The organism is Rhodococcus sp. 14-1411-2a, from assembly GCF_002259485.1.
Taxonomy (GTDB): Bacteria; Actinomycetota; Actinomycetes; order Mycobacteriales; family Mycobacteriaceae; genus Rhodococcoides.
In genome coordinates, this window is sequence record NZ_NPGA01000007.1 from 1 (window position 1) to 55920 (window position 55920).

General features: G+C 64.1%; 63 protein-coding genes (1 of these 63 only partly in view). 34 read left to right on the forward strand and 29 right to left on the reverse strand.

Translation table 11 applies throughout. The annotated features are described in order from the left end of the window. Positions 1 to 164: 164 nt before the first annotated feature. A complete protein-coding gene (locus CH291_RS01900; protein WP_068046915.1) occupies positions 165 to 1307 on the reverse strand; it encodes an acyl-CoA dehydrogenase family protein in 1143 nt (380 codons plus the stop codon). A gap of 95 nt (positions 1308 to 1402) precedes the next feature. Between CH291_RS01900 and CH291_RS01905 the strand changes: the two genes are divergently transcribed. The 6 genes from CH291_RS01905 (at position 1403) to CH291_RS01930 (ending at position 4842) form a co-directional block, all read left to right on the forward strand. Then, positions 1403 to 1984 carry a TetR/AcrR family transcriptional regulator gene (locus tag CH291_RS01905; RefSeq protein WP_230074079.1) on the forward strand — a complete coding sequence of 194 codons (582 nt, stop codon included), beginning with the start codon at positions 1403 to 1405 and terminating at the stop codon, positions 1982 to 1984. A gap of 79 nt (positions 1985 to 2063) precedes the next feature. Continuing rightward, positions 2064 to 3083, forward strand: a complete 1020-nt coding sequence (locus CH291_RS01910) for an LLM class flavin-dependent oxidoreductase (protein WP_094686585.1) — start codon at positions 2064 to 2066, stop codon at positions 3081 to 3083. 83 nt (positions 3084 to 3166) lie between these two features. Continuing rightward, complete coding sequence (locus CH291_RS01915; protein WP_068283468.1) at positions 3167 to 3973, forward strand: transglutaminase-like domain-containing protein; 807 nt, start codon at positions 3167 to 3169, stop codon at positions 3971 to 3973. A 117-nt stretch (positions 3974 to 4090) separates the two neighbouring features. Next, entirely contained in the window at positions 4091 to 4261 is a 171-nt protein-coding gene (locus tag CH291_RS01920; protein WP_008718579.1) for a CsbD family protein, read from the forward strand. 96 nt (positions 4262 to 4357) lie between these two features. Then, the gene (locus CH291_RS01925) at positions 4358 to 4618 is read left to right on the forward strand and encodes a lipopolysaccharide assembly protein LapA domain-containing protein (RefSeq protein WP_068046905.1); all 261 of its coding nucleotides are present in this window, start codon (positions 4358 to 4360) and stop codon (positions 4616 to 4618) included. After that, a complete protein-coding gene (locus tag CH291_RS01930; protein ID WP_094686586.1) occupies positions 4615 to 4842 on the forward strand; it encodes a hypothetical protein in 228 nt (75 codons plus the stop codon). Before CH291_RS01925 ends, CH291_RS01930 begins: the two co-directional genes overlap by 4 nt. A gap of 50 nt (positions 4843 to 4892) precedes the next feature. On the opposite strand, the gene CH291_RS01935 is transcribed toward CH291_RS01930, so the two are convergent. Both CH291_RS01935 and thiD read right to left on the reverse strand, forming a co-directional pair. Then, positions 4893 to 5198: a hypothetical protein gene (locus CH291_RS01935; RefSeq protein ID WP_094686587.1), complete on the reverse strand. Its 306-nt coding sequence runs from the start codon at positions 5196 to 5198 to the stop codon at positions 4893 to 4895. A 103-nt stretch (positions 5199 to 5301) separates the two neighbouring features. Next, complete coding sequence (thiD, locus tag CH291_RS01940) at positions 5302 to 6093, reverse strand: bifunctional hydroxymethylpyrimidine kinase/phosphomethylpyrimidine kinase (protein ID WP_068046897.1); 792 nt, start codon at positions 6091 to 6093, stop codon at positions 5302 to 5304. Between the two features lie 210 nt (positions 6094 to 6303). On the opposite strand from thiD, the gene CH291_RS01945 reads away from it, so the two are divergent. The 8 genes from CH291_RS01945 (at position 6304) to CH291_RS01980 (ending at position 12864) form a co-directional block, all read left to right on the forward strand. Further along, positions 6304 to 6741 (forward strand): SRPBCC family protein, encoded by a 438-nt coding sequence (locus tag CH291_RS01945; protein ID WP_094639776.1) that lies wholly within the window; start codon positions 6304 to 6306, stop codon positions 6739 to 6741. Continuing rightward, positions 6738 to 8057, forward strand: a complete 1320-nt coding sequence (locus tag CH291_RS01950; RefSeq protein WP_094686588.1) for an APC family permease — start codon at positions 6738 to 6740, stop codon at positions 8055 to 8057. The genes CH291_RS01945 and CH291_RS01950 overlap by 4 nt, the downstream gene beginning before the upstream one ends. Then, positions 8054 to 9646, forward strand: coding sequence for a phytoene desaturase family protein (locus CH291_RS01955; protein ID WP_094686589.1), 1593 nt, complete (start codon positions 8054 to 8056; stop codon positions 9644 to 9646). Before CH291_RS01950 ends, CH291_RS01955 begins: the two co-directional genes overlap by 4 nt. A gap of 156 nt (positions 9647 to 9802) precedes the next feature. After that, positions 9803 to 10159 carry an STAS domain-containing protein gene (locus CH291_RS01960; protein WP_094686590.1) on the forward strand — a complete coding sequence of 119 codons (357 nt, stop codon included), beginning with the start codon at positions 9803 to 9805 and terminating at the stop codon, positions 10157 to 10159. 31 nt (positions 10160 to 10190) lie between these two features. Next, positions 10191 to 10580: an STAS domain-containing protein gene (locus CH291_RS01965; RefSeq protein ID WP_068046886.1), complete on the forward strand. Its 390-nt coding sequence runs from the start codon at positions 10191 to 10193 to the stop codon at positions 10578 to 10580. A gap of 28 nt (positions 10581 to 10608) precedes the next feature. After that, on the forward strand, positions 10609 to 11052 hold the full coding sequence (locus CH291_RS01970) for an ATP-binding protein (protein ID WP_094639771.1): 444 nt from the start codon (positions 10609 to 10611) through the stop codon (positions 11050 to 11052). Positions 11053 to 11067: 15 nt separating this feature from the next. Then, on the forward strand, positions 11068 to 12327 hold the full coding sequence (locus CH291_RS01975) for a PP2C family protein-serine/threonine phosphatase (RefSeq protein ID WP_082898875.1): 1260 nt from the start codon (positions 11068 to 11070) through the stop codon (positions 12325 to 12327). A gap of 135 nt (positions 12328 to 12462) precedes the next feature. Continuing rightward, positions 12463 to 12864, forward strand: a complete 402-nt coding sequence (locus CH291_RS01980) for a LuxR C-terminal-related transcriptional regulator (protein WP_094686591.1) — start codon at positions 12463 to 12465, stop codon at positions 12862 to 12864. A gap of 26 nt (positions 12865 to 12890) precedes the next feature. On the opposite strand, the gene CH291_RS01985 is transcribed toward CH291_RS01980, so the two are convergent. Both CH291_RS01985 and CH291_RS01990 read right to left on the reverse strand, forming a co-directional pair. Next, positions 12891 to 13826 carry an MBL fold metallo-hydrolase gene (locus tag CH291_RS01985; protein WP_094686592.1) on the reverse strand — a complete coding sequence of 312 codons (936 nt, stop codon included), beginning with the start codon at positions 13824 to 13826 and terminating at the stop codon, positions 12891 to 12893. 2 nt (positions 13827 to 13828) lie between these two features. Then, a complete protein-coding gene (locus CH291_RS01990; RefSeq protein WP_094686593.1) occupies positions 13829 to 15493 on the reverse strand; it encodes an FAD-binding dehydrogenase in 1665 nt (554 codons plus the stop codon). 98 nt (positions 15494 to 15591) lie between these two features. Here CH291_RS01990 and CH291_RS01995 point away from each other — a divergent pair, with 98 nt between their 5' ends. Continuing rightward, positions 15592 to 16794 (forward strand): helix-turn-helix domain-containing protein, encoded by a 1203-nt coding sequence (locus tag CH291_RS01995; RefSeq protein ID WP_094686594.1) that lies wholly within the window; start codon positions 15592 to 15594, stop codon positions 16792 to 16794. A 98-nt stretch (positions 16795 to 16892) separates the two neighbouring features. On the opposite strand, the gene CH291_RS02000 is transcribed toward CH291_RS01995, so the two are convergent. Further along, entirely contained in the window at positions 16893 to 17792 is a 900-nt protein-coding gene (locus CH291_RS02000; RefSeq protein ID WP_082898876.1) for a 3-hydroxyacyl-CoA dehydrogenase, read from the reverse strand. A 159-nt stretch (positions 17793 to 17951) separates the two neighbouring features. Here CH291_RS02000 and CH291_RS02005 point away from each other — a divergent pair, with 159 nt between their 5' ends. Continuing rightward, complete coding sequence (locus CH291_RS02005) at positions 17952 to 18317, forward strand: DUF1330 domain-containing protein (RefSeq protein WP_068046864.1); 366 nt, start codon at positions 17952 to 17954, stop codon at positions 18315 to 18317. 42 nt (positions 18318 to 18359) lie between these two features. Here the strand turns inward: CH291_RS02005 and CH291_RS02010 are convergent, their stop codons facing one another. Both CH291_RS02010 and CH291_RS02015 read right to left on the reverse strand, forming a co-directional pair. Further along, the gene (locus CH291_RS02010; RefSeq protein WP_094686595.1) at positions 18360 to 19184 is read right to left on the reverse strand and encodes a dienelactone hydrolase family protein; all 825 of its coding nucleotides are present in this window, start codon (positions 19182 to 19184) and stop codon (positions 18360 to 18362) included. A 110-nt stretch (positions 19185 to 19294) separates the two neighbouring features. Further along, the gene (locus tag CH291_RS02015) at positions 19295 to 19672 is read right to left on the reverse strand and encodes a hypothetical protein (protein ID WP_094639766.1); all 378 of its coding nucleotides are present in this window, start codon (positions 19670 to 19672) and stop codon (positions 19295 to 19297) included. A gap of 69 nt (positions 19673 to 19741) precedes the next feature. Here CH291_RS02015 and CH291_RS02020 point away from each other — a divergent pair, with 69 nt between their 5' ends. Then, positions 19742 to 20308, forward strand: a complete 567-nt coding sequence (locus CH291_RS02020; protein WP_094686596.1) for a TetR/AcrR family transcriptional regulator — start codon at positions 19742 to 19744, stop codon at positions 20306 to 20308. On the opposite strand, the gene CH291_RS02025 is transcribed toward CH291_RS02020, so the two are convergent. The 3 genes from CH291_RS02025 to CH291_RS02035 are packed head-to-tail and all read right to left on the reverse strand — an operon-like array spanning position 20303 to position 24078. Then, complete coding sequence (locus CH291_RS02025; protein ID WP_094686597.1) at positions 20303 to 21097, reverse strand: MerR family transcriptional regulator; 795 nt, start codon at positions 21095 to 21097, stop codon at positions 20303 to 20305. The two genes, CH291_RS02020 and CH291_RS02025, sit on opposite strands and share 6 nt — an antisense overlap. 54 nt (positions 21098 to 21151) lie before the next feature. After that, complete coding sequence (locus CH291_RS02030) at positions 21152 to 22444, reverse strand: MFS transporter (protein ID WP_068046850.1); 1293 nt, start codon at positions 22442 to 22444, stop codon at positions 21152 to 21154. Continuing rightward, positions 22441 to 24078 carry a class I adenylate-forming enzyme family protein gene (locus tag CH291_RS02035; protein WP_094686598.1) on the reverse strand — a complete coding sequence of 546 codons (1638 nt, stop codon included), beginning with the start codon at positions 24076 to 24078 and terminating at the stop codon, positions 22441 to 22443. The genes CH291_RS02030 and CH291_RS02035 overlap by 4 nt, the downstream gene beginning before the upstream one ends. Positions 24079 to 24231: 153 nt before the next feature. Between CH291_RS02035 and CH291_RS02040 the strand changes: the two genes are divergently transcribed. The 3 genes from CH291_RS02040 to CH291_RS02050 all read left to right on the forward strand — a co-directional run bounded on the left by CH291_RS02040 (position 24232) and on the right by CH291_RS02050 (position 27174). Then, positions 24232 to 24849, forward strand: a complete 618-nt coding sequence (locus CH291_RS02040) for a TetR/AcrR family transcriptional regulator (protein ID WP_094686754.1) — start codon at positions 24232 to 24234, stop codon at positions 24847 to 24849. 91 nt (positions 24850 to 24940) lie between these two features. Beyond that, on the forward strand, positions 24941 to 26152 hold the full coding sequence (locus CH291_RS02045) for an acyl-CoA dehydrogenase family protein (protein ID WP_094671447.1): 1212 nt from the start codon (positions 24941 to 24943) through the stop codon (positions 26150 to 26152). Further along, entirely contained in the window at positions 26149 to 27174 is a 1026-nt protein-coding gene (locus CH291_RS02050; RefSeq protein WP_094639762.1) for a phosphotransferase family protein, read from the forward strand. Before CH291_RS02045 ends, CH291_RS02050 begins: the two co-directional genes overlap by 4 nt. A gap of 14 nt (positions 27175 to 27188) precedes the next feature. On the opposite strand, the gene CH291_RS02055 is transcribed toward CH291_RS02050, so the two are convergent. Further along, positions 27189 to 28121, reverse strand: a complete 933-nt coding sequence (locus CH291_RS02055; protein WP_094686755.1) for an arabinofuranosidase — start codon at positions 28119 to 28121, stop codon at positions 27189 to 27191. 113 nt (positions 28122 to 28234) lie between these two features. After that, positions 28235 to 29842: a sensor domain-containing protein gene (locus CH291_RS02060; protein WP_179276422.1), complete on the reverse strand. Its 1608-nt coding sequence runs from the start codon at positions 29840 to 29842 to the stop codon at positions 28235 to 28237. A gap of 191 nt (positions 29843 to 30033) precedes the next feature. On the opposite strand from CH291_RS02060, the gene CH291_RS02065 reads away from it, so the two are divergent. Further along, positions 30034 to 31191: a beta-ketoacyl synthase N-terminal-like domain-containing protein gene (locus CH291_RS02065; protein ID WP_094686600.1), complete on the forward strand. Its 1158-nt coding sequence runs from the start codon at positions 30034 to 30036 to the stop codon at positions 31189 to 31191. A gap of 60 nt (positions 31192 to 31251) precedes the next feature. On the opposite strand, the gene CH291_RS02070 is transcribed toward CH291_RS02065, so the two are convergent. Then, positions 31252 to 31455: a zinc-ribbon domain-containing protein gene (locus CH291_RS02070; RefSeq protein WP_068046830.1), complete on the reverse strand. Its 204-nt coding sequence runs from the start codon at positions 31453 to 31455 to the stop codon at positions 31252 to 31254. Between the two features lie 26 nt (positions 31456 to 31481). Next, positions 31482 to 32699: a formaldehyde dehydrogenase, glutathione-independent gene (gene fdhA / locus CH291_RS02075; protein ID WP_068046827.1), complete on the reverse strand. Its 1218-nt coding sequence runs from the start codon at positions 32697 to 32699 to the stop codon at positions 31482 to 31484. Positions 32700 to 32954: 255 nt separating this feature from the next. Between fdhA and araB the strand changes: the two genes are divergently transcribed. From araB to araA, 3 genes are read left to right on the forward strand one after another with little or no spacing between them, the layout of a single operon-like run. Then, the gene (gene araB, locus CH291_RS02080; RefSeq protein WP_094686601.1) at positions 32955 to 34628 is read left to right on the forward strand and encodes a ribulokinase; all 1674 of its coding nucleotides are present in this window, start codon (positions 32955 to 32957) and stop codon (positions 34626 to 34628) included. Further along, a complete protein-coding gene (locus CH291_RS02085; RefSeq protein WP_068046821.1) occupies positions 34625 to 35302 on the forward strand; it encodes an L-ribulose-5-phosphate 4-epimerase in 678 nt (225 codons plus the stop codon). The genes araB and CH291_RS02085 overlap by 4 nt, the downstream gene beginning before the upstream one ends. Positions 35303 to 35339: 37 nt before the next feature. Beyond that, on the forward strand, positions 35340 to 36824 hold the full coding sequence (gene araA, locus CH291_RS02090; RefSeq protein ID WP_094686602.1) for an L-arabinose isomerase: 1485 nt from the start codon (positions 35340 to 35342) through the stop codon (positions 36822 to 36824). A 22-nt stretch (positions 36825 to 36846) separates the two neighbouring features. Here the strand turns inward: araA and CH291_RS02095 are convergent, their stop codons facing one another. From CH291_RS02095 to CH291_RS02115, 5 genes are all read right to left on the reverse strand, one after another. Continuing rightward, entirely contained in the window at positions 36847 to 37785 is a 939-nt protein-coding gene (locus CH291_RS02095; RefSeq protein WP_094686603.1) for a TAXI family TRAP transporter solute-binding subunit, read from the reverse strand. 25 nt (positions 37786 to 37810) lie between these two features. Continuing rightward, entirely contained in the window at positions 37811 to 39175 is a 1365-nt protein-coding gene (locus CH291_RS02100; RefSeq protein WP_094686756.1) for an MFS transporter, read from the reverse strand. 123 nt (positions 39176 to 39298) lie between these two features. Beyond that, positions 39299 to 40525 (reverse strand): sensor histidine kinase, encoded by a 1227-nt coding sequence (locus CH291_RS02105; RefSeq protein ID WP_306437668.1) that lies wholly within the window; start codon positions 40523 to 40525, stop codon positions 39299 to 39301. 175 nt (positions 40526 to 40700) lie between these two features. Next, positions 40701 to 41360 carry a response regulator transcription factor gene (locus CH291_RS02110; RefSeq protein WP_094686604.1) on the reverse strand — a complete coding sequence of 220 codons (660 nt, stop codon included), beginning with the start codon at positions 41358 to 41360 and terminating at the stop codon, positions 40701 to 40703. 133 nt (positions 41361 to 41493) lie between these two features. Further along, a complete protein-coding gene (locus CH291_RS02115; protein ID WP_143536685.1) occupies positions 41494 to 42141 on the reverse strand; it encodes a hypothetical protein in 648 nt (215 codons plus the stop codon). Positions 42142 to 42271: 130 nt separating this feature from the next. Between CH291_RS02115 and CH291_RS26650 the strand changes: the two genes are divergently transcribed. From CH291_RS26650 to CH291_RS02145, 7 genes are all read left to right on the forward strand, one after another. Next, complete coding sequence (locus CH291_RS26650; protein WP_179276423.1) at positions 42272 to 42427, forward strand: hypothetical protein; 156 nt, start codon at positions 42272 to 42274, stop codon at positions 42425 to 42427. A 360-nt stretch (positions 42428 to 42787) separates the two neighbouring features. Further along, positions 42788 to 44074 carry a competence/damage-inducible protein A gene (locus CH291_RS02120; RefSeq protein ID WP_094686605.1) on the forward strand — a complete coding sequence of 429 codons (1287 nt, stop codon included), beginning with the start codon at positions 42788 to 42790 and terminating at the stop codon, positions 44072 to 44074. Continuing rightward, the gene (locus CH291_RS02125; protein WP_068046794.1) at positions 44071 to 44631 is read left to right on the forward strand and encodes a TetR/AcrR family transcriptional regulator; all 561 of its coding nucleotides are present in this window, start codon (positions 44071 to 44073) and stop codon (positions 44629 to 44631) included. Before CH291_RS02120 ends, CH291_RS02125 begins: the two co-directional genes overlap by 4 nt. A 147-nt stretch (positions 44632 to 44778) precedes the next feature. After that, positions 44779 to 45216 carry a hypothetical protein gene (locus CH291_RS02130; protein ID WP_094686606.1) on the forward strand — a complete coding sequence of 146 codons (438 nt, stop codon included), beginning with the start codon at positions 44779 to 44781 and terminating at the stop codon, positions 45214 to 45216. A 26-nt stretch (positions 45217 to 45242) separates the two neighbouring features. After that, positions 45243 to 45914 carry a DUF4232 domain-containing protein gene (locus CH291_RS02135; RefSeq protein ID WP_068046788.1) on the forward strand — a complete coding sequence of 224 codons (672 nt, stop codon included), beginning with the start codon at positions 45243 to 45245 and terminating at the stop codon, positions 45912 to 45914. Between the two features lie 63 nt (positions 45915 to 45977). After that, positions 45978 to 46577: a sulfite oxidase-like oxidoreductase gene (locus tag CH291_RS02140; protein ID WP_094671469.1), complete on the forward strand. Its 600-nt coding sequence runs from the start codon at positions 45978 to 45980 to the stop codon at positions 46575 to 46577. A gap of 1 nt (position 46578) precedes the next feature. Further along, positions 46579 to 47331, forward strand: coding sequence for a ferredoxin reductase (locus CH291_RS02145; RefSeq protein WP_094639750.1), 753 nt, complete (start codon positions 46579 to 46581; stop codon positions 47329 to 47331). 11 nt (positions 47332 to 47342) lie between these two features. Here the strand turns inward: CH291_RS02145 and CH291_RS02150 are convergent, their stop codons facing one another. Together CH291_RS02150 and CH291_RS02155 are read right to left on the reverse strand one after the other, a co-directional pair. Continuing rightward, positions 47343 to 48668 carry an alpha/beta hydrolase gene (locus CH291_RS02150; RefSeq protein WP_179276424.1) on the reverse strand — a complete coding sequence of 442 codons (1326 nt, stop codon included), beginning with the start codon at positions 48666 to 48668 and terminating at the stop codon, positions 47343 to 47345. Positions 48669 to 48726: 58 nt separating this feature from the next. After that, on the reverse strand, positions 48727 to 49215 hold the full coding sequence (locus tag CH291_RS02155) for a nucleoside deaminase (RefSeq protein WP_094686608.1): 489 nt from the start codon (positions 49213 to 49215) through the stop codon (positions 48727 to 48729). Positions 49216 to 49322: 107 nt separating this feature from the next. Here CH291_RS02155 and CH291_RS02160 point away from each other — a divergent pair, with 107 nt between their 5' ends. Next, the gene (locus CH291_RS02160; protein WP_094686609.1) at positions 49323 to 49898 is read left to right on the forward strand and encodes a GNAT family N-acetyltransferase; all 576 of its coding nucleotides are present in this window, start codon (positions 49323 to 49325) and stop codon (positions 49896 to 49898) included. A 73-nt stretch (positions 49899 to 49971) separates the two neighbouring features. On the opposite strand, the gene CH291_RS02165 is transcribed toward CH291_RS02160, so the two are convergent. The 6 genes from CH291_RS02165 to CH291_RS02185 form a co-directional block, all read right to left on the reverse strand. Next, entirely contained in the window at positions 49972 to 50895 is a 924-nt protein-coding gene (locus tag CH291_RS02165; RefSeq protein WP_094639746.1) for a vWA domain-containing protein, read from the reverse strand. Positions 50896 to 50964: 69 nt separating this feature from the next. Further along, complete coding sequence (locus tag CH291_RS02170) at positions 50965 to 51900, reverse strand: AAA family ATPase (protein ID WP_068046766.1); 936 nt, start codon at positions 51898 to 51900, stop codon at positions 50965 to 50967. Next, on the reverse strand, positions 51897 to 52730 hold the full coding sequence (locus CH291_RS02175) for a mycofactocin-coupled SDR family oxidoreductase (protein WP_094639745.1): 834 nt from the start codon (positions 52728 to 52730) through the stop codon (positions 51897 to 51899). Before CH291_RS02175 ends, CH291_RS02170 begins: the two co-directional genes overlap by 4 nt. 9 nt (positions 52731 to 52739) lie before the next feature. After that, positions 52740 to 53561 (reverse strand): mycofactocin-coupled SDR family oxidoreductase, encoded by an 822-nt coding sequence (locus CH291_RS02180; RefSeq protein WP_068046760.1) that lies wholly within the window; start codon positions 53559 to 53561, stop codon positions 52740 to 52742. Continuing rightward, the gene (locus CH291_RS27080; protein ID WP_255183353.1) at positions 53537 to 53662 is read right to left on the reverse strand and encodes a hypothetical protein; all 126 of its coding nucleotides are present in this window, start codon (positions 53660 to 53662) and stop codon (positions 53537 to 53539) included. The genes CH291_RS02180 and CH291_RS27080 overlap by 25 nt, the downstream gene beginning before the upstream one ends. 145 nt (positions 53663 to 53807) lie before the next feature. Continuing rightward, the gene (locus CH291_RS02185; RefSeq protein ID WP_094686610.1) at positions 53808 to 54299 is read right to left on the reverse strand and encodes a MarR family winged helix-turn-helix transcriptional regulator; all 492 of its coding nucleotides are present in this window, start codon (positions 54297 to 54299) and stop codon (positions 53808 to 53810) included. A gap of 65 nt (positions 54300 to 54364) precedes the next feature. On the opposite strand from CH291_RS02185, the gene CH291_RS02190 reads away from it, so the two are divergent. Together CH291_RS02190 and CH291_RS02195 are read left to right on the forward strand one after the other, a co-directional pair. Then, on the forward strand, positions 54365 to 54892 hold the full coding sequence (locus CH291_RS02190) for a phenolic acid decarboxylase (protein ID WP_094639742.1): 528 nt from the start codon (positions 54365 to 54367) through the stop codon (positions 54890 to 54892). Between the two features lies 1 nt (position 54893). Next, positions 54894 to 55682, forward strand: a complete 789-nt coding sequence (locus CH291_RS02195; protein ID WP_094686611.1) for an alpha/beta hydrolase — start codon at positions 54894 to 54896, stop codon at positions 55680 to 55682. Positions 55683 to 55708: 26 nt separating this feature from the next. Here the strand turns inward: CH291_RS02195 and CH291_RS02200 are convergent, their stop codons facing one another. Next, positions 55709 to 55920, reverse strand: partial view of a TetR/AcrR family transcriptional regulator gene (locus tag CH291_RS02200; protein ID WP_255183352.1) — the final stretch only. The gene runs 511 nt beyond the window's last position; 212 of the gene's 723 nt are visible here — the last part of the coding sequence; its start codon lies off the right edge, out of view; it ends in the stop codon at positions 55709 to 55711.

The window sequence follows — 55920 nt, forward strand, 5'->3', positions numbered from 1 at the left end:
GTGGACCTTGTCCACCGCTGCCTCACCGGACGGAATCTCCGCAACCGCGAGACGTTTACGAAGATCGGCCAATTTACCCGCAGTGGTATGGATATCGGGTTCGGTCGTGGTCATGAAGGTGTCCCCTACGGTTGCTGTTCGGGCGTGTCGAATGGGTTCTGATGTCAGCTGGTTGCGAGCGATCGGGCGATCACCAGACGCTGAATTTGGTTGGTGCCCTCGAAGATCTGGGTGATCTTGGCGTCGCGCATGTATCGCTCGACGCGGAAGTCGCGGGTGTAGCCGTAGCCGCCGAAGACCTGTACCGCGTCGGTGGTCACCTTCATGGCCGCATCGGTGGCGATCAACTTTGCCACGGAAGCGTTGCGCGAGTAAGGAAGTCCGGCGTCACGCCGACGGGCGGCGTCGAGGTAGGTGGCGCGAGCGGAGTCCACTGCGGCCGCCATGTCCGCCAATACGAAACCGAGGCCCTGGTGGTCGATGATCTTCTTGCCGAACGCCGTACGCTCCTGGGCGTACTTCACCGCGTCGTCGAGTGCCGCCTGGGCGATTCCCACTGCTACAGCGGCGATTCCGAGCCGTCCGGCGTCGAGCGCGCTGAAGGCGATCTGCAGCCCCTGCCCCTCCGCACCGATTCGCCACTCGGTGGGGACGTGCACGTTGTCGTAGTGCGCCGAGGTCGTCGGGACGGCGTGCAGCCCCATCTTCTCCTCGGGCCTACCGAAGCTCAGGCCGTCGGTTCCGTCCGGAACGAGGAAGCACGAGATTCCCTTGGATCCTTCACCTGTTCGGGCGAACAGGTTGTAGAAGTCCGCCACTCCACCGTGCGTGATCCACGCCTTCGAACCGTTCACCGTGTAGCCGCCCTCGGTCGGGGTGGCCTTGCAACTGAGTGCGGCAGCGTCCGAACCGGCCTGCGCCTCGGACAACGAGTAGGCACCGATCTGAGCCCCGCCGAGCATGTCGGGAAGCTTGTCGGCTTTCTGTCGGTCGGTACCGAAGGCCATCACGGGATAGCAGGCCAGACCGTGCACGCTCACTGCAACGGCCACTGCCGCCCAGCGCGACGCCAGTTCTTCGAGGACCTGGAGGTAGACCTCGTACGGTTGGCCACCACCGCCCCATTCCTCCGCGTACGGCAGGCTCAGCAGTCCTGCCTCCCCCAGGGTGGCGAACACATGGTCCGGGTACGCCTCACGCCGCTCGTGATCGTCGACGATCGGGTCGAGCACCTTGTCTGCCACGTCGCGGGTCAGCGCGATGAGGTCGCGCGCTTCGGCAGTGGGCAACAGACGATCGACGGGCACGTGAAAAACCTCCGGGAAGTTCGGATCAGTACTGCCGGATGATCCGCAGTACTGATGCACAGTACTGCACAAGGCGATGCAGTACCATCCCTGATGTGAACGCACCCGTGACCTCGCATGCCACGGCACGCCGTTCCGAGCTCTTCGACCAGCTCGTGAGCCTGTTTCTGGCAGAGGGCTTCGCCCACCTGACGCTCGACACCATCGCTGCCCGCCTCCGATGCTCCAAGTCCACGCTGTACACACTGGCGTCGAGCAAGGATCAACTCGTCGGCGGTGCCACAGTGCACTACTTCAAGTCCATGACCACCCAGGTCGAGAACGCGGTCGCCGAGGTGGACGGCACCCGCAATCGCATCACCACATATCTCACCGCCGTCGGCGCAGCCCTGGAATCGGCGTCCGAGCAGTTCATGACCGATCTGGCGTCTCTCGAATCCGCCCGTTCGGTGTACGAGCGCAATACCGCGATCGCCGCTCGGCGTGTTCAGGAGTTGATCAGCGAGGGCGTGGCCAGCGGTGAAGTACGAGACGTGCACGCCGCATTCGTCGGCGATGTCGCCTCCTCGGTCATGGTGCGCATCCAGACGCGTGAGGTGTTTCGCCTGACGGGGTTGAGCGACGGCGACGCCTATCTCGAATTGGCGAAGCTCTTGACCGCCGGAATCGGTGCCTAGCCGGAGCCGGGAATGAATCCACCTCGACACACGCTGCAGTACAGTGAACTTAGTTGATCCTTCAACGAAAGAGCGCGTGATGAAGAAGATCGGATTCTTGTCCTTCGGACATTGGTCGGCATCCCCACAGTCGCAGACGAGGTCCGCGTCGGACGTGCTGCTGCAGTCCATCGACCTCGCGGTCGCAGCCGAAGAACTCGGTGCCGACGGCGCGTACTACCGCGTCCATCACTTCGCCAACCAACTCGCGTCGCCGTTCCCTCTGCTCGCTGCCGTCGGCGCCAAGACGAGCACCATCGAGATCGGCACCGGCGTCATCGACATGCGCTACGAGAACCCGTTCTACATGGCCGAGGACTCGGGCTCTGCCGACCTCATCTCCGGCGGACGGCTGCAACTCGGCATCAGTCGAGGATCGCCCGAGCAGGTCATCGAGGGTTACCGCTACTTCGGCTACGCACCCGCCGACGGCTCGGATCATGCCGATATGGCGCGTGAGCACACCCGCATCTACCTCGATCTTCTCGAGGGCAGGGGCTTCGCGGAGCCGAATCCACGGCCGATGTTCCCCAACCCACCCGGCCTGCTGCGCCTCGAACCACACTCTCCCGGTTTGCGTCAGCGCATCTGGTGGGGTGCCGGAACTCGCGAGACCGCCGAGTGGACCGCGCGCCAGGGTATGAACCTGATGAGCTCGACACTGCTGAGCGAAGACACCGGTGTGCCGTTCCATCAACTGCAGGCCGAACAGATCGAACGTTTCCACAAGACGTGGAGCGATGCCGGCCACGATTTCGCGCCGCGAACGTCCGTGAGCCGCAGCATCTTTCCGATCGTCAGCGATCTCGATCGGGCCTACTTCGGCCGAGAGGGCACCGGCGAAGACCAAGTCGGCTACCTCGACGGCGGCAAAGCACGGTTCGGCAAGACCTACGCGGGCGAGCCCGACCGGCTGATCGAGGAACTGGCCACCGACGAAGCGATCGCTGCCGCAGACACTCTGCTGCTCACCGTCCCCAACCAACTGGGCGTCGATTACTGCGCTCACGTGCTCGAGACACTGCTGCGCGACGTCGCTCCCGCCCTTGGGTGGCGTTGATCACCTGCTGAGCAGCGGCGTTTGGCTTCGGTGAACGTGGGTACTGGCAGCAGGTTCACCCACCCCACCTGCCAGGAGTTCCCATGCTCAAACGCGACGTATCCGCGCGCCTCGATGTAGACATCACCGCAGCCACCACGCTCGAATTCCAGATCGCAGTCGCACCGCACCCAGGTACGACGGTCACCGAGTCACTGTCCTTCGTCCTCGACGGTAACCCCATCGAGGCCAAGGAAGTGAGCGGACCGCACGGCAACCGGATCCACGTCATGCCTGCCGACGTCGGCAATCTGCAGGTCTCGTACGACGCCACCATTCTGGGCAACACCACCCCGGCTCCGGTCACCGACTACGACATGTCGCTCTACCTCCGGCCGAGCCGATACGCCGAAGCAGACAAGTTCTACGGGTTCGCCGCGACCGAATTCGGCGACTACGCGGACTCCGAGGAACTGCTGGCGAAGATCTCCGCATGGGTGGGCGCACGTCTGAATTACGTTCCGGGAAGCAGCGATCCGATCGACGGAGCCGTCGACACACTGCTCGCCGGACAGGGTGTCTGCCGGGACTACTCGCACCTCGTGGTCGCCATGCTGCGTGCGGTCAACGTTCCGGCTCGGCTGGTGGCGGTGTACGCACCCGGCTGCGATCCGATGGACTTCCATGCCGTCGCCGAGGCGTTCGTGGGCGGCCAGTGGCGTGTTGTCGATGCCACCTGCCTCGCCCCGCGCTCGACGCTGGTACGAATCTCGGTCGGCCGCGATGCTGCCGACACCGCATTCCTGGACAACCACAAGGGTGCGATCACCCTGAACAGTTCGGTCGTGACCGCCGTGGTCGACGGCGAGCTGCCTCAGGACGACATCACCGAGCTGGTCTCCCTCACCTGATGTTCCGAGCGAACACCGCAGTGATATGAGCTACATCACAGCGGCGTTTGTTTTCGGAGGCGGAAACCGACTAAGTATCCGTTACCAACAATCACAGCCACCTGAAAGGGCAACACCATGAGCTTCATCGACAAGGCCAAGAACGCTGCAGAAGACGCCATCGGCAAGGCCAAGGAGGTTGTGGGCGACGCCACCGACAACAAGGACCTCGAGGCCGAGGGCAAGAAGGACCAGGGTTCGGCAGGCGTGAAGAAGGTCGGCGAGAACATCAAGGACACCTTCAAGTAACCACCCTCCATCACATCGAGTGCCGCCGATCTCGATGATCGGCGGCACTTGCTTTTCACTCCCACTTTTCCTCACACCAGAGAACGGATTCCCCTCATGACCACATCGACAGACACGACCAAGGCCCCCAAGCGACGCGGCGGATTCGCCTCGAAGTTCGCCCTCCTGATCACGCTCGTCCTGGTCGCAGCGCTGGTGATCTTCGTGCTCCAGAACACCGTGCACACCACGATCAACTTCCTGGGTTGGAACTTCGACCTCGGCCAGGGTGTCTCTCTGCTCGGTGCAGCCGTCGTCGGTGCCGTCATCACGCTGACCGCGACCGCAGCGCTCAAGGTTCGACGCGCAGTCCGATGATCCCCCTGCTTGCCCGTAAGTACCTGTACCGCTACCTCGTCGTCGCGATCGGTCTACCCATCCTGGCCCGACTGCTGGCCTTCGCCGGTCAGAGCCTCGAAAAGCGAACAGGAAAGGACAACTTCGTGTCCAGAGGCCTGAAATCGGCCGGCAGATTCGCGCAGAGGCGAGCCGAAAAGTCGCAGGGCAAGAAGGCCAGGAACTCCGAGCACGCCCTCCGTTAGGCCGGTCCACGGGTGCGTCGACCAGCAGCGCCGGCCGGCATGGCAAACGGTCAATGACCCGCCGGGTCGGTGAGGGATTTGCCTTCCTTGGCCTTGACACGCTTGCGCTCCAGAAGGACCAGGGCAATCCCGGAGACGAGTAGCACCGGCGCGGCAATGGCCCCGATCCACACCCACCCGGTGAATCCGTAACCTGCCGCGGTGAGAGTGAGACCGAGACTCACCAACGCCACTCCGATACAGATGTACCCGGGCCAGTTGCGTGTGTCGACGATTGCCTCACCCGCATGCCCGCGCGTCGTCCGGTCGTCGTCGGTTGCCCCGGCGTCGGCTTCGCTCGTGTTCTCGTCTGCCATGTGGATCCTCTCCGGATACGAACCGTTCGTCCCGTTCGAGACGAGCCGTCCGCGTCGGCTGCCCGCTTGTGACCGGCGGTAAACCTGAGATCGGATCGGATGGTCAGTCGTGCCAACTCACTGCCGCGAACGGGGCGCGGCTCGCGAGTCGTCCGACGATGCCGACGTGCGCGAAATCCTTGGCCGTCGCGACGGCGTCGAGCACGTCTGCGCCTTTCGCGAGCTCCGCGGTGATGGCTGCGGCGAACACGCAGCCGGCACCCGACACGCGCTCTTCGCCCACCTTGGGGGCGCGCAGCACGGTCAGTTCGGACCCGTCGTAGACGACGTCGACGGCCTCGTCGCCGGGCAGACCTGTGCCACCCTTGACCACCACGAAACGAGGCCCGAGGTCGGCGATTCTCTTGGCGGCTTCACCCAGATCGTCGACGGTGTCGATGGCGTCCATTCCGGACAAGGTCTGCGCCTCGAACAGATTGGGGGTGATCACGGTGGCCAACGGAAGGATCTCGCGCCGCAGGGCATTGTCGGTGTCGAGTGCGGCACCCGGCTCCTGGCCCTTGCAGATCAGGACCGGATCGACGACCACGTGCCGCCACGGCTGCAGGCGCAGCGACGCCGCTACCGTGTCCACGGTGACGGGGGTGCCGAGCATGCCGATCTTGACGACATCGAGATCGTGTGCGGCAGTGGCCACTTCGATCTGATCGGCGATGACCGTGCTGTCGATGGGCACGAATCGGTGCCCCCAGCCCGCCTTCGGATCGAACGAGACGATGCACGTGATCGTGCCGACTCCGTAGACCCCGAGCCGCTCGAATGTCTTGAGATCTGCTTGCAGACCGGCTCCGCCGGTGGCTTCCGAACCAGCGATGACATAGGCGATTGTCGACATGGCCTCAGTATGACAATCGCAGATCGGCACCGACGCGAGTGGTCGCCACGGGATTGGGTCCGGAGGTTTCGGGGCATACGTCGAAGTCGGTGCGTCTCATCGAGCAACCGACGACACCGCGCAGTACATCGACTTCGAGCCCAGGAGTAGCGGAGCACGATCGGAGATCGTGCAATCACGCACAACGACGAGAGTTTCGGAGGCCGAATCGTGCCCACCAGCAGAAATACGTCAGCCACCTGCGAGGACGTCTGGGACGTCCTGGCGAACGGATGGAGCTATGCGACCTGGGTCGTCGGCGCGTCCCGCATCCGCGCTGTCGACGGCAACTGGCCCGCAGTCGGCAGCTCCATTCATCACTCGGTGGGTGCGTGGCCTGCGGTACTCAGTGACGTCACGCGGTCGGTGGGACTCCATGCCGGTCGAGAACTTGTGCTCGAAGCCCGTGCACTGCCGTTCGGAAAGGCCTCGATAACAGTGCGACTGCATCCTCTCGCCTCGGGCTGCCGCATCGAAATCATCGAGCACGCAATCACGGCACCCTTCGATCTGGTCCCGGACCGGGTCCAACATCTTCTGGCGCATCCACGCAACGCCGAGGCGCTGCGCAGGCTTGCACTCCTGGCCGAGCGGTCCACTGCACCGTGACCAAGACCCCACTGCGACAAGCAGTTTCGGGAAAACTGCTGTTCGTGTTCATTCTCGGCGATGTGCTCGGTGCCGGAATCTATGCTCTCGTCGGTGAGATCGCGGGTGAGGTCGGCGGAGCGATCTGGCTCCCCATGCTCGTCGCGCTGCTGATGGCGCTGCTGACCGCGGCGTCGTACGCAGAGTTGGTCACCAAATATCCGAGGGCGGGCGGCGCGGCGGTCTTCGCGCAACAGGCGTACGGCAAACCGATGGTGTCGTTCCTCGTCGGATTCTCGATGCTCGCCGCGGGTGTCACCAGTGCGGCCGGGCTGGCACTCGCCTTTTCGGGTGACTATCTGGGCGTGTTCCTCGACGTGCCTGCCGTACCCGCTGCAGTGGTCTTCCTGCTGTTGATCGGGTTGCTCAACGCGCGCGGTATCACCGAGTCTCTCCGCGCCAATCTCGTGATGACGGTGGTCGAGGTGTCCGGGCTGGTCGTCGTCATCGCCCTTGCCGGACTGGTGTTGAGCCGCGGCGACGGTGTGCCCTCTCGCGTCCTCGAATTCACCGACGAGACGACACCGACCTTGGCGGTTCTCGGCGCGGCTCTGCTGGCCTTCTATTCGTTCGTGGGTTTCGAGACGTCCGCGAACATCGCCGAGGAAGTCGAGGACGTGCGCCGGGTCTACCCACGAGCCCTCCTCGGTGCCGTCACCGTGGCCGGTGTGGTGTACGTGCTCGTCGGGCTTGCTGTGTCGACGGTCGTACCTGCCGACACACTGTCGCAGTCCACCGGTCCACTGCTCGAGGTCGTCGCTGCAGCGGATGCCGGCATTCCGCCGTCGGTTTTCGGTCTGATCGCACTCGTCGCTGTCGCCAACGGCGCGTTGCTGACGATGATCATGGCATCGCGGCTGACGTTCGGGATGGCGCGCGACGGTCTGCTCCCCGGATTGCTCGCCGAGGTTCTGCCGGGTCGCAAGACACCGTGGACTGCCATCGTCGCCACCACAGCTGTCGCGATGGTCCTGGCCACCACCGGTTCTGTTGCGGCACTGGCCGAAACCGTGGTGCTCCTGCTGCTGTTCGTCTTCGTCAGCACCAACGTCGCCGTGCTCGTACTACGCCGAGATCGGGCAGAGACCGACCATTTCCGAACGCCCACAGCACTTCCCGTCCTGGCGCTGATCACCTGTGCCGTACTGCTGACCCAGCAGTCGGGAGCAACGTGGCTCCGCGCCGGACTGCTTATTGCGGTAGGCGTAGCGCTGTACTTCGTCGGTACCGTTCTGACCGGCAGGACCAAGACCGAGCAGAGGAGTACATCCCGATGACCACGACCGAAGTAGACGCGATCGTGATCGGCAGTGGCCACAACGGCTTGGTCGCGGCGGCAGCGATGGCAGACGCCGGCTGGGACGTCGTGGTCCTCGAGGCCGCCGAACATCCCGGCGGCGCTGTGCGCAGCGCCGAGCTCGTTCCCGGTTTCACCAGCGACCTCTTCAGCGCGTTCTACCCGCTGGCGCTCGCCTCGCCTGCCATGAAGGCACTCGAGTTGGAAAGCCACGGGCTGCAGTGGTCGCACTCCCCCGCGGTGTACGGCCATGCGCGGTCGCCGCACGACACCGACGCTCCGGTCGTCCACCACGATGTCGAGACCACCGCCGCGCGGCTGTCGGAACACGACGCGCGGGACGGCCGCACCTGGTTGCGACTCTTCGAGCAGTGGGAGCGCATTCGCGAGCCCTTCATGAACTCGCTGTTCGGACCGTTTCCACCCGTCGTCCCCGCGGCCCGCCTCGTCCACGCCTTGGGCGTACCCGAGACGCTGCGCTTCGCACGATTCGCCGCCCTTCCCGCCCGCGTGATGGCTCACGAACTCTTCCACAGCGAGGCCGCTCGCTGCCTCCTGCTGGGCAACGCCATGCACGGTGACGTCCCGACCGACGCCCCCGTGAGCGGGATGATGGGCTGGCTGCTCACGATGCTGGCCCAGGACGTCGGGTTTCCTACCCCCGTCGGCGGATCCTCTGCGCTGACGTCCGCGTTGATTCGGCGTGGCGCCGCATCGGGTGCGGTGCTGGAGTGCGGTCAGGCGGTCGAGCACATCGAGGTGCGCGGCGGTCGAGCTCGGGCGGTGCACACCGCCGCCGGAGACACGTTTCGGGCGCGCCGAGCGATCGTGGCCGACGTGTCCGCACCGGCGCTCTACGGTTCGCTGCTTCCGTACGACGCCGTGCCGCGCCGTGTGCACGACGACCTGCGCACCTTCGAGTGGGACACCCCTGTGGTCAAGGTCAACTACGCGCTCGATCGTAGAATCCCTTGGAATTCACCGTCTCTGGCCGATGCCGGCACCGTTCATCTCGGTGCGGACGACAACGGTCTCGTGCATTGGGCAGCCGATCTCACGACCGGAGTCCTTCCCGCGAGTCCGTTCATGCTGTTCGGTCAGATGACCACTGCCGATCGGAGCAGATCACCGGAGGGCACCGAAAGCGCTTGGGCCTACACGCATCTGCCGAGAGGCGTCGTCGACGACGCGGCCGCCGACACCGTGGCTGATCGGGTGGACGAAGTCCTCGACGCCCACGCACCGGGGTTCCTCGATTCGGTCGTCGGGCGGGTCGTACAGCGACCGAGCGATCTGTACGGTGCCGACGCGAATCTGCACGGCGGTGCGGTGAACGGCGGAACCGCACAGCTGCAGCAGCAGTTGATATTTCGACCGACACCGGGTCTGGGTCGGTCGGAGACGCCGGTGGAGGGTCTGTTCCTGGGCTCGGCATCGGCGCACCCCGGTGGCGGAGTGCACGGAGCAGCCGGGCTCAATGCCGCCCGGGCAGCGCTCGGCCAGCGAGGTGTCACCGGCTGGGTGAAGAAGAAAGTCACCGGTTCACTCATCGACATGTTGACCCGGTGAACGCCGTTATCGAAGAGAGATCTTTCGTTACCGGTTCGAGACCTTCGCCGGAGTCTTCCGAAATCGGACGCTGACATTGTTGAACCCACAACAACTCAGCGTTTCGTGACCGGAGGGGCACCCGCCGGGAACAATCGCTTCGGGGAAGAGGTAAGCATGTTGAAAAGCACCGCAACCATGGAACGCTCCATTCGCGATGACGAGGGCGTATTCCGACTCGAAACTGTCATGGGCTCGAACGGCCACAACACTCTGCGCGCCTTCGGCGAACTGGACATGTCGACTCGAGCCGAATTCGTCCACAGTCTCGACCGGTTGGCCTACGCGTCCGATCAGGTCTCGGTCGATCTGTCGGAGGTGTCGTTCATGTACTCCGGCGTGGCCAACGCGATCATCGACGCCACCTACGTTCATCCCGGTAAGATCGACGTACTCGCACCCGCACGGTCGGTGCGCATGGTCCTGGAGGTACTGGGTGCAGGCGGCCTGTTCGCCGACACGTTTCGATCGTGAATCGGACCGGATAACAGGTAACGTCGAGAACATGCCAGACGAGCCGACCGGAGCAGCCTTCGAGATCGCGGCGGCAGCACACGACGCGACGACCGTCCTCACCGTTCGAGGCGAACTCGATCTCGACACCATCCCGGAACTGTCGGCCGTCGCATTCCCCGCGGCCGACACCGCACGAGGTGGTCTCGTGGTGGACCTCACGGACGTCAGCTTCCTCTCTTCCAGCGCAATCACAGTGCTGGTACGAGTGTGCGATCGACTACCCGATGCCTCGCGCATGGCGCTGGTAGCGGTCGACGGAGTCGTGGTTCGGCCGGTCCAGCTCAGTGGAATCGATCGGGTGATGGCGACCTTCACGACCGTGCCCGACGCGGTTGCCCACGTTCGGTCGGCTGCGCTCGATGCAGAGGTCGACCGATGACCGGCCGACACCGAGTCGGGCTTCCGCGATGACCGAAAGCAGTCTCGCTCCCAGTCGTTGGACCCACACCGCGTCGGCCGAACCGGCCGTGGCGACAGCCCTCCGGCGTCGGTTGCACCAGTGGGTCGTCGAACTCGGAGTGAGGAACGATCTGGTGGACGACATCGTCCTCGGGGTCTACGAGGCCCTCGCGAACGTGGTCGAACACGCGTACCACTCGGCGCCCGAGGCCGGGACGATGACGATCACCGCCGCCTACGAACACCGGGCGCTGACGGTGACGATCTCCGACACCGGGACGTGGCGTCCACCGAATCCGACGACCAATCGCAGTCACGGGCTGCAACTCGCAGCCGCGGTGGCCGACGATCTCATGGTCGACCACCGACCCGGTTTCGGCACAATGGTCACTGCTGTATGGACCGACCCGATGACAACCGACCGATCGAGATCCGCCACCCGCTCGTCATGACCGAAGGGAGTCCCCATGTCCGCCACGGCTGCTGATCTACTCGACACTGCACCGTGCGGCGTGTTCTCGGTCGACGTCGCCACCTCGCAAATCCTCTACGCCAACGCGGCCGCCGCGCGGATCACCGCGCGCAGCCGCGAGACGCTCGTCGGAATGTCGGTCACCGATCTGTTCACGGTCGAGTTCGAGCCGATCCTGGCGGCTCTGATGGATGTCGTGTCGACGTCGGAATCGGACTCGCCGGTCGGAGCGGACGCGAAATTGACCGTCGCATCCGATCGACGTGCCGCGATAGCCGTGTCGATCCTGGCCAACAGTCTGCGCACGCCCGAGGGGGCCGTGACGGTGACGATGACGCTGCACAACGAAACCGAACGCCATGTGCGCGAGAAGGATCTGGTCGACGCCCGCCACAACGCGGAGGCCGCCCAGGACGATGCCGAGGCCGCTCTGGACAGATCGCAGGACGCACTGGGGGCCTCGGAAGAAGCACGCAAGCAGGCCGAGGCGGAGAAAACCCAGGTACAGATTCTGGCGTCGACGCTGCAACGCACTCTGCTGCCGCCGATCCTGTCGGCTCCGACGGGCATGAACGTGGCAGCGCACTATCACCCCGCATCCATCGACGAGGTCGGCGGCGACTTCTACGACGTGTTTCCGCTCGACAAACAGACGTGGGGTTTCTTCCTCGGTGACGTGAGCGGTAAGGGCGCGGGCGCCGCCGCCGTGACCTCACTGACCCGTTACACCCTCCGCGCCGCCGCAGTGTTCGACCGCAACCCGATCGCGGTGCTCGACAACCTCAATACCGTTCTGCACCACGAGTTCCACGGAGACGACCCACGTTTCTGCACGGTGGTTTTCGGCACCATCACTCCGGGACCGGACGGCGCAGTGGTGGACCTCGCCAGCGGCGGACATCCGCCGGCACTGCGTATCACGCACGACGCCGTCGTCGACTTCGTCGACACCACAGGTGGCCAGTTGGTCGGAGCGTTGGCCGAGCCGCACTTCGCATCGGCATCGGTGACCCTGCGCCCCGGCGACGTCATGGCGTTCTACACCGACGGATTGACCGAAGCGATCGTCGGACCCGGGCGGACGCGCTTCGACGACGACGGTGGCCTCGAATCCTTCGCTGCGAGAAAGGGTGCGACCACTGCACCGAAGATCGTCGACGATCTCACGTCACTGTTGGCGTCCTTCGGGGACGGCCTGCAGGACGACGTCGCACTGCTCGCCTTCGAGGTACCCCGGCCCGAGGCCGACTCGTAGCAGTTTTACAAGCAAGTAAAGCTTTGTCGACAGCACTCTCCAATACGGTCTTCCACCTCGAACCGCTTGGTGTTGTTTCATGTTTTTCCGCGTGGTCGGATACTCGAAACACCCAAGTCGGACAGTGGGCGATGCATGCGAGAGACGAGTACAGGTCCGTCGACCACGACAAATCAGGCAGCAACCGGTACTGCGATCCACCCGGCGCAGCGATTCGCGCCGCGCCGCACTGCATCGGCCGTGCGAGCCAGGACCGCTGCGAACTCGGGCACCGATACGCCTCGGCCACTGCAGGAAGCGCCGAGGTTTGCTGATTCCGGGCTCACCGCGCGTGAAATCGCAGTCCTCGGTGCATGGTTGCGCTGCGACTCCAAACAGGAAGTGTGCGCGGTTCTGCACATCGCGCTCGGCACGGTCAACACCCACCTGTCTCGAATTCGGGCGAAGTATGCCACCGTCGGTCGGGCGGCACCCACCAAGGCCCCACTCGTGGCCCGGGCGCTGCAGGACGGTCTGATCACCCTCGAGGATCTCTGACCGATCTGCACTGAGACGGTCCCGAATCACACTCGGCCTCGGTCGGACCATGGGTCCGCGCGTCGCCACAGGGTCGGCAGTTCGAGGACGATCCCGTCTCGTCGCGCGCAGGCGTCCAGCACATCGATGGAGGCAGACATGTTGTCGAAGGCGTACGCGAGCGCCTGCAGTGGTTCGTCCAGAGACCGAAAGAAGTTGTCCCAGTGCGTCAGTACCACGCGTCGGGCACCGACCGCTGCGACCGTCTCCTGCCAGTACTGCTCGACGAACGCGCGCGGTCGGCGGCCGAGTTGTCCTATCGAGAGGTAGACCACCTCGGCATGGCGACCGTCGAGCATGCCGGACCGGAAACCGGCGCTGCTGTGCACGAGTGCGGTGCGGCCACTCGGAACGTGTTCGACGTGCATCGACCATGCCTCCCCGCACCGGTACTCACGCACCCGAGCCGGTTGGGTCAGTGGCCGGTCTATCGTTCCGTGCGCTCGATCCGGATACGAGTGAACCGATTCGACGAACGTGACGGCAAAGCTGCCGTGCGACGTTGTCCCACCGTTCTCGACGACGACGATCCGGTCGTTCGGGAGATCCGAACCCTGCCCGATGAAACCGGTCGAGGAACCGCCGACCAGAACGGCACCGGTGCGCAGCGCTACCGCCGCCGAGTCGAGTGCGTGATCGTAGTGCGAGTGTGCGCACAGCACAGCGTCGAGCGTGGTGATCCCTGCTCTGCGCAGGGCCGCATCGATGCGCCGTATGTCCGACCGCAGCGGTAGGGCAAGGGTTTTCGGAAGCGACGGTCGCGAGAAGAAGCCGTCGGTGAGGATCGCCGATTCGCCGTCGTCGAAGAGCACCGTGCTCACACCGAGGAACGACACCGTCACCGGCGACCGCGGACTCGCCGACGCAGTGGTGGCGATCTCCGTCGGACCCGGCAGCGCGGGACGACCGATTCTCCGGGCCACTCTCACGCTTGCGCAGCGAGCGCTCGTCCGGCCTGCCGACCGCCGAAGATGCACCCACCCAGAAACGTTCCCTCCAACGAGCGGTACCCGTGCACACCGCCGCCACCGAAACCGGCGATCTCACCTGCCGCCCACAAGCCGTCTATCGCCTGTCCGTCGCCGTCGAGGACACGACCCTGCAGGTCGGTTTGAATGCCGCCCAATGTTTTTCGCGTGATGATGTTCAACCGCACGGCGATCAACGGACCCGATTTGGGATCGAGAATCTTGTGCGGTGAGGCGGTACGCGCGATGCGCTCTCCGCGCGATCGACGCGAATTGTGGATCGCGGAGATCTGCAGGTCCTTGGTGAACGGGTTGTCGACCTCGCGGTCGCGGGCCTCGATCTGCCGCTTCAGATCGGCGAGGTCGATCAGATCTTCGCCGGAGACCCTGTTCATTCCCTGGACGAGTTGGGCGAGTGTGTCGGCGACGACGAAATCCTCTCCGTTCTTCTTGAACGCCTCCACCGGTTCGCTGGCACCGGGCAACACCCGGCCGAGAACGAGCTTGAGGTTCTTTCCGGTGATATCCGGGTTCTGCTCCGATCCCGAGAGTGCGAACTCCTTCTCGATGATCTTCTGCGTCAGAACGAACCAGGAGTACTCGAATCCACTGTCCTGGATGGCTTTCAACGTTCCGAGAGTATCGAATCCCGGAAAGTTCGGAACCGGAAACCGTCGCCCCCGCGCGTCGAACCACATGGACGACGGGCCGGGAATGATTCTGATTCCGTGGTTCTTCCAGATCGGATTCCAGTTCTTGATGCCCTCGGTGTAATGCCACATGCGGTCTTTGTTGACCAGACGGCCACCGACTTTCTCGGTGATGCCGAGCATGCGGCCGTCGACGTGTTCGGGGACTCCCGAGATCAGGGACTGCGGAGCTGTTCCCAACCGCGCCGGCCAGTTCTCCCGTACCAGGTCGTGGTTGGCTCCGATGCCGCCCGCCGTGACGAGCACGGCTCCGGCACGCAACTCGAACTCGCCGACCTCGACGCGGCTACTGCCCGAACCTCGCTCCGCGGCACTGGGTTCGAGAAGTGCGCCGCGGACTCCCTCGACTGTGCCTGCACTGACGATGAACTCGTCGACGCGGTGACGAAAACCGAAGCGCACCAACCCTTTGTCGGCGGCCTCACGTACGCGTCGCTCGAACGGCGCAACGACCCCTGGACCGGTACCCCAGGTCAGATGGAACCGCGGAACCGAATTGCCGTGCCCCTCGGCGAGGTAGCCACCACGTTCGGCCCACCCGACGATGGGAACCCACCGCACACCCTGCGCGTGCAGCCAGGACCGTTTCTCCCCCGCCGCGAAATCGAGGTACGCGCGCGCCCACTGGTGCCCCCAGTAATCCTCGCCCGCGGGATCGTCGATGCCGCGGTCGAAGGTCGCGGTTCCGAGCCAGTCCTGCCACGCAAGCTCTGCGGAATCCTTGATGCCCATGCGTCGCTGCTCCGGGGTGTCCACCATGAACAGACCGCCCAACGACCAGAACGCTTGACCGCCCAAGTTCTGCTCGGGCTCCTGGTCGAGGAGCAGCACCCGCTTTCCGGCGTCGGCCAGTTCGGCGGTCGCCACCAGTCCGGCCAAGCCTGCACCCACCACGATCACGTCTGCGTCCATTGCCCCACTGTGCTGTCGTCGGTGCCGGATCTCAAGGAAACTGCCTCAAATGACTATAGGATTTGTCAGATACTGACAAAGAGTGGGGAGGTAGGTCGATGTACCCAGCGCGGGTCGCCGTAGTCGCGAAGATCGAATCTGAGCTGGGCCCCGTCGTCGCATCCGCAGTACACGCGATTCGCGACGCGATCCCGGTCTACCGATCACTGCAGGGTGCGCAGTTGGCCGATGTCGAGGCCATCGCATATTGGTCGCTGAGGCGGTTGATGGCCCTGTGGGCGCATGGCGATCGGACGATCGACGACCGTGACCACAGTAGATTCCGCGCGATAGGTGCCGCGCGCGCAGCGGACGGGCGCCCGCTGGCCGATGTGCTGCGTGCGTATCGAGTCGCGTCGAGCGTGTTCGTTCGGCACGTGACAACCGAGTATCTCGATGTACTCGAACCACCGGACATTGCCGAACTCGGCCTCGGCGTACTCGACGCCATCGACGCAATCTCCGAGGAAATCATCGGCGCGTACGTCATTGCGCGCGAACAGCTCACATCCAACCGTGCGCAGGCGCATGCCGCGCTGCTCGACGACCTGCTTGCTGCCAGACACAACTCACCCGGGACGGTGTCGGATCGTTCGCGCGAACTCGACCTGAAGCTGCCCACGCACCCGAATCTGCTTGTGGTGCAATCGACAGATCCGGGCCGACCCATGTCCGACGACACCGTCGAATCGCTGGTCCTCGCAGTAGGACTCGTTCCGCCGGACCGCACCGCGCCGTCGGGTCAGCGGAGCCACTTGTGCACTCGGCGCGAGCAACGTGCGATCGTGTTGTTGCCACCATCGATCCACCGCGCCGAGGCGGACCTCGCGTCTCGAGATCTGATGCTGCGCGGATGCCTCGTGGAGAGATCCACCATTGCCGGTATCAGCAGTTCGTGGCGACTCGCATCGGAAGCGCTGGACACCGCACCGGATCACGCGTTCGACGACCGGGCACTGCTCGATCAGGGCGACGGTCAGCTGCTGGCACTGCTGACCGCGCGCCCCACCGCGGACACGAGCGAGGTGGTACGTGGCGTGCTCGGTCCGCTGACCGAGGCGGCGAACGAACATATTCTGCAAGGCCTTTCGGCCTTCATCGCCACCGGTACGGCAACGGCTGCCGCCACCCGACTACAGGTACACCCGCAGACTCTGCGCTACCGACTGCGCCGAGCCCAGGAACTGACCGGCCGAGATCCCCGATCTGCGTGGCATCGACTCGCGTTGGACACTGCGATTCAACTCCGGCAACTCGGTTGATCCGGCCTTCGGCAATGCCGGGCACATCGAGAACCCGGACACCCATGCATGGATCCAAACGAGGACTCGTCACCTTCTTGGGACGGTGATCGAGCGATTCAGTTGATGTTCCACGACTCGACAGCATCGAGTCGCCGGCCGTCGGAGTCGTACGTGTAGAAGCCTTCACCGTCCCCGAGACCGGTCTTTCCCGCGTCGATACCCTTTTGCAGTATGTCGGCAAATTTGACCTGATCCTCGCCACCGTGTGCGCGCGCGATGTGTGCAGCGACGTTGAAGCCGACAGTGTCGTATATCTGGAACGGACCGGCGGGTGCCCCGGTGGCTATGCGCCACACGTTGTCGATGTCCGCCGGATTGGCAACCCCGCCGACGTAAAGGTTGGCTCCTGCTTGCAGCAGCGGGATCAGAAGGCTGTTCAGCACGTATCCCGGAATTTCCTTACGGACCGGAACGGGAACGAGACCGATCTCCGACGCAAAGCTCAGTACGATATCGAAGTAGACAGGATCTGTTGCAGCAGTTGCCATCACCTCACCGGTGTTGTACCGCCACACGAGATTGGCGAAGTGCAATGCAAGAAACTTTTCCGGCCGCCCGGTGGCCTCGGCGAAACTGCTGGGCAGTAGTGACGACGAGTTGGTCACGAAGATAGTTTTCGGCGGAGCGGACGCGCCGATATCCGACCAGACCTTCTTCTTCAGGTCGAGATCCTCCGGAACTGCTTCGATCACCAGGTCGGCGTCCGAAACGGCCTCGGCGACGCTGGTGGTGGTCGTGATGGATTCGATGGCCTCGTCGAATCGCTCCTCGTCGAAAGTCTTCAGGTCACGCTTGTAGTATCCGCGCATCCATTCCCAGCGGTCCGGCAGCTTGGCAAGTAATTCGTCGGAAATGTCGTATCCCACAACGGTTTTTCCGTGGTAAGCAGCCTGCATCATGATCTGCGAACCGAGCACTCCGGTTCCGAGTACGGTCACGTTATCGACATCGGTCATGGACGACACACTTCCCTTTATGTAGTCACTGGTTTCCCGCTCTCCAAGTTCTACCGCTGAGCGCGAAGCCATCGTCTCGTGGGGTCCAACAGCGGACCGACTCGACCGACGACGGCGCTTTACACTCCACAGGATCGACGGTTCACGCATACTCGAACGATGGCTGTCGATCCCCGCGGAAGAGACCTGAAGCGCTACCTCGAAGAAGACCCCGGTGGGCCGGTGGTGATGCTCAACCTGCTTCGGTTCGCCGAAGGTGGCCGCGATTCCTACGCGGAATATGCGAAAGCACTGGACGAGACGTTTCTCCCGCGCTACGGCGCGACGGTGCTGTACGCGGGCGACGGTTCGACCGCACTTGCCGCCGAGGACGGACAGGCCTGGGATGCAGTGCTCCTGGTCCAGTACCCGTCACGTAAGGCGTTCAGCGAGATGGTGGCCGATCCCGAGTATCAGACGGTGACGGCGTTACGGACCGCCGCGTTGACAGAGGCGGTCCTGCAGGCCACCATTCCGTGGTCGTGAATTCGCCCCTAGGCTTCGCATCCGCGTTCGCAAAGAGGGACTTCACGGCGTTGCGAGCAACTTACTGCGGAACAGGTCGAGTACCTGGTCCAAAGCCTGCCGTGTCGGCTGCCCTGGTTCGTCGATGAGTCCCTCCGTGACAACGGAATGCGGCGGTCCGAAGGCTTCCGGGTTGAACGAGGAGTCGGGTAGTTCCACCGAGACGAATGCGTCGCCGAGCTGCTCTCGCAGCCATTGGAATCGCACAGGCGGGCACATCTTGTCGCCCTCGAAGCGCATCCCCAGGACCGTGAGTTCCCCTGCTGCACAACGACTTTTGACCTTGTCGAGATCGCCCGGGGTGATATCGATGGATCGAGCGCGAGACTTCGATGCCGCGAACGGGAGCGACGGCTGCGAGAGCACCGGTGCGATCAGTCGATCGTCCGCCGCCATGGCGAGAGCGAATCCGCCGGTGAAGCACATTCCGATGGCACCGACGCCCGGTCCGCCGCAGCGCTCGTGCTCCTGCGCCGCCAGAGCCCGCAACCACACCACGATGCGCGACGATTCACCGGTAGCGAGGATGGTGAATTCGCGACTGATGCACGCCGGCACCATGGCGCGGGACATGGTGGCAACGGTGCCGAGCGCTCCCAGCGGCGCGGTCAGCGGATCCTTGCCGTCGACTCCGAACAGGTGCGGAACGACGGCCGTACAACCGATTCCGGCGACGGTTCTCGCGAAGTCCGCCACCCTGGGAGTGATGCCCGGCATTTCCGACATCACGATTACAGCAGGTCCGGTTCCGATGCGATAGACGGGCGCTGTCCGCCCGTCCGCGGTGAACTCGGTTCGCTCGAAGTCGGCCAGTGCGTCATCGGTCATGGGAGTGCGTCCTTCTGCCAAGGGTTCACCGCGCCGAGCCGACGCTTGCGATCAAAGCTAGATCATCGCGGATCGACACGACGTCGATCGAACACGTGTCGCTTACGCACTCACCACGAGTTCGTGTCGGCCAGAACGGTCACACCCAGCGCGACGAAAAGCGTGGCACCGGCCGCAACTCCGAACAGACTCGCGGCGGGCGCTCCCGCGCGTCGGCCGAGCACGCTCGCCGCGACATCGAGGGCATCGATCCCGACCCCGGCCGCCACCGCCGCCTTTCGAACGTCCGAGGACGGGTGATGCAACGCCATTCCGAGTGCCAGATCGCGTACTCCGAAGAGGCGAGTCGCCACCCCGGCGCTTCCGGGTTCACGCATGGGTCCGAGACCGAAGGCGCGCCACGAGTGCGCAGGACTGACCCACGACACCAAACCGGCAGTCGATCGCAGAACCGACAGTGCGAGCAACGGGGTCGACTGTGAACGCATAGCGTCTCCTTCAGATTTTGTAGTGGTTACTACAGAAACGCTACCTGTAGTGCCCACTACAATCAAGGCGTGGCCACCAAACATTCGCGCGAAGAGATGCTGTCCGGCGCGTTGGACGCTGCCCTGGAAGGCGGCCTGAGCCGCTTGACTTTCGGCCGACTCGCGTCGCGTCTGCAGATCAGCGATCGCATGGTCGTCTACTACTTCCCCACGAAGGACGACCTTCTGACGTCCGTTCTGTCGGTGGTGGGAGACCGATTGCAGCACGTGCTGTCCACGGCGTTCCCGACGCCGATGAACGACCACCGCTCCCTCGTCGCGGCGGCGTGGCCGGTCGTGGCAAAACCTGAATACGATCCGTTGTTCGGTCTGTATTTCGAGGCGATAGGACAAGCCACTGCAGGACTGGAGCCCTACCGGTCGGTGGCCTCACTCTTGGTGGAGGGCTGGATCGAGTGGCTCAGCGGCTTTGTCGTCGGTAGTCCGGACCATCGACGGATGGAGGCCACAGCTGCAGTGGCACTGCTCGACGGCCTACTGCTCATGCGTCTGTTGGGAGGCAGCGATCTCGCCGCCACCGCATCGACGTCACTGCTGAACACCGGTGGATCCCAGAGGGAACGACCGAGTTCATGACGACGCCGGTTCTTCGATCGGCGTCTGGAACGACCACAGATGTCCCTCCGGATCGCGCACGCTGTATTCACGGACGCCGTAGGGCATGTCGGTGGGCAGGTAGTCGATCGATGCCCCGGTTGCCGCCACGCGAGCGTGGTGGGCATCGACGTCGTCGACGAGGATCGCAAGCGATGCGGTGACCGATCCGGTTGTCAGCGGCGACACCATCCGATGTTCGGAGGCCTCGCGGTGAAGCCACACCACACCGTCACCCGCATGCACTTCCCCGTGCACTGCTCTGTCGCCGCCGTATTCGATGGGCCCGGGAGCCAGTCCGAACACGTCGACGAGGTAGGAATGCGCTGCTGCGATGTCGCGATACACCAGCAACGTGGTGCGTCTGGTGACTGCCGGCTCCTCGGCCGACAGGCCCGAGAGTAGGTCCAACAGCGCGTCGTCGCCGAGGAGAGCACCATGCAGTAGCCGGTCCTCGACCGCCCGAACCCGCTCTCGCACACGAGCGAGCTCGGCCATCTGCCGGTCCAGGTCGGCCAGATGCTGCCGACTCAGGTGCAAGAGATCCGCTGCGTCCGGCTCCACATCGCCCAGCGGGGTGCCCAGTTCTCGGAGCAGTCGAATCCGGTACAGCCGGTCGAGGTCACCCCCGTCGTAGCGACGCCTGCCCCCTCCGTCTCGGACGGGAGCGAGCAGACCGAGTTCTTCGTAGTAGCGCAACGTACGCTCGGTGACGCCGGTTCTACGGGCCACATCACCGATGCCCCATGTGCTGGAATCGCTGCTGTTCATGCAGGCAACGGTAGAACCTCACGCCACGTCAGGAGCAAACTCGGCCGGTTCGGATCACACGTCTTCGAGTCGAATTCCCTTGGTTTCCTTCATGAAGAAGCAGGCGACACCGGTCAGAGCGGCCAGGAACATGATGTACACACCGAACACCCAGCCCAAGTCGAGGCCGAGGAAGAGCTGGTTGAGATACGGCGCAGTTCCGCCGAACACCGCTACCGAGAACGAATAGGCGAATCCGATTGCCTGCGTGCGGAGTCGGGTGGGAAAGCTTTCCGAGAGAGTCGAGGAAAGGATGGATGCCGGGACGGCGATGACGAGCAACGCCACCGTCGACGGGAGCAGCAGTGACCACCATTGCGTCGAGATCATCATCGTCAGCGGGATCTGCAGCACGAACATCAGCACGGCGAACGCGGCCAGCATCGGCCGTCGACCGATCGAATCCGAGAGACGACCGAAGAACGGCAGGGACACCAGCGCTATCAACTGAGCGACGACGAGCATCCAGTACGCGGTGTCCGGGTTCATCCCCCGCTGCGTGATGGCGAACGTCGAGACGTAGGAGGTCCAGGTGTAGTGCGCCGCAGTGATTCCCGACGTCATTCCGATCATCAACACGATCGCCTTGACGACGGTCTTGCGTGCGATCGGTGCCTGTTCCACCTTGTTCTGCTCCGAATCGAAGACCTCGCTCTCGTCCATGTTCTTGCGCAGGTAGAGCGCGAACAACGCCAGGAGTGCTCCCAGCAGGAACGGGATACGCCAACCCCACTGGCCGACAGCCGATTCCGACAGCGTCGAGGTGATGACGCCACCGACCGTGTACGCCAGAGCCGACCCGCCGAAGATCGCGACGAACGCGACGCTTCCCCACATGCCCCGACGGTTCGGCGGTGCGATCTCGCCGACGTAGGAGTACGCCGTCGCCGACTCACCGCCGTGCGCGAATCCCTGCATGACGCGTGCGAGCAACAGCAGTACCGAGGCCCAGGCACCGATCGCACCGTAGGTGGGCATGATGCCGATCAGCAGGCTGCCGGTCGCCATCATGAGCATCGTGGTGACGAGAACGAACTTGCGGCCCTTCTTGTCCGCGATCCGGCCGAACACGATGCCGCCGAGGGGCCGCATCAGGAATCCGACGGCGAACACTGCCAACGTCGACAGCAGTGCCGAGACCGGATCTGCCTGACTGAACATCGCCGCCGCGATGAACGGTGCGAACACCGCGTAGGCGCTCCACTCGTACCATTCGAGAACGTTGCCGACGGTGCTGGCGAAAAGCGATTTCTTCCGCGAGGAGATATCGGGTGCCGAGCGGGTATCGCGTGATGATCCGACGGTCATGGAGTGTCGCTTTCGGTCGAATGGTTCTGCACTGGAACAGGTTTGAGTGCTGCACGCCGAATCTTCCCGGTCTGGGTCTTGGGAAGTTCGTCGATGATGTGAATGGCCTTCGGGCGTTTGTAGGCCGCCAGTCGGTCGCGTGCGAAATCCACCAGCGCATCCGGCGTCACCGTGGTGCCGTTGCGCAGGGATACGTAGGCCACCACCGATTCGCCCTGGTAGTCGTCGGGCCTGCCCACCACAGCGGCCTCGAACACCGCGGGATGTTCGTAGAGGGTGTCCTCGACCTCTCGGGGCCAGACCTTGTACCCCGACACGTTGATCTGATCCTTGAGCCGGTCGACGAGATACACCCATCCGCCTTCGTCGATGATCGCCACGTCTCCCGTACGAAGACGACCCCCGGGCATCGTCGACGCGGTCGCATCGGGATTGCGCCAATAGCCCGAGACCACCTGCGGACCCGAGATCTCCAGTTCCCCCGCGATTCCCGCGGCTGTCGGCTCCCCGGAGGAGTCCAACGTACGCAACGTCACTCGCGGCAACGGCAGCCCGACGGACAGCGACCCACTTGCGGAGTCCACCGGCGCTCGGGTGCCGGGCGGCACCGCGATGACGCCCGCTGTCGTTTCGGTCATGCCGTACGCGTTGTGGATGTAGCACCCGAATGCGGACTCGAAAGCGGTGACCGTTGCGGGCGGAATGGGTGCGCCGCCGGAGTACAAGGCCTTCACCGACTCGAAGTGGGCACGCGTCGCACCTGCAGTCTCGGAGATCGCGTTGAACACCGTGATCGACCCGATGGTGTACGTGACGCGGTGCTCGACGAAGGCGTCGAGAGTGACTGACGCATGGAAACGATGAGCGAAGACGAGCACACAGTCGCGTATCAGAGCAACCGCCGCGTCGAGCATCGCGCCGGTGATGTGAAACAACGGCGCGACGGCGAACACGACGTCCCCGTCGGCGAGACCGGCCCGTTCCCCGAAATCCAGGGCCGTCGCGAATGCGTTCGCATGCGAGATCTGCGCACCCTTCGGCGGTCCCGTGGTTCCGGACGTGTAGGCCAGGAGTGCGAGATCGTCCGGGTGCGGGGCGAATTCGGGAACGGACCGGCCACGGTACAGATCGATCAGGCCCATGAGATCGTCGTCGGGGCGGGGGGTCACGCGAGACGTCGAAGTGAAGACGCGCGGGTCGTTGCGGGTCTGCAGGTCCAGTCCACTGGTGCTCACGAGCAGCCGAACCGTACTACCACGCAGTGTCGAACCGAGGGCTTCGAGATCGTGTTCGTCGCAGACGAGCGCGATCGGTTCTGCGTCGTCGATCAGCGTCCGCAGTTCGCGATTGCGGTACATCGGGTTGAGGATCAACGCGACCGCCCCGATCTTCCACAGCGCGAGAAAGGTCAGGGGGTACTGCGGAATGTTCTGCAGATAGATGCCGACACGGTCGCCGCGCGTCACTCCGCGGTCGATCATGGCGGCCGCAAGGGCGTCGGATGCCTCGTCCGCCTCGCGGGCGGTGAGCACGGAGTCGAAGTACGCCAGCGCCGGCCGGTCCGGGGCGTCGGACACTCTCCTGCGCCATCCGTCGAGGACGGTCGCAGGCCCGATCGCTCTGTCGAGGGTCATGGACGGCCCTTTCGGTTGACCGGAATCTCGGCCCAGGAGGACCGACCGAACACTCGCTCGGCGATGGTGTTCACAGTGTTACGGATCACAACTTCGGTGTCAACCCGGTGCGTAGCGGCCGGTGACCACCCGGTCGACCTCTACGGTAAGCGCATGACCGCGACCCACATCTGGCGCAAGTACGAGGGATCGAACCTCTCCCCAGCATTGGCGTCGGCGTTGAACACGTTCGTCGAGCAGGGGTACCACGGCACATCGGTGCGGCAGATCGCTGCAGGTGCGGGCCTGTCCGTTCCCGGCCTGTACCACCACTTTCCATCGAAGCAGGCCCTGCTGGTCGGCATCATGGACGCGTCGATGGACGAACTGCTGAGTCGGACTCGATCGGCCGAGAACGAAGCAGGTCCGTTGCCGAGCGATCGGTTCGACGCGGTCGTGGAGTCCCTGCTGCTGTTCCACATTCACCGACGCGACGCCGCCTTCGTGTGTTCGACGGAGATCCGCAGCCTCGAATCCGCGAATCGCGCCGCGTACATCGCGAAGCGGGACGAGGAACAACGACTGCTCGACGCCATCGTCGTCGACGGCGTCGAGTCCGGCGTCTTCGACACTCCGCACCCGGCGGATGCCAGCCGAGCCGTCACGACGATGTGCGTCGGTGTCGCAACGTGGTATCGACCCGACGGGCCGCTGTCTCCGACCGAGCTGGTGGCGGTGTATCTCGACATTGCCCGTCGTACGGTAGGAGCCGCGACCGGCGGGCGGGAGTAGCTGCCCCGGAATCCTTGACCCGATCGAGTGATTGTGCCAACCTTCCAGTGACCGAGCGAGTGTTCGGTCGGCACCGGAATGGGAGCGCATCGTGGCCATCGATCTGACATTCGACCCCGACATCGAGAAGTTGATCGAGAGGACGCGCACGTTCACTCGCGAACACGTGCTTCCCATCGAGGACCGATTTCTGGGGAACGTCGCCGATGCCGGCGGCGACCGACTTCGCGTCGAAATGCAGGCAGCCGCCAAGGATGCCGGCGTGTTCGCCCCACATGCCCCCGTCGAATACGGCGGCCACGGTCTGTCCATGAGCGACCGCGCTCCGGTGTTCGAGGAAGCCGGTTACTCACTGTTCGGACCGATCGCTCTCAACCTCGGCGCACCCGACGAGGGCAACGTGCACATGCTCGCCCACATCGCATCGACGACGCAGAAGGAGCAGTTTCTCGCTCCCCTGGCGCGCGGTGACATGCGCTCGGCGTTCGCCATGACCGAACCTGCCCCGGGTGCCGGGTCCGATCCCTCGGCCCTGACCACTGCGGCCGAGCGGGTCGACGGTGGCTGGAAGATCAACGGACACAAGTGGTTCATCACCGGTGCCGATGGTGCAGGTTTCTTCATCATCATGGCCCGTACCTCCGGTAAGCCAGGAGATCGCGGCGGCGCGACGATGTTCCTGGCCCCTGCGGACACCGCGGGGATCACGGTCGGCCGTCACATCGGCACCCTGGACAAAGCCATGATCGGCGGGCACTGCGAGGTGTTCTTCGAGAACGTGTTCGTGCCCGACGACAACGTTCTCGGGGCCGTCGACGAGGGATTCGCCTACGCCCAGGTGCGTTTGGGGCCCGCCCGCATGACTCACGTGATGCGGTGGCTCGGAGCTTCCAGGCGGGCCCACGACATCGCCGTGGCGCAGGTCGCTCAGCGCGAAGGGTTCGGCGGCAAGCTCGGCGATCTCGGCATGGTGCAGAAGATGGTCGCGGACAACGAGATCGACATCGCGGCCACCCGCGCACTGCTGATCAAGGCCTGCTTCGAGCTGGATCGGGGTGGGCACGCGAGCAACGAGACCTCCATTGCCAAGACGTTCGCCGCCGAGGCGATCTTCCGCATCGTCGACCGCAGCATTCAGATGTGCGGGGGCCTCGGCGTATCGGACGATCTTCCGCTGGCGAGGCTCTCCCGCGAGGTGCGTCCGTTCCGTGTGTACGACGGCCCGTCCGAGGTACACCGCTGGGCCATCGCCAAGCGGACGATCGGTGCAGCCAAGCGCGCAGCGCGGGAGGCACAGTCGTGAGCGAACTTCCGGGCATGAATCGCGATGCGCTCGAGCAGTTCCTGCGAGGGAACGGCATCGAGGTCGACGGTGAACTGTCGGTCGAGATGATCAGCGGGGGTCGCTCCAATCTCACCTACAAGGCATTCGACGATTCCTCGACATGGGTTGTTCGCCGCCCTCCCACCAGTGGGCTCACCCCCTCGGCGCACGACATGGCCCGCGAGTGGGCCGTCACGGAAGCCCTTGCATCCACCGACGTTCCGGTCGCTGGGACCATTGCGTTCGATCGGGAGGGTTCGGTGCTCGGTGCACCCATGACCGTCGTCGACTTCGTACCCGGCCGAGTCGTTCGTAGCCGCGAGGATCTTCGCGATCTGACGGACGCTCAGGTCACCGAGAACGCCGCCGAGTTGGTCCGAGTGCTCGCCAGGCTGCATGCCGTCGACCCCGACGCCGTGGGCCTCGGCAGCTTCGGCCGTCCCGACGGGTTCGTCTCGCGACAGGTCGCGACGTGGGCTCGGCAGTGGGGACGAGTCAAGACTCGTGATCTACCCGATGTCGAACGATTGCATCGCGCGCTGGAAGCAGCAATACCGGCGGGATCTGCGTCGTCCATCGTGCACGGTGATTATCGCGTCGACAACACCATTCTCGACGCCCATGACGTCGGTTCCGTTGCCGCGGTGGTGGACTGGGAGATGTCCACGCTCGGCGATCCGCTGACCGACGTGGCTCTGATGTGCATCTACCGCCAACCGGTCTTCGATGCGGTCCTCGGCGCGGACGCTGCCTGGACGAGCGATCGGTACCCCTCCGCAGCAGACCTCGCGCAACACTACGCAGTGGAATCCGGTCGGGAGCTTCATGATTGGGGCTTCTACCTCGCCCTCGCCAATTTCAAACTCGGAGTGATCGGCGAGGGAATCACCTACCGTGCGCTGTCGGGCTCCGACACCGGGGCCGGTGCAGGCAAGGCCGCCGAGGCCACCGGGGAGTTCATCGCGGCCGGGCTGCGAGCACTCGCAGGAACCACCGACTGACGCGAAAACCGCTGTCAGGCAGGTTCTCTCATCACACCGATGTGGCGGACGGTGCCGGACACGCCCGGAAGCTCCTGGGGTTCGGACCAGGTGTTCAGCCCGTCCGTACTGTCGGAGTAGAAGTACTTTCGGTCGGTGTAGTCGTCGTAGTACAAACGCCAGGTGCCGTCGGGCAACTCGATGACTGCCGGGCCTTCTTTCAGTGGTCCGAAATCGCGGGTGGGAACGACGGTGTACGGCCCGATCAACGACGGTGCCGTCCAGTGCTCGATGACCTTGTGGGTCTCGTTCTTGGTGAACGCGTGGTAGGTCGGCCCTACCTTGACCACCGTGGTGTCGATGTGGTCCGCTCCGATGCCCACGAACGGAACCGGGAAGCTCCACATCCTCAGGCCTGGATCCATGGCCGTCATCAGGTACGGCACGAACCCGCCGCCGGTCGACAGCGAGACGATGATGCTGACGCGGTCCCCCTCGACGAACCACTCGGGTGCCCATGCCTTCGTGGTGAACGGAGACAACGACGGTCCGTCCGAGAAGCCGGCCGATCCGCTGAATCCGGAAGGGCTGGCAGATCCGGTACCGGCCCCGGTGCCCGGTAGGAAAGCGCAGCAGAACGGGATCGGGAAGTTCTGCAGGAACGTCCAGTTCACGCGGTCACTGCTGCGCGCGAAGCCGATGTTCGCACCGCCGCCGGTCGTGTACGTCACGTAGTACATCCCGTCGGTGTGCCGGAAGATGCTCGCGTCGCGCACCACTCCGGACGGAGGTCGGTACGCCGATGTCTGCAGTGCTGTGAAATCGGTGCCGTCGCTGGACTGGTAGACATCCATGTCTCGATCGCTGTCGTTGCTGAACGCCACCATCGTGTATCGCCACGAGGAGGGTGCAGCGGCACCTGTTCCTGCGGCGGAGAACAGCAGTCCGGCGACAGTCAGGATCACCATCGGGACGACGAACAAGAACCTGCGTGCGGTGGATGTCACCGAGGAAGTATGTCCGACCCGTACGCATCATGCGTCACTTTGGTAACAGCTCCAACAGATCGTTACCGATGTTGTTATGAATGCGAAATGTACTGAGTCGTGGGCTTGGCCTGGTACATCTCGTGATCGGCATCGTCGAGTATGTCCAGTGCACTTCGAGTGTCGTCGCGGTCGACGGTGACGACACCGATGCTCGCCGTCACCGTCAACACCCGCCCCGCGGCGGTGATGGGAGTGGCCAGTTCGGCGCGAACGTCGTCGGCCTCGGTGCCGATGCACCGCGAAACGACCGCCACGAACTCGTCACCCCCGATGCGACCCACGAAGGCATCGGCCGGGAGAGCGCGTGTCAGTCGGTCTGCCACCACCCCCAGAACGGCGTCGCCGACAGTATGACCGTGTAGATCGTTGATGGTCTTGAAGTTGTCGAGGTCGATGAACAGTACGGCCATGGAGTCCTCGCGATCGGGCATCGCCAGTTGCTCGTCCAGGCGAGCCAGAATCAAGGGCCTGTTCGGCAGGCCGGTCAGGTCGTCGTGCGTCGCCGCATGCTCGAGCTTCATGCTCATCCGGTAGGTGTCGGTGATGTCGACGAACGTCGCCACCACGGAGGGGTTCGGATCGACCGGGGTGAGCATCGTCGCCGTCAAGGACAACCAGAAGTTCCGACCGTCTCGGCGACGTTCGACCCCGATCACCGCCTGGCAGGGCTCACCGGTTTTCCTGGTGACGGCGACCGGATGCTCGAACGGGTGAATCGGCTCTTCGTCGGTGCCGTACACCCGAAACGGAAGAACGGATGCCTGTCCTGCGGTCGCCAACCCGACCTGGATGTCGAGAATGGTCTTCGCAGCCAGGTTTGCCGATTCGATACGGCCGGTGTGATCGAGAACGACGACACCGGCCTCCAGCGATTCCACGACCGCGGTGAAATGATCCTCGACTCTGCGTACTGCGCTCTGGTCGGCGCAGACCAACACATAGCCGTCGGGCATCTGAGCAGCCGACACGATCACCGCAAGCGCCGTCCCGTCGGCATGTCGATGCGAATCGGTCAGTCGGCCGCCGACAGCGAGAATCGCGGCCGGATCGCAGGGCACCCCGACGGCCGCCGAAACGTCACGTCCGAGCACGTCCGCTGCCGGTCGACCGTAGACCGACTCCGCAGCGGGATTCCAGCTCGACACCAGACCGTCGGCGGACACACCGATGATGGCATCGCTGACGTGCTCGACCAGAGCGGCCTGCTTCTGCAGCGCCTTCTGCGCAGCCTTGTGTTCGGTGAGATCGCGAAGAATGACCTGAAACGCCGGCTCACCGTTCCACACCGTGCGCACCGATACCGCTTCCATCGCCAGTGTCGTCCCGTCGAGGGCCAGCACCGTCGCTTCCGACGCGGCGCTGGCGGTGCCGTGTGTGTCGAGGGCGGCGATCCGCGCGAGCATGGGGCCCACCGATTCGGCGGCGATGAACTTCGTGATCGGATGCCCGATGACGTCCGCTGCTGCCTCGGCACGCAGATATCGCATTCCGGCGGGGTTGAGGTAGACGAGGATGCCTCGTCGATGGACACCGATGGCGTCCGGCGAGTGCTCGACGAGAACCCGGTAGCGATCGGCGAGTCCGGGCGACGCGGGACTCGATCGAGGGTCGCCGACGCCATCACGCTCCCCTGGAGCCATGCTCGGTCCTCGCGATCGTAGACGGACGGTCAACACCCGATTGAACCACTTACGAACGTACCGTTGGCGACTCATGTCCGTTTTCGACCTTATGTCCGGTTTCTCGGCTGGACCTGACGCCTGTTTGCGGGGCTAAATCGAGGAGCGAGCCGAATCCGGTTCGCGTAACTCGAAAAGAAACGGATTTCGACGTGAACTCTCTCGGCATCGACATCACCGGTATCGGCGCACTGTCCGGCTACGGCTGGGGCGCAGCCGCCCTCTGGGACGGCCTGTCCACGGGCAAGGCGGCAGCCACGCTGCACCACGACCACACCCGACCGGGGCAAAACCCGGTGTGGCTGGCGAAAGTCCCCGACGGCGGGGACCAGAGCGATGGCGCCAGCCGATTCGGGCGGGCACTTCGCGGGGCAGCGCGGGAGGCCATCGACGACGCGATGGCGCGGGGCTGGCAACCCGGTCGGCGAGTGGGTCTCATCCACGCCGTCGTCCTGGGTGAAGTGGACGAGTGGCGTAATTTCTATCTGCACGACGGCGGCCAACGCCGTGTTCGTGACTATCTCACGCTGATGCCGTCCACCCCGGTGTCCCTGTTGATGCAGGAATACGGCTTTCACGGTCCGGCCATGAATGTCTCGGCGATGTGCGCGTCGGGCAATGCAGGTCTGCTGACCGCCAAGATGTGGCTCGATACCGGTTTCGTCGACGACGTGGTGTTCGTGGCCACCGACCTGTCCTTGACTCCGGAGAACATCGACCACTTCGTCGCGCTCGGCGTCGGTGTCGTGGACGTGGAGCCACAGGAAGGCTGCCGCCCCTTCCAGGAAGGCAGCCGCGGGTTCGGAATGGGTGAGGCTGCAACGGCATTCGTACTGTCGACGCGCAGCTCGGCCTCGTACGCGCGGGTGCTGGGCGGTTCGATGACACACGACGCGTTTCATGCCACCTCGATCGACCCTGCGCTCACCCAGGTGCGGGCCTGCTTCGAGCAGGCGTTGGTCGACGCCGACGTCACTGCCCGGCAGGTGCGGTATCTCAACGCTCATGGTCCCGGCACCGCACAGTGCGATGCGGCCGAAACTGCGATGTTGGAGACGGTGCTTCGATCCCTCGCACAGGTGTACTCGGTGAAGCCGCTCACGGGCCATTGCCAGGGGGCGGCCTCGGCAATCGAAACCGTATCGGCAGTCATGGGATTCGAGCGCGGACTCGTTCCGGCGGCCCCGCAGGTCTCTGATGCTCATCCCCTGCTGCTCGACGGATTCACCACCGCCGAGGCAGGATTGACCGTGAAATCGTCATTGGGAATGGGCGGTCACAACTCGGTGGTGGTGTTGGCTCCGGCGTGAGCTGCACTCGTCGGTCCGGCAGCCCGCGTGGTCGCGGGCTGCCGGCTCGGCGTGCGGACTTCAGACCTGAGCTGCGTTACCGCAGATTCCGCATTCCTCGAATTCGACGCGCTTCCAGCGTGCGACCGGAACGAAGAACAGCGTGAATTGCTGATACTGCTTCATCCGCGCCCACTGGGTGGTGTTGTGGCACCGCGGACAGTTTCGGGTTGCCCCTGGGCCGATGTGTTTGCGCTTGCTGCCGAAACCGAAGAGAAGAAACATGACACCAGCCTAGGGTTCGGACGGCGTCAGCTCGCGATCATGCCGTGTGGATCGATGACGAACTTCTGTGCGACTCCGCTGTCGAATTCGCGGTAGCCGCGTGGTGCGTCGTCGAGCGAGATGACGGTGGCATTCACTGCCTTGGCGATCGAGACACGTTCCTTCAGAATCGCATTCATCAATTCACGGTGGTAGCTCATCACCGGGCACTGACCGGTGGCGAACGACAGCGATTTCGCCCAACCGGTGCCGAGACTCAACGACAACGCGCCGCGCTGGGCCGCCTCGTCCACGCCACCGGGGTCTCCGGTGACGTACAGCCCCGGGATGCCGATTCCGCCGCCGGCCGTGGTGATGTCCATCAACGAGTTGAGAACCGTCGCAGGCGCTTCACGAGACGAATCTCCGCCGTGGCCACGGGCTTCGAATCCCACCGCATCGACGGCCGCGTCGACCTCGGGGACTCCGAGGATCTGCTCGATCTGGTCCTGCGGAGCTCCCTTGCCCACGTCGACGGTCTCGCAACCGAACGTTCGCGCTTGGGCGAGCCTGTCGGCGTTCATGTCGCCGACGATCACCACCGATGCTCCCAGTAGTTGTGCGCCGACAGCGGCGGCGAGGCCGACCGGGCCCGCACCCGCGATGTACACCGTCGCACCGGGTTTCACCCCTGCGGTCACCGCCCCGTGAAACCCGGTGGGAAAGATGTCCGACAGCATGGTCAGGTCCAGAATCTTCTCCAGAGCCTGGTCACGATCGGGAAACTTGAGCAGATTGAAATCTGCGTACGGTGCCATGACGTATTCGGCTTGGCCGCCGACCCAACCGCCCATGTCCACGTAGCCGAATGCCGAGCCCGGTCGATCGGGGTTGACGTTCAGACAGATTCCGGTCTTGCGCTCCTTGCAGTTTCGACACCGGCCGCAGGCGATGTTGAACGGTACGGAGCAGATGTCACCGACCTTCAGAAACTCGACGTCTCTACCGACCTCGACGATCTCACCGGTGATCTCGTGACCGAGCACCAGCCCCTCGGGTGCAGTGGTTCGCCCGCGAACCATGTGCTGATCACTGCCGCAGATGTTGGTCGAGACAACCTTGAGGATCACTCCGTGCTCGCACTTGCGGCCGATGTTCGCCGGGTTCACTCCAGGGCCGTCGGTCAACTCCAGGCCCGGAAAAGCAATGTCCTGGACCTCCACTTTGCCCGGTCCTGCGTACGTCACTGCGCGGTTGTCTGCCATGAGTTCTCCTCTTCGTCGAGTGAGTTGTGTGCTCATCGAGCCAAGATCATCGACCCGATCGCATCTGTGGCCTGCCTCACACCAGTATGCACAGTTGCGAATAGGTGCGTTGACGAGAAACTCGAATCGGCGCGAGTGAACACTCTCGCCTCGCACTCGATGAACCGATGCATCCCGCGCACTTGACTCGACTGATGTTAGCGCTCACACTGTGTTGCACACGTCACAGCGAGTGGCACCGCGAAGGAGTTCTGCATGCCGGTTGACCAGTACACGGTAGGTGTCGATTTCGGCACCCTGTCCGGACGCGCCGTCGTCGTTCGCGTGTCCGACGGTGCCGAAATTGCCTCGGCAGTCCACGATTACCGACACGCGGTGCTCGAGGAGACGCTGCCCGGCGGCACGGTTCGGTTGCCCGACGCGTGGGCACTGCAGGTGCCCGACGACTATCGCGACGTCCTGCGCCGCGCGGTGCCTGCCGCTCTGGCGGCCGCGGGCACCGAACCCGACCAGGTCGTCGGCATCGGTACCGACTTCACCGCGTGCACCATGGTGCCCACCTACGCCGACGGCACGCCGCTGTGTGAGGACCCGCGCTTCGCCGATCGGCCGCACTCGTACGTGAAATTGTGGAAACACCATGCAGCACAGGGGCAGGCGGACCGCATCAACGAGCTGGCAGAACAGCGCGGCGAGAGTTGGCTCCCCCGCTACGGCGGACTGATCTCCTCGGAATGGGAGTTCGCCAAGGCGCTGCAGATCCACGAGGAAGACGCCGAGATCTACGACGCGATGGACCGATGGGTCGAAGCGGCCGATTGGATCGTCTGGCAGCTCTGCGGACACTACGTGCGCAATGCGTGCACGGCCGGATACAAGGGCATCTATCAGGACGGGCACTACCCGTCCGCGGACTTTCTCAGCGAATTGGCACCGGGCTTCGGTTCCTTCGTCGCCGACAAACTCGATCAGCCGTTGGGCGAGTTGGGTTCTCGCGCAGGTACGTTGACCGCCGAAGCCGCGCACTGGACCGGGCTGCCCGAGGGCATCGCCGTCGCGGTCGGCAACGTCGACGCGCACGTGACCGCCCCCGCGGCCGGAGCGGTGGAACCGGGCCGGATGGTCGCCATCATGGGGACCTCGACCTGCCACGTGATGAGCTCGACCGTCCTGAAGGAAGTTCCCGGCATGTGCGGGGTGGTGGACGGTGGAATCGTCGCCGGATCCTTCGGCTACGAGGCCGGACAGAGCGGCGTCGGCGACATCTTCGGATGGTTCACACGGACCTCGGTTCCCGCGTCGTACAGCGAGGCGGCTGAAGCGGCAGGTGAGTCGGTACACGAACACCTGACTCGCCTCGCGCAGACGCAGGACGTGGGTGAGCACGGGCTCGTCGCGCTCGACTGGCACAGCGGAAACCGATCGGTCCTGGTCGATCACGAACTGTCCGGTCTGGTCATCGGAACCACGCTGGCGACGCGACCCGAGGACACCTACCGCGCACTGCTCGAAGCAACGGCGTTCGGAACCCGCGTCATCGTGGAGACGTTCCGCGACAGCGGCGTTCCGGTCGAGGAGTTCGTGGTGGCAGGAGGGTTGGCACGCAACCCGCTCCTGATGCAGATATACGCCGATGTGCTACGAATGCCGTTGTCGGTCATCGCTTCTGCACAGGGACCGGCGCTGGGATCGGCCATCCATGCTGCGGTTGCGGCCGGGTGCTACCCCGATGTACCCGTCGCGGCGAAATCGATGGGCAAGGTACGTCGCGGCGCATTCGTGCCCGACGAATCACGCTCGGCGGCCTACGATTCCCTGTTCGAGATCTATCTGGAGTTACACGATCGATTCGGCCGAGACGTGCCGACCATGCGCCGACTGCGGGCGCTTCGACGTGACGCACTGACTCGAAAGGTGGACGCGTCATGACGGTCGTCGACGATGTGCGCGAGGTCATCGAGGAAGTGCGCCGTGACGTGTGTACGTTGCACTCCGAGTTGGTGCGCTACGGACTGGTGGTCTGGACGGCAGGCAACGTCTCGGCGAGGGTCCCCGGCCGGGACCTCATGGTCATCAAGCCCAGCGGAGTCTCCTACGACGACCTCACGCCCGACAACATGGTGGTGTGCGATCTGCACGGCAGGGTGGTCGAGGGTGACCATGCACCCTCCTCGGACACCGAGGCGCAGGCCTATGTCTACCGGCATCTCGACCACATCGGCGGTGTGGTGCACACACATTCGCCGTACGCGGTGGCGTGGGCGGCCCGAGGAGAACCCATCCCCGTGGTCACCACCATGTGCGCGGACGAGTTCGGCGGAGACATTCCCGTCGGCCCCTTCGCCGTCATAGGCGACGACTCGATCGGACGCGGCATCGTCGATACCCTCGCCGACAGTCGATCTCCGGCGATCCTCATGCAGAACCACGGTGTCTTCGCGGTCGGCCCATCCGCCCGATCTGCGGTGAAAGCCGCGGTCATGTGCGAGGACGTCGCGAGGTCGGTGCACCTGGCATATCAACTGGGACAACCTCTTCCCATTCCGAGCTCGAAGGTCGACGCACTGTACGACCGCTATCAGAACGTTTACGGCCAGCGCTGACCGGCGCGTCCGATCTTCTCTCCACGGAGGTACCCCCATGTCCGAAATATGGTTTCTCACCGGCAGCCAAAGCCTCTACGGCCCCGAGACCCTCGAGCAGGTAGCAGTTCAGTCTCGCGAGATCGCAGACAAACTCGATGCGGCACTGCCCGTCTCGGTGATCTGGAAGCCGGTGCTGCTCGACGCGTCGTCGATCCTGCGCCGTATGCGCGAGGCGAACGCCGCCGACGAATGTGTGGGCGTCGTGACCTGGATGCACACCTTCTCCCCCGCCAAGATGTGGATTGCCGGCCTCGACGCGTTGGACGTCCCGCTGCTGCACCTGCACACACAGGCCGGAATGTCGTTGCCGTGGTCGACCATCGACATGGAGTTCATGAATCTCAACCAGGCCGCCCACGGGGACCGCGAGTTCGGACACGTCGAATCTCGGGTGGGTGTTCTGCGCACGATCGTGGCAGGCCACGTCGACAACCCCGCGGTGATCGAGCGTGCGGAACAGTGGGTACGAGCAGCTCTCGGCCGCGCAGAGTTGAGGTCACTGTGCCTGGCACGTTTCGGCGACAACATGCGCGACGTCGCAGTGACGGAGGGCGACAAGGTCGAAGCCCAACTGCGATTCGGAGTCTCCGTCAACACGTACGGCGTCAACGATCTGGTCGAGGTCGTGGACGGCGTGAGCGATTCGGCCGTGTCCGACCTGATCGACGAATACCGGTCGTCGTACGACATCGCACCGAGTCTCGACAAGGGCGGTGACCGCCACGAATCGCTCCGCTACGGCGCCCGGGTCGAGGCCGGGCTGCGGAAGTTCCTCACCGACGGTGGATTCACGGCCTTCACCACGAACTTCGAGGATCTCGGTGGGCTTCGCCAGTTGCCAGGACTCGCGGTGCAGCGCCTGATGGCCGACGGGTACGGGTTCGGCGGTGAGGGCGACTGGAAGACCTCGATGTTGTTGCGCGCCATGAAGGTGATGGCCGAGGGACTCGACGGTGGAACGTCGTTCATGGAGGACTACACCTACAACCTCGTCCCGGGGGCCGAGAAGATCCTGGGCGCGCACATGCTCGAAGTGTGCCCGTCGATCACGACCTCGCGGCCTACGCTCGAGATCCACCCGCTCTCCATCGGCGGCCGCGAAGACCCGGTGCGCCTGCGCTTCACCGCCGATCCCGGCCACGGCATTGTCGTCGGACTCTCGGATGTCGGTGAACGATTCCGATTGACGGCCAACGTGATCGACGTCGTCGAGCCCGACGAGGCGCTACCGAATCTGCCGGTGGCCTGCGCTGTGTGGGAACCGCAGCCCTCACTGTCGGTATCGGCCGAGTCGTGGCTGACCGCAGGGGCACCCCACCACACGGTTCTCAGTACCGCGATCGGCTTGCCCGTGCTGGAGGCATTCTCGGACATGATCGGCGTCGAGCTGCTCACCATCGACTCCGCAACCACCACACGTCAATTCCAACAGACACTGCGATGGAACGCGGCATACCACCGACTCGCGGCGAAGCTGTGAGGTCGTTGCTCCGACCGCCGGCTCATCCGTGACGTCTTCGGTATTCCTGTTCGGCTCCGGGGTGGAGGGGAATGCTTCCGGTCATCACCAATGACCGCGCGTCGAGAAATTGACTACCGATCGCCTGACCGGGCACCAGCGCGGACGACTGATCGAGAAGCACACTCACCAGTGCAGCGACCACGCGGTCCGGCACATCCGGATGTGCCAGCAGAAGATTCGGAATACCGACGGTGGTGACCTCCGGATGCTCGCCGTACACGTTCGGCGGCACCGGCACCGCCTCGTACGCGGTACCGAATTCGCGTCGGAGATCAGTGACGACGGTTCCCAGATCCAGTAGACGAATCGCGGCTCGAGGCTGGGCAAATGCCGGAGTCGGCAACCCGCCCGCCCACATCACGGCGTCGATTTCGTTGGCCGTCAGTGCATCTGCCGCCGAGCTCATCGACAGCTGAACCTGATCGACAGCACCGCCCTCCGCCACACCCGCTGCACGGAGGACTCGCTGCGACACGTCGGTGGCACCGGATCCCGGGGCACCGATGCTCACCTTTCTCCCTCGCAGACCGTCCATGGACTCGATATCGGAGTCCGCTCGTACAGCCACTTGGAAGTAGTTCTCGTAGACGCACCCGACCGCCGCCAGCTCTCCGCTCGGATGACCGTAGGCGGCGTCCATGAGCGTCAGGGCCAGCTCGGCCTGCCGTGAACCCAACGCCTCGAGGTTGTCGACGGATCCGGCCGTCGTGAGTGGAACGACCTCGGCGACATCGGTTTTCGCGGCAGCGTCGGACAGCAATCCGGCGAACTCCCAGAAGAACCCGCCGACCTCGCCTGCCGCGAGGCGTAGCTGCATCGGCGGGTCCGAGGCGCAGGCACCCACGACGGCAGCGCTCAGGGCCAACAGACCGGCCTGCAGCGCCGTTCTACGTGAGAACGACGCTGCGGGCTGGGCCATGCCAGTCACTGTAAGGCGTAGCCGGTCACTGGAACGCTCGGCCCTGCTCTCGGTCGAGTACGGTCTCGGACTTGTTGCGCAGTACGAAGATGTACACCAGCAGCGAGATGGCGATCACGACCGTCACGTAGAGAATGAACCAACCCACGTGCCCACCGTTCTTCGCGGCTTGATAGATCAGTGGTGCCGTGCCGCCGAAGGCCGAGTTGGCGAGTGCGTACCCCAAGCCGACGCCGAGTGCGCGGACGTGCGAGGGGAACAGCTCCGCTTTGACGATCGCATTGATCGAGGTGTAGCCGGTGAGGATGACGTAGCCGACGCACACCAGTGCTAGTGACTGGACCACCGACGTCGCCGTCGGAAGATACGTGATGAGTACGTAGGTGTACAGCACGCCTCCGATGCCGAAGAAGACGAGCAACGGCTTGCGACCCACCTTGTCGCTGATCAGTCCGCCGATGGGCTGCAGCAGCATGAGGAAGACCAGACCGGCGAGGTTGATCCAGGTACCGGTCATCCCCCGGTCCTCGTAAGCGGTCTTGACCATCGAGGGTGCATTGACGCTGTAGGTGTAGAACGCGATGGTGCCACCGGCCGTGACCATGAAGCAGATCAGCAACGCCCGCCAGTGATTGGCGACCAATTCCTTCAGGGAGCCGGAGGCTTTGTCCGCACCGCTGCGCACTGCGTGGAGTTGATCCTCGGTCAAGGATTCGTCCATGCTGCGACGCAGCCAGAAGACCACAACTGCGGCCACTCCGCCGATGAAGAAGGCTATGCGCCAACCGAAGTCCTCGATCTGCTCGCGCTCGAGGAACACCTGCATCAGCAGCAGAGTCACCTGTGCGAGCACATGCCCACCGACGAGGGTGACGTACTGGAACGACGAGAAGAATCCCCGACGCTCGCGGGTGGCGGCCTCGGACATGTACGTCGCCGACGCACCGTACTCACCGCCGGTGGCGAAGCCCTGAACGAGACGGCACAGGATCAGGATCACGGCGGCCCATACGCCGATGCTCTCCCGTCCCGGAGTGAGCGCGATGACCAGCGAGCACGCCGCCATCATCGAGACGCTGAACGTCAGCGCAGCCCTGCGCCCGTTGCGGTCCGCGTAGCGGCCGAAGAACCACGACCCGACCGGTCGCATCAAGAACGTGACCGCAAAGATCCCGTACACATAGATGGTGGAATTCTTGTCGGCGGAGTCGAAGAACTGATTCTCGAAATACGTCGCGAAGACGGTGTAGACGTACACGTCGTACCACTCGACCAGGTTTCCGGACGAACCCCGCAACGTGTTGAAGACGGCACGGCGGGTGGCAGCGCGCGAGGAGACGGGTGGACTGGGGAGCGTCGAACCGGTGAGCGAGGTGGCCTCGTTGGCCATGGTTTGGTCCTTCCACATTCAGCGGGCAAGTGGGCTGCCGGGCAACGATCGGCACCGAAGCCTCCCTACTGTGACGGCAAGCACAGCCTGGAACCAAGCCGTTTCGGATTTCCTAACACTCCCTTAGGAAACGGCCCTCGGAAGCCGCAGCTCGATCCGAAGCCCCACTGGTCGACCCGCCATGACTCGAAGTGATCCACCGGCTCGCTCGGTCAGGGCGTGGACGATCGACAGACCGAGACCGGTACCGTCGCCGTGCGCACCCGACGCTCGATAGAACCGGTCGACGACCTTGGCGAGCTCGTCTGCAGGCACGCCGGGTCCGTTGTCGGACAACCACATCGTGACGTCCGCGTCACCGGTTCGGTAGCCGACCTCGATGCCGGTGCCGGAGCCGGCGTACTTGGTTGCGTTGCTCAGCAGAGCGTCGAGAATTCGAGTCAGGTCGTCCTCGGACATGGCAACGCGACACTCCGTGTCGGCTTCCGGCTCCGAGACGTGCACGGTCATGTCGGCCGCGGCTATCGAGGCCGACCAGAATCCGACTCGATCTGCGACAACCGCACCGAGGTCACACCCTGGGGATCGAGTGGTCGTTGGGGTTTCGGCAGCTGCGAGAACGAGCAGGTCTTCCACGACGGAGCTCAGACGATCGACTTCGAGCGTGGTCCTCAGGTGCGCATCGGTTGCCGAATCCGGAACGCGCATTCCCAGAACGTCCATACGAATTCGTAACGCTGCCAGTGGGTTCCGGAGAGCATGGGCGGTATCGGCCACCAATCGGCGTTGCGCAGCGGTGGCGGCCTCGACGTCGTCGGCCATGGCCTCGAAGGCGCTGGAGAGCTCACGTACCTCCGGTGGCCCGACATAGGGCACGGCTTCGAGTCGTTGCGAACCTTCGATCGACGCCTGATCGTGGAACTTGTCGCCGAACGAGTGGACACGCGAGGACAGTGCGGTGAGCGGACGAACGACCCAGCGCGACAACGCAACAGCGATCACCGCGACCGTCGCGAGAATCAGCATGGCACCGAGGGCGATGACCACCCAGGTGATCGCGACGTCCCTGCGTGCGGAATCGGTGGACGCCTCGAGAACCACTGCTCCGTCCACTTGGGTGCCCCCACCGACCGGTGCAGCAATCAACACCGAGGAATCCGACCACGGCGTCAGACTCGACGGTAGGTCACCGCGCTGATTGCGCAACGCGCCTGCCGCTGCCTGCCGGACGTCATCGCGCTGCAGGTCGAGGCCGGACACCGCGCGTGCCTCTCCGGTGCGGTCGACGACTGCAACGCCCTCGTCGTACAAACTGTTGTAGCGCTGCACCGATTCTCGGATACGGGCCACGCCGGGTTCGTCTTCTCGTGAGCTGAGTTCGGCAAAGAACGATGCTGCCGCGGCCCTGTTCTCGCCGAATCGTTAGGCCCGTTCGCGACCGACCAGGAGCGCGAGAGGAACCGACAGCGCAAGCACGACGACGGTGGAGTAGATCATCAACACCAACAGGACACGCCGTCGCACGTCAGGTGTCCCAGCGGTAGCCGAAGCCGCGGATGGTGACGATGGCACCCGGGCGATCGAGCTTGGAACGCAATGCCGTCATGTGGACATCGAGCGTCCGCGAGATCGCTACGTACGCATCGCCCCAGATGGCGTCCATCAACTGTTCCCGGCTCACCGCTTCGCCGCGACGCGTCACGAGATGCGCCAACAGGTCGAACTCCTTGGTGGTCAGTGCAACAGCGCGTCCACCGACTTCCACGGCACGCCCGGAGAGATCGACGACGACGTCCCCGAGCGTCAGCCTGTCCGCCGCGGGTCCCGACGCCGAACTCCGACGATGTGCGGCCACCTCGAGTCGGGCGTGTAGTTCACCCAATCGCGCCGGCTTGACGACGTAGTCGTCTGCGCCACCGCGCAGAGCACGTACCACCGAGCGCTCGTCGTCCTGCGCCGTCAGCACCACCACCGGAACCGAACTCAGCGTCCTGAGCTTCCGGAGAACTTCCAGTCCATCCATGTCGGGCAGTCCGAGATCGAGCAGCACGACGTCCATGTCGTGGTAGCCGAGCAGGGCGTCGGCGCCGCGGCGCATACGGACAGGCGTGTGCCCCACCTCGGTCAACGCGTCCACCAACGCGTCGCCGAGTCCGTCGTCGTCTTCCACCACAGCTATTCGCATCGAACTCAAGATAGGCCACCATCGGGGGTGAACGCGGGCATGAGTGTTCACGGTCGGGTGTCATGCGCGGAATGCCGCCGATGGGCGACGGTAGTGAACGCTCAGGTGCAGCCCGCGTGAGCACCGAAACCCGTCAGGCAGGGATGCTCGCGCGAAGGCCGGGTGCCAGTGCAATATCGATGACTTGCTCGAGCGTCAGTACGCCGTTGGCGTTCACATCGATTCGGGTGCCGTCGGTGGCCACTGCAACGACGCGAGTCGTGTCCGTGCCGTCCTGAATGTCGAGCACTGTTCCGTCTGCTCGCGTCGAGCGCTCGTCGACGACGCCTGCAAAGCACGGACCGGCCGGCTGGTCGGAAAGACCCACGGTGACTGCCAACGTGCCGGTCCGATCGCCGACGGTGACGGTTCCGAGCGCTGTGGCGTAGCCGTCGAACGACTGCCTCACTGCGACCGCGTCGAAGCCGAAGGCCAGTGCGAACGGATCGGGTTCGACGGTTGTTCCGGTGGGAAGGGCTGCGATCAGGGCATCGGTCATCGATTGTGCTTTGGCCTCGAATCTCCACGGCACCTCGGAAACGTCGGCGTCGCCCTCGATGGCGAATGCGTAGTTCACTCGCACCGAGTCCTCTGGCTGAATGACCTCCGCGCAACCTGGAATCGCGATCGGTTCAGGCTGCGGTTCGTGCAGCAGGCCGGCCACAACCGTGCCGACAGCAACAATCCCGACGATCACCGCAGCCGTCGACCATACCGAGCCCCGTGCGCCTGTCGATTTCATACAGTCCTTGCCGTCTCGGGATGGGGTGTTTCGTCATTCTGGCATCTCGGGGTGTAGTTCCGTGCCCAGCGGGGCACACCCATGATGTACATCCATCGGCGACCTGTCGCCCCGACCTTGTGGAGACTTCATGACGATGCCGACCGACGCAAGCGATGCAGTCCCCTCGCAGGGCAGCAACGACGGCCCCCGAGAGCACACCCCCGAGACGGACGCCGTCGAAGGCGCGCACGTGGACGAGGAAAACGTGCCACACCCTCCCGAGAACGGAAACGCGCAGAACTGAACCGCGGTTCGACGGCGTGATCGCGCACCCGGCCGTCGAATACGTCGGCTTCATTGTGGCCTGACCACGTTTCGATGCTGATTCCTCGGAAATGCGCCGGCCTGCTTGCCCGAGTTCGATTGGTGGACAACGAGTTCGCGCAAACGCACATGCGTTCGTCAGACGCGCGCGAGTTCGTCCACCATTCCGCGAGCATCCGGCGAAAGCGCGCGCGTTTGCGGCGGCACTGATGAACGCCGCGGTCGATGTTCGGCGCAGCGGGGATGATGTTCGAGACGTGTTCGCCCCACATCCACAGCGCTCAGCAGAGGTTTGCCACCGCAGAAGTCACCGGCACACCCCGGTCAGTAAGGTCTAAGGATGACTGTGCGAGCAGGTGTGGTGGTCACGGGAACCGAGGTTCTGGCCGGTCGGGTCACCGACCGGAACGGCCCATGGGTGGCTCAGCGACTTCTCGAGATGGGCGTCGACGTCGCCCACATCACCGTGTGCGGTGATCGACCGGACGATCTGTCTGCGCAGGTTCGGTTTCTGGCCGACCAACGCGTGGACTTGATCGTCACCACCGGAGGTTTGGGTCCGACCGCCGACGACCTCACCGTTCCGACCGTCGCCGCGCTGTACGGCCGCGAATTGATCCTGGACGCCGAGCTCGAAGATCGCATCCACGCAATCGTGCAACGGTGGCGAAGCAGAATGAGTTCCGCAACCGACTCCGAGCCGCTACGGGCCGGTATCCGAAAGCAGGCGATGGTTCCCCAAGGTGCGCAGTCCATTTCACCGACCGGAACCGCACCCGGGGTCGCGATACCGGCCGACGACTCCAGATCACTGCCCGCCGTCCTCATTCTGCCCGGCCCACCTCGCGAGCTGCAGGCGATGTGGCCGGAAGCCCTCGACAGCGCACCCGTCGCCGAGGTCCTCGCCCGCCGCACGCAGATGCGCCAGGACACCATTCGCGGCTACCGACTGTCCGAGGCCGACCTCGCCGAAACGCTGCGAACAGCACAGCGCGAGATCACGGGATTCGACGATCTCGAGATCACCACCTGCCTGAGTCTCGGCGAGCTCGAAATGGTGACCCGTTACGCCGAGTCGGCGAGACCGGCTTACATGCAACTCGAACGTCTCGTCGGGAAAATCCATGGTGCACGGGTCTTTTCGACCGACGGGTCCACCGTCGACGACATCGTCGCGCACCGTCTGTCCGGGCATCGCATCGCCACGGCAGAATCGTGCACCGGAGGGATGATCGCCGCACGCCTGACCGACCGCGCAGGATCGTCGGCGTACGTCATCGGCGCGGTGGTGTCCTACGCCAACGAGGCGAAAACGGGCCTGCTCGACGTCCCCGCCGAGGTCATCGACCAACACGGAGCGGTCAGCGAGCCGGTGGCGGCGCTGATGGCCGAAGGCGCACTGAATCGACTGAACGTCGACATCGCGGTATCGACGAGTGGCGTCGCGGGCCCGGGTGGTGGCACCGAGGCCAAACCGGTCGGGACCGTCTGCTTCGCTATCGCCGTCACGGGCCGACCGACCGTCACCCACACCCTTCATCTCCCCGGAGACCGGGCAAGTGTCCGTGCACTGTCGACCACCGCGGCAATGCATATGCTCGCCGACGCATTGAAGCCCGACCGATGACCGAAGGCTCCGACAGGGTCACTCCTCGCCGACGATCGCCCAAGGGAGCCGCGCGCAGATCGGCGATCCTCGAAGCCGCCCTGAACGCTTATGCAACCAGCGACAGACTCGGTCCACGCCTACGCGACATCGCCGAAGCGGCCGGAGTAACCGAAGCAGGCGTGCTCCACCATTTCGGCTCGAAGGACGAATTGTTCGTCGCGATACTCCGCCGCCGCGACGAGGACGCCGCGGCGCTGCACGATCTCAGCACAGCAGAGGGGCAGAACGCCTATCTGGCCGAGACGACCATGACTCCGGGACTGACGAAGCTCTTTGTCGACATGTCCGCTGCAGCAGCCGATCCCGCCCATCCCGCGCACACCTTCATGGCCGAGCATCGCGCCGCTGTGGTGGGCGTGATCGCTCGACTCGCTCCCGATGCCGACATCGCCGCCGTGGAAGCCGTCGCCGCACTCGCCGAAGGCCTGCAACTGCAGTGGATCTCCGATCCCAGCATCGACGTCGCGGGTCTCATGCTGCGGTTCACTGCCGTCTTGCTCGAACTGGATCTTTAGCGCCTCCGCTCTTGTGAACTCGGCTTACGTTCACTAAACCTTGCATGATTCAGTTTTGATGTTATCGTTAGACGAAGTAAGGGTTTGCGTACTCGGTACGCCCAACACACCTCGATCGACCGGGGTGCAACTCATCCAGGAGTACATATGGTGCACAAGACCGTTCGACGAGTTTCGACCATTCTCGCGCTGACAGCTGCAGCGGTAGCCTCGGTTGCCGTCGGTACCGCATCGGCCGATACAGTTTCCTCACCGTTGACACTCGAGACCTACAGCCTGCCTCAGTCGGGGTTCTGCGCAGCCAAGATCGACGTATCGATTCGACCCGGCGCGGAATCGAACTCATACGTGATCGTCGGACCGGACGTTCAGTACCTCGGCATCGGCCCGTGCAACCTCACCGCCACACTCAGCTGGAAGGAACTGGCCACCGGTAGAACGGGTTCGGACGACATCCCGGTCACCAGCGGACTGGTGAACTACGGGCTGAAAACCTCCTCCGGACACGGTGCCGTCGAATACACGCTGACCACCAACGGGCCCCACACCACCGACCGAGCCACGGGCACAGTCCAGATTCCCTGAGCAGTGCGGACGAGCAGGAGACAACAGTGAACAGAATCGGAACGTTTTCGGCGTTCGGAATAGTCGGTCTGATCGCACTGACTGGATGTACCACGGCGGAAACGGCACCAGCCGACACCGCAACCACCGCGTCGACATCGGCTGCGCCACAGCCTGTTCCAGGAGAAGTCTCCGGTACGGACCCGGCGGGTGGCGCTGACTCCGACGGAGCGCAATCGGATGGGACCGCAACCGGCGGCGGTGACGGTGCAGGCGGCGCCGCCGTCCCGGCGTGCACCGCTGCAGACATCACCCCCGCCCTCGGAGACATCACGCCGAGCGATGTCCAGACAACGGTTCCGTTGCGCTACACCAACTCCGGATCCGTACCGTGCAACGTCACAGGATTTCCCGGAGCAACGCTGCAAGGACCCGACGTCGACGGGTTGGGACCGGACTACGACCTGGCGCGTAGTGAGATCACGCCGTCGACCACCATCACCCTCGAACCCGGGGCGGCCGCAGTTGCCGAACTGACTCTCGGCACGGTGAACAAGAACGATGAGAGAGCGTGGATCCCGTCTGCATTTCTCACCACCGCGCCCGGTGACACGACAGTGATGACACTTCCCTTCCCCGCATCGGTCGGTGTACAGCGTCAAGACGGTGCGACGCGTCCCGCCAGCTACATCGGTGCCTTCAGCGGGCCTGTCTACTGACATCGACATCATCGCCTCGTCCGACTTGTCAGACTCCCGACCGCGGGAGGACAATTCGTCACCATGGCATTGATCTCGAAGGGCTTCGTGGGCCGCCGACGCGGCGACGACGGGCGTACTCCCCCCGGTCAGTATCTGACCAAGGATTTTCCCGTCCTCGCGATCGGGCCTGCGCCCGTGGTCGCGACCGACCAATGGTCGTTCTCGGTCACCACCGAACGCGGCGAGACTCGCAGCTGGACCTGGGACGAATTCGCGGCTCTCCCGCACGAGACTCCGACCGTCGACATCCACTGCGTCACCAAGTGGTCCAAGCTCGACACCACCTGGAAGGGCGTGAGCCTGGACGTTCTACTGGACGGTCTCGATACCGATGCCGGCTACGTCGTGGTGCACGGCTTCGACGGCTACACGACCAATCTTCCCCTCGAAGATCTCAGGGATGGGAAGGCCTGGCTGGTCACCGAGTTCGACGGCGCTCCCCTGACTCGCGAACACGGTGGTCCCGCACGGCTTCTCGTTCCACATCTGTACTTCTGGAAATCGGCGAAGTGGATCTCGAGCATCGAGCTCACCGCGGAGAACGAGCAAGGCTTCTGGGAACGCGGTGGATACCACGACTACGGAGATCCGTGGCGCGAGCAGCGATACCAGGGCGACTGACGTGACATCGGCAGCCGGGGCGAAACCCTGGCTCGTTGCCACGGCGGCGACCGTGCGGCGTGAGACACCCACCGCGTCCACCCTCGTTCTCGACGTCGACGGATGGCCCGGCCATCTCGCCGGACAGCATGTGGACGTCAAGCTCACCGCCGAGGACGGCTACAGCGCACAGCGAAGCTACTCCTTGGCGTCGGCACCCGACGGCACGTCGCGCATCGAGATCACTGTGCAGAACGTCGCCGACGGTGAGGTGTCTCCTTACCTGGTCGAGGCCGTCGAGGTCGGCGATCGCATCGAAATCCGCGGGCCGGTGGGTCGATGGTTCGTCTGGCGGCCGTCCCGGCCCTCCGAGACGCCGTCTCCGCCGATCCTGTTGGTGGGCGGCGGTTCCGGCATCGTCCCGCTCCGCGCGATGGTTCGTGCGCAGGCGTCCGCGGACGGCGGTCGGGTGCCGTTCCGGGTGTTGTACTCCGTGCGCGAACCCACGGAGGTCTACTTCGCGGACGAATGGGCTCGTCCACCGGCCGGTGTGGACGTCACCATGATCCACACGCGGCGTGCTCCTGCCGGCAACGCACGGCCCCTCGGCCGCATCACGGTCGAGGACCTCGACGCACACGGATGGCCGGCGGAGTTCGAGCCGCGTTGCTACATCTGTGGCCCCACGAGTTTCGTGGACACAGTGGCCGACATGCTGGTGCAGCGGGGCCACTCGGCAGCGAACATCCGAACGGAGCGTTTCGGACCGAGCTGAGGAGCAGCAGCTCAGACGATATCGCCGAGGAACTCGATCTTGAGTCGGGTGTAGTCGTCGGTCCATTCCGAATCCACCGACATGAACGAATGGTCCAGTCTCGCCTCGTTCTTGCTGTACAGGTTCAGGCGGTTGGCGACGCCCACTCGATCCAGCGCAGCGCTCAGTTCGGCTGCCTGGTCGGGGAAGGTACCGGTGTTGCCGTCGGAGATGAAACTGGGAGGAAAGTCGGCCGTGACATTGTCGATGACGTTCGCCTGCTCCAGCAACGCTCGGTCGGTGGTGTCGAGGTAGCTTCGGGCGGCGATATCGAAGAAGAATCCGTTCGACGGGCTCGGTGATTGCGGTGCGCCCGCTCTAGCGACATCGAGGGCAGCACTCTCGAAAACCACTGCCTTCAGCGCATTTCGGTCGATGGTGGGCTCGATACCCAGCGCCCGCGCGTAATCGGAATTGGTCTGCACGGCAGCGTAGCTGCCAGCGATGTGCCCACCCGCACTGGTTCCGGCGAGGACGACGCGACTCATGTCGAGTCCGTACCCGTCCGCGTTCGTTTCCAGAAACTGCACGGCCTGGCCCAGTTGGATTGTCTGCGTGGGAAATCGGTAGCTCGGCGCGAACGCGTAGTTCACCGACACCACGTTGTAGCCGGCGTCGAGCATGGGGCCGGCCCACGACGCGCCACCGGAATTGCCGCTGGGCGCACCGTCCGTTTTGTCTCCGACAATCCAGCCACCACCGTGAATCACGATGTATGTGGGCCGGCTGACCGACGGATCGTCGTCGGCGATGTAGATGTCGAGAAACGAATTCGGAAGCGTCGAACCGTATTCGATGTCGTTGGTGAGGCGTGCACCGTCGACCACCGCCGTGGCCGTCTGCGCGTCGGGCTCGAAGGAATTGCTCTGCCCCAACGCATGCAGCGATCGAATCAGTGGTGCCGGACTGGCCGCCGTGCCGACGACCACGACGGAAATCACCAATGCAATCGCTGCAGCGAAGCCCGCCGGGACGGCGGTGGCCACCCCACGAGCGGAGGCCTTCGAACGGCCTGCCCATGCCGACGCGAGCAGATAGAAGCCGAGCGCCATCGACGCAGCCAAGGCCGTGACCCACAGTGCGTGGATATCCGTCACCAGCCATGCCACCTGAGTCACGACGGTGAGGGACCCGAGCGAAGTCCCCACGCTTACATGCTTTCCGGCATCGGACGAGACGAGACATGTCGCGACGACTGCCACGGCGATGACCCACAACCCCACCGCGAGCTGCTGACGGATGAGGACGAACTCGAGCCACGCGAGTACGACGCCGGTCACCGCGAGCGCAGTCGTCATCGCTCTCGTACGGTGCCCTGCTCCCACTTCGATGTCCGCCTGCACCATCACTGCCCCACTACTGCGCAGAAGTGTGGCGTTGCCTGTGCAGTTCGCGAACGGCCTCGCTGAACTCGGCGACCGGTCCGTCCACCGCGATGCCGGGCACGATCTGCTGGATGGGCGACGGCGTGATCGCGAGGGGTGCAGCACCGAATTCTTCGAGCCACGTGAGCAATTGAGCAGTCGACGTGGCGTAGACGATGCGGCCGAGTCCGACTATGCCGTGGCTCGCAGAGCACATCACACAGTGCTCACCGGAGGTGTAGACCGTAGAGGATCGACGCTGATCGGCGTCCAGGTTGGTCGCAGCCCACCGAGACAGTGCGATCTCGGGATGCTGGGTGGGATCGCCTCGGTCGCCGACCCGGTTCCTGTCCTCGGCCAGCAACTGGCCACTGTCCGATACCAGAATAGAGCCGAACGGATCGTTGCCCGTTCGCGCCGCCTCTGCAGCAAGATCCACAGCACGGGCCAGAAATGCACGGTCGCTCGAAGAGATGCTCACAGTGCACCGGCAGCGACGGTCGAAGTGTTCACGTCTCGACCGTACCGCCTCGAAATCACGGCCTGCCTGACCGGTAATTGGACACCGATCCTCGGTATGGTCGGCGGGTGAGCTTCTCGGTACGGCCTGCCACGTCGTTCGCAGATCTGCGGACGATTCTCGGCCCGAAGAACCCGACGTCCTCGGTCTGTTGGTGTCTGAGTCATCGAATCGATTCCGCGACCAACAGAGCGCTTGTCGGTCCGGAACGCGCCGCATACGTCGAGAAGCTGACCCGTCGAAAAGTCGCACCGGGTGTGCTGGCCTACGACGGGGACGAGGTGGTCGGTTGGGCTGCGGTGGCACCACGCGCGGAGCTGCCGTTCGCGCGCTCGAACAAGATTCCGCACGTCGACGACTTACCGGTCTGGACGGCCTGGTGCTTCCGCGTCAAGGCCGGACACCGCATGCGCGGGATAGCGCACGTGCTCTTGGACGGTGCCGTTCAATTCGCGGCCGATCACGGTGCTCCGGCCATCGAGGGCTATCCGGTGGACAACAAGGGTGCGAAGGTCGATCTGACGATGGCCTACGTCGGCACCCGCGGACTGTTCGATTCGGCAGGCTTCGAGTTCGCCGCCGAGACGACATCGGTATCGGGCGGAATCCCGCGAGTCATCATGCGAAAAGACCTGCGTACGTGACGTGGGACTCCTGACCCGAGAGGTGCCTGATGCCGATGTCGCAGACGAACACGTGAATCACGACTTTCACACGTCAGTCTCCGAACAGTGAACTCAGTGCCGGTGCGACGTCGCGGTAGGTCTTGATGGTCCGTATACGACCGTGCCCTGTTCGCGCGAGATCCCGTCCGAGGTCGACGTCATGTTCACCCGACGTGTCCAGCAGTACGTCCAGGCGCGCGATCCTGGCTGCGGTCGAGCGTGGATCGGGACCGGCGTTGTGGACGCAGTCCGAGAGCAGAAGAACCCGTGGGTCGGGAGCCGACGCCGTACTCAGTAGCCCGGCCGCGGTCTGGAGCGCGAACTGCACGTTGGTCAATCCCCGCGCCGGAATGCGGAGAACGGTGTCGAGAATATTCAATGGGGTCCGCGAGTCGCCGAATCGAGTGAGTACGGCCGCGTCGGACCAGAACGCGACGACCGCGAGGTTGTCTCGGTTCATCTCACCGGCCAGAGCGCCGACGGTCGCGGCCGCAGTCCGCACCCGTTCGCCCTTCATCGACCCGGAGATGTCGACCACCAGGACGATGGATCGCTTGGTGTGCAAGCGTTCTCGGACGACGATGTCATCGTCCTCCGGTATCGGATTGGCCGCAAACACATCGAGCATGCGGTCCAGGTCGATCTCGTCACTGCCGCCTCGATAGCGCAGAGACGTCAACTCCCCGACGCCACGCCGTGCGCGTGTGTCGATGCGTGGCCGCCGAACTGCAAGACGAGCCGCGATCTTTCGGGCGCGGGCCCGAGTCGCGGCGTCGGCAGTCGACTCGCTTTCGGTCGCGTCGGTCAAAGGAATCACTTCGGCCGATTCCTCGGTGAATCCGGGTGCCGACGGATTGTTCTCGCCGGCAGCCTTACCCGGCTTGCTGCGGCCCTGAGCGATCAGTACCGCACCGCTTCCGCCGCCGGGACGAAACAGCGACGGTGACTCCGTCAGCTGTTTCGGTTTGCGGCGCAACGGCTTCAGAGTTCCTGCCGGCTTACGGGTCCCCGGCCGTGTGATCGGAGATTCGGCCTCGACGGCTCTTCAACCAGGTGCCGCCGCAGCGGGACGCAGCACGAAATGGTCCTGCCATATCGTGTGCAAGACCATTTCTGCTGGTGCGTCGGATGTCTCGTCGATGTGAATGCGCCCGGACAGGGCAACGTACATCGCGTCGAGCATCACCTGCTGGTAGTCCTCGGGCAGGCCTCTCGGTGGATCGATGTCGGTGGCGAGCGGAATCGCCACCTCCCGCAGATCTGCCAATTGTTGAGCGACGAGGGTCAGATCGATTGCCCCGCGCACACTACTGCCCTGGGTGATGTCCTCGTGCTCACGCGTCATCCGGGTGACGGCTACGGCGTCGGCGATCAGTCGAGCGGAGTCGGATTCGCTACGGAGACCCACGATGCCGCGTTCCGCTTCGGCATCCTGGTAACCGATGGCCAGACGACACAGACGGTCGTGGACGCTCGTCGACAGGCGCGTCGTACCGACGTTGTCGTAAGGGTTCATAGATGCCACGAGGCGGAACGTCGGTAACGCGTGCACAGTGCCGACGCGCGGGACCACGATGCGTCGTTCTGCCATCGCGGTGAGAAGCGTGTTCAGGGTGTCCTCGGGTGCGCGATTGAACTCTTCGATGTAGAGGAAACCGCCGGTGCGCATCGCGTCGATCAGCGGTCCCGCTACGAAGTTGTCCTCGCTGTAGTCCTCGCGAAGAACCCGAGCCGGGTTGTGGTGACCGACAATTCGGGCCGGTGTCAGATCGGCGTTGCCCTCGACGAAGAACAGCGGAATGGACCACTCGGATGTGATCGCGCCGAGCAGCGTGCTCTTGCTGGTGCCGGGCGGGCCCTCGAGGAGCAGGTCCCGCCCGGCCGCGACCGCTGCCAACAGGAGGTCGAGTTCACGGTCTCGACCCACGAGGTGCGCAGCAATCCGCCGGCGCACCTCACCGATCGACGCGGTAGCAGTCATTTGACCGTGTACCCCGCATCGACAGGAAGCGTTGCACCCGTGATGTATCGCGCATCGTCGGAGACCAGGAACGCTATCGCGTTGGAGATGTCGATTGCCTCGATCCACGGCACCGGCAGCGTGTTCGTGGTCTGGAAGATCGGTGCCGACTTCTCTCGCGACGGGTTCGGATCGTCGGGAGCGAACAACCCCCACGTCTTGGGATTCTGAATCATGACGGTGTCCACACCGGTCGGATGAACGGTGTTGACGCGAATACTGTGCTGTCCGAATTCGTTTGCGAGAGTGCGCATGATGCCGACGACGCCGTGCTTGGTCGCGGTGTAGTGCACCGTGTTCGGTGTGCCCTTGAGGCCCGCCGTCGAACTCGTCAGCACGATGGAACCACCGCGACCGCCGGCGATCAGATGCGGCAGAGCAACTTTGCACGTGTTCCAGACGCCCGTGAGGTTGACGTCGATCATGTTCTGCCATGCGTCGTCGGTGATATCGAGGGCAGGCGCAATCTCGAACACTCCCGCATTGCCCAGCACGATGTCGAGGCGTCCGAGTTCGGCGACGCCGTCGTCGACGGCCTTTCTCAGCGCGGCAGAATCACGCACGTCGGCCTTGGTGGCGACGATTCGCCTGTCGAGCGCTTCGACCTGCTTCACCGTTTCGGCGAGGTCCGCTTCGGTCGACGGCGGATACATTTCGATGGTGTCGACCGGTCCGCACAGGTCGACTGCGATGATGTCCGCGCCCTCCTGCGCGAGACGTATGGCGTGACTCCGCCCCTGACTGCGAGCGGCCCCGGTGATGAATGCGACTTTGCCTTCCAGCTTGCCCATGTCCGTCTCCTACTTGGCCAGGAAGCCGGCGTCGACGGGCAAGGTGACGCCGGTGACGTACCGCGCATCGTCGGACACCAGCCACGCGATGGCGTTGCTTATATCGATCGCTTCGAGCATCGGCACCGGAAGCAAATTGCCGAGCATGGCTGTGGCGTCGGGGTTTTCGGTGAGGAACTTCTGCATGACGTCGTTGACGACCATCGGCGTGTTCACCCCGGTCGGGTGCACGGTGTTGACGCGTATGGAGTACTGCGCAAGCCAATTGGTGAACGTGCGCATCAACCCCACGACCGCGTGCTTACTGGCCGCGTAGCCGTCTCCGGCACCGGACCCGTTACCGCCCGCACCGGACAGGCCCTGAGTCGAGCTGGTCAACACGATCGACCCGCCCTGGCCCTTGGCGATCATGCTCGGAACCCCGGCCTGAACGGTGTTCCACACACCGAAGAGATTGACCTCCACCACATCGCGGAAGGTCTTCACTTCGTCGGGGTTTTCGGCACCCTGGGGTGCTATTCCGGCATTCGCCAGAATGATGTCGATGGGTCCGAGTTCGGCTACCGCCGAGTCCACTGCCGCTTTCATCGCGTCGTAATCGCGGACATCGGCTTCCTTGGCGACGATGCGCCGATCGAGCGCCTCGACTTCTTTCACGGTCTGTGCGAGATCTTCCGATGTGGCCATCGGATAGGCGACCGTATCGATCTGTGCGCAGATGTCGACCGCGATGATGTCGGCACCTTCTTGCGCGAGACGAAGCGCATGGCTACGCCCTTGTCCACGTGCTGCACCGGTGATGAAGGCTACTTTCCCGTCGAGCTTTCCCATGATCGAACTTCCTTGATCGTCGGATGAAAACGGTACGAGCGCAGAACGCTTCGACGATTGGCCGGATACGTCCGCGGCAGGATGTCCGATGTGAAGGACATGATTCGACGCTATATGACACCCAGTGCACATGTGGCCGAATTACTTGAATCGTTGTTGATTTACGTTCCGTGGACGCGAGAACAGGACGACCGATTCAGACGTGCACACGCAGTGAAGTATCGAAGTGAATTGCGCGCCGAGCCGTCACGAACCCTGTCGCCGCTGCAGGCCGTCGCCGTGTTCGAGCGCCTCACGGATTCGGCCGAGCAACGCAGTGGCGTCACGAAGGGTGCGTTGCTCGGCCGGCGTCAGGTCGTCGAGGATATTCACGAGAAGCCCCTCTGCCGCAATGTCGTAGATGCGCAATTGCTCTCGGGCAAGATCGGTGAGGCCGACGCGCATGCTTCGAGCATCCGAGTCGTCGGGTCGGCGAGCGACGAGCCCGTCCGATTCCATCGTTCGGACGAGGTTGCTGATCGTTGGGCGAGCCAACCCCAGCTGACGTCCGAGCGCTGTGGGGCCCTCCCACTTGTCCGGAAAGAGTCGCCGCAGGATCTCGATCTGTGCGTCGGGCAGGGCTTTGAGCCCCGCGCGGGAGCGGGAGGCGTTGAGCAGCACGCGCCGGAAGGGGCCAATCTCCTCGCTGAGATGGCGGGCAATATCGGCGAGACCGGGTGCGCTGTCGGAATCGTCCACCGCGCCAGACTACTCAGTCTGAATTTAGGTTTGCAACAAACGCATTTCTGGGTGATCATGGAATCATGAGCATTCACACCAGCGTTGCCGACCCCACTCCCGAACAAGCCCTGGACTCGATCCTCGGCCATCGGTTCATCTACACCTACGCCAACGGGTGGCAGTACGAGATGTACGTCAAGAACGCCACCACCATCGACTACCGGATCCACACCGGAATGGTCGGCGGCCGGTGGGTCAAGGGACAACAAGTCGATCTCGTCGGACTCGGCCGCGGCGTGTACAAGATCTCGTGGAACGAGCCCACCGGCACGAGCGTCGTCGTCAACGTCGTTCCCGAGGACCGCGTACTGCACGGCACCATCTTCTTCCCTCACTGGGTGGAACTCGACGGGTCCAAAACCGTCCTGTTTCAGAACGACCACCTCGACGAGATGCGTCAGTTCCGCGATCAGGGCCCCACCTATCCGATCTACGTCGTGCCGGAGTTCGCGCACATCACCTTGTTCGAGTACGTCGGTGTCGACGACGACACCGTCATCGACACAGCACCCGCTGACTTACCGGCAGGCTTCGCCGACCGGAGCAACTGAGATGAACATCCATAACCCCGGCGTGGCCACGCTCACGCTCCCCCACCGTGGGCAGGTGATCCGCGGCCACGAGTATCGACCCACGAACTCCGACAGAACAGCGCCGTCCGTTCTGATCGTGCACGGCTTCAGCGACTCGAGCATCGGACCACAGCGTCTCTTCGTGCAGATCGCTCGACGCCTCGTCGAAGCGGGAGCAGTCGTCCGCGCGTACGACCGACTCGGCCACGGCGTCAGCGACGGAGAGTTCGAGGACATCACCCTGCGCGACGAGGTCGAGCAGGTGTCGACCATGATCCGGGAGTTCGCTGCCGATCGATCTGCACCGGTGCACGTTCTCGCCCACAGCCTCGGCGCAGTGGAAGCGGCAATGGCGGCCACGCTCTTGTCCGACCGTGTCGCCAGTCTCACCTTGTGGTCACCTGCAGGCGTTGTCGTCGACGACATCACCGTCAAGCACGAGATCCAGGGCCAGCCCATCGATTCCGTCGCACAGAACGGCGGCTTCGACTTCGGCGGCATGTGGCTCGGACTGGCATTTTTCGACGACATCCGCAATGGCCTCGATGTGTACGAGGCTGCGGCCGGATACGACGGCCCCGTCGACATCGTCCACGGCACGGCAGACCGGATCGTGCCGCTCGAGTACGGATGCCGTTACGCAGAGTCGTTGCCACACGCGACATTCACCGAGGTCACCGGTGCCGACCACACCTGGTCATCGCGTGCGTGGCGAGGCGAACTTCTCACGCGTCTGCTGTCGTTCCTGGGGTTACCGGACGCTGGGTGAGCAAGGCTCCGGCGCGAGTCCGTCGATCACGATTCCGATCGATCCCGAGCCAGGATGCGTTCGAGGTAATCGAGATCCTCGCGGAGCATCGAGATCGCACGTTCGGGCCCCTCGGGTACGAGAGGCGTTCCGCTGTCCTGGACGACGGTCCGCAATGCCATGTCGGCGAGTTGAGTGGCCACACTCCGATCGGCGTCCGGGTCACCGCTCTGATGCCACCAGGCGACCCAGTTGAGCA

Bases quoted from the DNA above. Each gene is read 5' to 3' on its own strand.
- CH291_RS01910 (WP_094686585.1), top strand. From the start codon at position 2,064: ATGAAGAAGATCGGATTCTTGTCCTTCGGACATTGGTCGGCATCCCCA.
- CH291_RS01915 (WP_068283468.1), top strand. From the start codon at position 3,167: ATGCTCAAACGCGACGTATCCGCGCGCCTCGATGTAGACATCACCGCA.
- CH291_RS01920 (WP_008718579.1), top strand. From the start codon at position 4,091: ATGAGCTTCATCGACAAGGCCAAGAACGCTGCAGAAGACGCCATCGGC.
- CH291_RS01925 (WP_068046905.1), top strand. From the start codon at position 4,358: ATGACCACATCGACAGACACGACCAAGGCCCCCAAGCGACGCGGCGGA.
- CH291_RS01930 (WP_094686586.1), top strand. From the start codon at position 4,615: ATGATCCCCCTGCTTGCCCGTAAGTACCTGTACCGCTACCTCGTCGTC.
- CH291_RS01935 (WP_094686587.1), bottom strand. From the start codon at position 5,198: ATGGCAGACGAGAACACGAGCGAAGCCGACGCCGGGGCAACCGACGAC.
- thiD (WP_068046897.1), bottom strand. From the start codon at position 6,093: ATGTCGACAATCGCCTATGTCATCGCTGGTTCGGAAGCCACCGGCGGA.
- CH291_RS01955 (WP_094686589.1), top strand. From the start codon at position 8,054: ATGACCACGACCGAAGTAGACGCGATCGTGATCGGCAGTGGCCACAAC.
- CH291_RS01960 (WP_094686590.1), top strand. From the start codon at position 9,803: ATGTTGAAAAGCACCGCAACCATGGAACGCTCCATTCGCGATGACGAG.
- CH291_RS01965 (WP_068046886.1), top strand. From the start codon at position 10,191: ATGCCAGACGAGCCGACCGGAGCAGCCTTCGAGATCGCGGCGGCAGCA.
- CH291_RS01970 (WP_094639771.1), top strand. From the start codon at position 10,609: ATGACCGAAAGCAGTCTCGCTCCCAGTCGTTGGACCCACACCGCGTCG.
- CH291_RS01975 (WP_082898875.1), top strand. From the start codon at position 11,068: ATGTCCGCCACGGCTGCTGATCTACTCGACACTGCACCGTGCGGCGTG.
- CH291_RS01980 (WP_094686591.1), top strand. From the start codon at position 12,463: ATGCGAGAGACGAGTACAGGTCCGTCGACCACGACAAATCAGGCAGCA.
- CH291_RS01990 (WP_094686593.1), bottom strand. From the start codon at position 15,493: ATGGACGCAGACGTGATCGTGGTGGGTGCAGGCTTGGCCGGACTGGTG.
- CH291_RS01995 (WP_094686594.1), top strand. From the start codon at position 15,592: ATGTACCCAGCGCGGGTCGCCGTAGTCGCGAAGATCGAATCTGAGCTG.
- CH291_RS02000 (WP_082898876.1), bottom strand. From the start codon at position 17,792: ATGACCGATGTCGATAACGTGACCGTACTCGGAACCGGAGTGCTCGGT.
- CH291_RS02005 (WP_068046864.1), top strand. From the start codon at position 17,952: ATGGCTGTCGATCCCCGCGGAAGAGACCTGAAGCGCTACCTCGAAGAA.
- CH291_RS02010 (WP_094686595.1), bottom strand. From the start codon at position 19,184: ATGACCGATGACGCACTGGCCGACTTCGAGCGAACCGAGTTCACCGCG.
- CH291_RS02015 (WP_094639766.1), bottom strand. From the start codon at position 19,672: ATGCGTTCACAGTCGACCCCGTTGCTCGCACTGTCGGTTCTGCGATCG.
- CH291_RS02025 (WP_094686597.1), bottom strand. From the start codon at position 21,097: ATGAACAGCAGCGATTCCAGCACATGGGGCATCGGTGATGTGGCCCGT.
- CH291_RS02030 (WP_068046850.1), bottom strand. From the start codon at position 22,444: ATGACCGTCGGATCATCACGCGATACCCGCTCGGCACCCGATATCTCC.
- CH291_RS02035 (WP_094686598.1), bottom strand. From the start codon at position 24,078: ATGACCCTCGACAGAGCGATCGGGCCTGCGACCGTCCTCGACGGATGG.
- CH291_RS02040 (WP_094686754.1), top strand. From the start codon at position 24,232: ATGACCGCGACCCACATCTGGCGCAAGTACGAGGGATCGAACCTCTCC.
- CH291_RS02055 (WP_094686755.1), bottom strand. From the start codon at position 28,121: ATGGTGATCCTGACTGTCGCCGGACTGCTGTTCTCCGCCGCAGGAACA.
- CH291_RS02060 (WP_179276422.1), bottom strand. From the start codon at position 29,842: ATGGCTCCAGGGGAGCGTGATGGCGTCGGCGACCCTCGATCGAGTCCC.
- CH291_RS02070 (WP_068046830.1), bottom strand. From the start codon at position 31,455: ATGTTTCTTCTCTTCGGTTTCGGCAGCAAGCGCAAACACATCGGCCCA.
- fdhA (WP_068046827.1), bottom strand. From the start codon at position 32,699: ATGGCAGACAACCGCGCAGTGACGTACGCAGGACCGGGCAAAGTGGAG.
- araB (WP_094686601.1), top strand. From the start codon at position 32,955: ATGCCGGTTGACCAGTACACGGTAGGTGTCGATTTCGGCACCCTGTCC.
- CH291_RS02085 (WP_068046821.1), top strand. From the start codon at position 34,625: ATGACGGTCGTCGACGATGTGCGCGAGGTCATCGAGGAAGTGCGCCGT.
- araA (WP_094686602.1), top strand. From the start codon at position 35,340: ATGTCCGAAATATGGTTTCTCACCGGCAGCCAAAGCCTCTACGGCCCC.
- CH291_RS02095 (WP_094686603.1), bottom strand. From the start codon at position 37,785: ATGGCCCAGCCCGCAGCGTCGTTCTCACGTAGAACGGCGCTGCAGGCC.
- CH291_RS02100 (WP_094686756.1), bottom strand. From the start codon at position 39,175: ATGGCCAACGAGGCCACCTCGCTCACCGGTTCGACGCTCCCCAGTCCA.
- CH291_RS02110 (WP_094686604.1), bottom strand. From the start codon at position 41,360: ATGCGAATAGCTGTGGTGGAAGACGACGACGGACTCGGCGACGCGTTG.
- CH291_RS02115 (WP_143536685.1), bottom strand. From the start codon at position 42,141: ATGAAATCGACAGGCGCACGGGGCTCGGTATGGTCGACGGCTGCGGTG.
- CH291_RS26650 (WP_179276423.1), top strand. From the start codon at position 42,272: ATGACGATGCCGACCGACGCAAGCGATGCAGTCCCCTCGCAGGGCAGC.
- CH291_RS02120 (WP_094686605.1), top strand. From the start codon at position 42,788: ATGACTGTGCGAGCAGGTGTGGTGGTCACGGGAACCGAGGTTCTGGCC.
- CH291_RS02125 (WP_068046794.1), top strand. From the start codon at position 44,071: ATGACCGAAGGCTCCGACAGGGTCACTCCTCGCCGACGATCGCCCAAG.
- CH291_RS02130 (WP_094686606.1), top strand. From the start codon at position 44,779: ATGGTGCACAAGACCGTTCGACGAGTTTCGACCATTCTCGCGCTGACA.
- CH291_RS02140 (WP_094671469.1), top strand. From the start codon at position 45,978: ATGGCATTGATCTCGAAGGGCTTCGTGGGCCGCCGACGCGGCGACGAC.
- CH291_RS02150 (WP_179276424.1), bottom strand. From the start codon at position 48,668: ATGACGACTGCGCTCGCGGTGACCGGCGTCGTACTCGCGTGGCTCGAG.
- CH291_RS02170 (WP_068046766.1), bottom strand. From the start codon at position 51,900: ATGACTGCTACCGCGTCGATCGGTGAGGTGCGCCGGCGGATTGCTGCG.
- CH291_RS02175 (WP_094639745.1), bottom strand. From the start codon at position 52,730: ATGGGCAAGCTGGAAGGCAAAGTCGCATTCATCACCGGGGCCGCTCGC.
- CH291_RS02180 (WP_068046760.1), bottom strand. From the start codon at position 53,561: ATGGGAAAGCTCGACGGGAAAGTAGCCTTCATCACCGGTGCAGCACGT.
- CH291_RS27080 (WP_255183353.1), bottom strand. From the start codon at position 53,662: ATGTCCTTCACATCGGACATCCTGCCGCGGACGTATCCGGCCAATCGT.
- CH291_RS02190 (WP_094639742.1), top strand. From the start codon at position 54,365: ATGAGCATTCACACCAGCGTTGCCGACCCCACTCCCGAACAAGCCCTG.
- CH291_RS02195 (WP_094686611.1), top strand. From the start codon at position 54,894: ATGAACATCCATAACCCCGGCGTGGCCACGCTCACGCTCCCCCACCGT.